The sequence below is a fragment of the Streptomyces sindenensis genome, assembly GCF_014649035.1.
GTDB classification, from domain to species: Bacteria; Actinomycetota; Actinomycetes; order Streptomycetales; family Streptomycetaceae; genus Streptomyces; species Streptomyces sindenensis.
Window position 1 is genome coordinate 1 of sequence record NZ_BMSG01000019.1, and the last position, 54,759, is coordinate 54,759.

The 54,759-nt window shown below is 73.3% G+C and carries 55 protein-coding genes and 2 pseudogenes (1 of these 57 only partly in view); 32 read left to right on the forward strand and 25 right to left on the reverse strand.

Annotation, left to right across the window (positions count from 1 at the left end):
* Positions 1–241 precede the first annotated feature (241 nt).
* A complete protein-coding gene (locus tag IE145_RS20490) occupies positions 242–1,294 on the forward strand; it encodes an NAD-dependent epimerase/dehydratase family protein (RefSeq protein ID WP_229825704.1) in 1,053 nt (350 codons plus the stop codon).
* Between the two features lie 33 nt (positions 1,295–1,327).
* Here the strand turns inward: IE145_RS20490 and IE145_RS20495 are convergent, their stop codons facing one another.
* From IE145_RS20495 to IE145_RS20530, 8 genes are all read right to left on the reverse strand, one after another.
* Positions 1,328–2,911 (reverse strand): alpha/beta hydrolase, encoded by a 1,584-nt coding sequence (locus tag IE145_RS20495; protein WP_189526918.1) that lies wholly within the window; start codon positions 2,909–2,911, stop codon positions 1,328–1,330.
* 195 nt (positions 2,912–3,106) lie between these two features.
* Positions 3,107–3,886, reverse strand: coding sequence for an urease accessory protein UreD (locus IE145_RS20500; protein ID WP_189526919.1), 780 nt, complete (start codon positions 3,884–3,886; stop codon positions 3,107–3,109).
* Complete coding sequence (gene ureG, locus IE145_RS20505) at positions 3,883–4,560, reverse strand: urease accessory protein UreG (RefSeq protein WP_189526920.1); 678 nt, start codon at positions 4,558–4,560, stop codon at positions 3,883–3,885. The genes IE145_RS20500 and ureG overlap by 4 nt, the downstream gene beginning before the upstream one ends.
* 25 nt (positions 4,561–4,585) lie before the next feature.
* A complete protein-coding gene (locus IE145_RS20510) occupies positions 4,586–5,248 on the reverse strand; it encodes an urease accessory protein UreF (protein WP_189526921.1) in 663 nt (220 codons plus the stop codon).
* A gap of 15 nt (positions 5,249–5,263) precedes the next feature.
* Positions 5,264–6,985, reverse strand: a complete 1,722-nt coding sequence (locus IE145_RS20515) for an urease subunit alpha (protein ID WP_189526922.1) — start codon at positions 6,983–6,985, stop codon at positions 5,264–5,266.
* The gene (locus IE145_RS20520) at positions 6,978–7,289 is read right to left on the reverse strand and encodes an urease subunit beta (RefSeq protein ID WP_189526923.1); all 312 of its coding nucleotides are present in this window, start codon (positions 7,287–7,289) and stop codon (positions 6,978–6,980) included. Before IE145_RS20520 ends, IE145_RS20515 begins: the two co-directional genes overlap by 8 nt.
* Before the next feature lie 13 nt (positions 7,290–7,302).
* Positions 7,303–7,605 (reverse strand): urease subunit gamma, encoded by a 303-nt coding sequence (locus IE145_RS20525; protein ID WP_010070010.1) that lies wholly within the window; start codon positions 7,603–7,605, stop codon positions 7,303–7,305.
* Positions 7,606–7,743: 138 nt separating this feature from the next.
* On the reverse strand, positions 7,744–8,364 hold the full coding sequence (locus tag IE145_RS20530) for a TetR/AcrR family transcriptional regulator (RefSeq protein WP_189526924.1): 621 nt from the start codon (positions 8,362–8,364) through the stop codon (positions 7,744–7,746).
* Positions 8,365–8,490: 126 nt separating this feature from the next.
* Here IE145_RS20530 and IE145_RS20535 point away from each other — a divergent pair, with 126 nt between their 5' ends.
* Entirely contained in the window at positions 8,491–9,498 is a 1,008-nt protein-coding gene (locus IE145_RS20535; protein ID WP_189526925.1) for an ABC transporter permease, read from the forward strand.
* A 119-nt stretch (positions 9,499–9,617) separates the two neighbouring features.
* Here IE145_RS20535 and IE145_RS20540 read toward each other — a convergent pair whose 3' ends face one another.
* Entirely contained in the window at positions 9,618–9,920 is a 303-nt protein-coding gene (locus IE145_RS20540; protein WP_189526926.1) for a type II toxin-antitoxin system Phd/YefM family antitoxin, read from the reverse strand.
* Between the two features lie 92 nt (positions 9,921–10,012).
* Here IE145_RS20540 and IE145_RS20545 point away from each other — a divergent pair, with 92 nt between their 5' ends.
* From IE145_RS20545 to IE145_RS20555, 3 genes are all read left to right on the forward strand, one after another.
* Complete coding sequence (locus IE145_RS20545) at positions 10,013–10,618, forward strand: ATP-dependent Clp protease proteolytic subunit (protein WP_189526927.1); 606 nt, start codon at positions 10,013–10,015, stop codon at positions 10,616–10,618.
* Positions 10,619–10,671: 53 nt separating this feature from the next.
* Positions 10,672–10,992 carry a hypothetical protein gene (locus tag IE145_RS20550; protein WP_032765680.1) on the forward strand — a complete coding sequence of 107 codons (321 nt, stop codon included), beginning with the start codon at positions 10,672–10,674 and terminating at the stop codon, positions 10,990–10,992.
* Between the two features lie 557 nt (positions 10,993–11,549).
* Entirely contained in the window at positions 11,550–12,023 is a 474-nt protein-coding gene (locus tag IE145_RS20555) for a C40 family peptidase (RefSeq protein ID WP_189526928.1), read from the forward strand.
* An 81-nt stretch (positions 12,024–12,104) separates the two neighbouring features.
* Here IE145_RS20555 and IE145_RS20560 read toward each other — a convergent pair whose 3' ends face one another.
* The gene (locus IE145_RS20560; protein ID WP_189526929.1) at positions 12,105–12,761 is read right to left on the reverse strand and encodes a LysE family translocator; all 657 of its coding nucleotides are present in this window, start codon (positions 12,759–12,761) and stop codon (positions 12,105–12,107) included.
* Positions 12,762–12,835: 74 nt separating this feature from the next.
* On the opposite strand from IE145_RS20560, the gene IE145_RS20565 reads away from it, so the two are divergent.
* Positions 12,836–13,777 (forward strand): LysR family transcriptional regulator, encoded by a 942-nt coding sequence (locus IE145_RS20565; RefSeq protein ID WP_189526930.1) that lies wholly within the window; start codon positions 12,836–12,838, stop codon positions 13,775–13,777.
* A 56-nt stretch (positions 13,778–13,833) separates the two neighbouring features.
* Here IE145_RS20565 and IE145_RS20570 read toward each other — a convergent pair whose 3' ends face one another.
* On the reverse strand, positions 13,834–14,265 hold the full coding sequence (locus tag IE145_RS20570) for an ATP-binding protein (RefSeq protein ID WP_189526931.1): 432 nt from the start codon (positions 14,263–14,265) through the stop codon (positions 13,834–13,836).
* 235 nt (positions 14,266–14,500) lie between these two features.
* On the opposite strand from IE145_RS20570, the gene IE145_RS20575 reads away from it, so the two are divergent.
* Positions 14,501–15,367, forward strand: coding sequence for a helix-turn-helix domain-containing protein (locus IE145_RS20575; protein ID WP_189526932.1), 867 nt, complete (start codon positions 14,501–14,503; stop codon positions 15,365–15,367).
* A 10-nt stretch (positions 15,368–15,377) separates the two neighbouring features.
* Positions 15,378–15,650, forward strand: coding sequence for a DUF397 domain-containing protein (locus tag IE145_RS20580; protein ID WP_189526933.1), 273 nt, complete (start codon positions 15,378–15,380; stop codon positions 15,648–15,650).
* On the opposite strand, the gene IE145_RS20585 is transcribed toward IE145_RS20580, so the two are convergent.
* On the reverse strand, positions 15,643–16,803 hold the full coding sequence (locus IE145_RS20585) for an 8-amino-7-oxononanoate synthase (protein ID WP_189526934.1): 1,161 nt from the start codon (positions 16,801–16,803) through the stop codon (positions 15,643–15,645). The genes IE145_RS20580 and IE145_RS20585 overlap by 8 nt on opposite strands.
* A 148-nt stretch (positions 16,804–16,951) precedes the next feature.
* Between IE145_RS20585 and bioB the strand changes: the two genes are divergently transcribed.
* The 11 genes from bioB to IE145_RS20640 all read left to right on the forward strand — a co-directional run bounded on the left by bioB (position 16,952) and on the right by IE145_RS20640 (position 28,483).
* Complete coding sequence (bioB, locus tag IE145_RS20590) at positions 16,952–18,214, forward strand: biotin synthase BioB (protein WP_189526935.1); 1,263 nt, start codon at positions 16,952–16,954, stop codon at positions 18,212–18,214.
* Entirely contained in the window at positions 18,207–19,511 is a 1,305-nt protein-coding gene (locus IE145_RS20595; RefSeq protein ID WP_189526936.1) for an adenosylmethionine--8-amino-7-oxononanoate transaminase, read from the forward strand. The genes bioB and IE145_RS20595 overlap by 8 nt, the downstream gene beginning before the upstream one ends.
* Before the next feature lie 6 nt (positions 19,512–19,517).
* Complete coding sequence (gene bioD, locus IE145_RS20600) at positions 19,518–20,216, forward strand: dethiobiotin synthase (protein WP_189526937.1); 699 nt, start codon at positions 19,518–19,520, stop codon at positions 20,214–20,216.
* 145 nt (positions 20,217–20,361) lie between these two features.
* A complete protein-coding gene (locus tag IE145_RS20605; RefSeq protein ID WP_189526938.1) occupies positions 20,362–21,045 on the forward strand; it encodes a class I SAM-dependent methyltransferase in 684 nt (227 codons plus the stop codon).
* A gap of 119 nt (positions 21,046–21,164) precedes the next feature.
* Complete coding sequence (locus IE145_RS20610; protein WP_189526939.1) at positions 21,165–21,605, forward strand: GNAT family N-acetyltransferase; 441 nt, start codon at positions 21,165–21,167, stop codon at positions 21,603–21,605.
* A 141-nt stretch (positions 21,606–21,746) separates the two neighbouring features.
* On the forward strand, positions 21,747–23,084 hold the full coding sequence (locus IE145_RS20615; RefSeq protein WP_189526940.1) for a hemolysin family protein: 1,338 nt from the start codon (positions 21,747–21,749) through the stop codon (positions 23,082–23,084).
* The gene (locus IE145_RS20620) at positions 23,081–24,100 is read left to right on the forward strand and encodes a hemolysin family protein (RefSeq protein ID WP_189526941.1); all 1,020 of its coding nucleotides are present in this window, start codon (positions 23,081–23,083) and stop codon (positions 24,098–24,100) included. Before IE145_RS20615 ends, IE145_RS20620 begins: the two co-directional genes overlap by 4 nt.
* Before the next feature lie 55 nt (positions 24,101–24,155).
* Complete coding sequence (locus IE145_RS20625) at positions 24,156–25,004, forward strand: SGNH/GDSL hydrolase family protein (protein ID WP_189526942.1); 849 nt, start codon at positions 24,156–24,158, stop codon at positions 25,002–25,004.
* A gap of 155 nt (positions 25,005–25,159) precedes the next feature.
* Positions 25,160–26,593, forward strand: coding sequence for an adenylosuccinate lyase (gene purB, locus IE145_RS20630; protein ID WP_373296613.1), 1,434 nt, complete (start codon positions 25,160–25,162; stop codon positions 26,591–26,593).
* Positions 26,594–26,646: 53 nt separating this feature from the next.
* A complete protein-coding gene (gene mug / locus IE145_RS20635) occupies positions 26,647–27,195 on the forward strand; it encodes a G/U mismatch-specific DNA glycosylase (RefSeq protein WP_189526944.1) in 549 nt (182 codons plus the stop codon).
* A gap of 130 nt (positions 27,196–27,325) precedes the next feature.
* Positions 27,326–28,483, forward strand: coding sequence for an ROK family transcriptional regulator (locus IE145_RS20640; RefSeq protein ID WP_189526945.1), 1,158 nt, complete (start codon positions 27,326–27,328; stop codon positions 28,481–28,483).
* Positions 28,484–28,850: 367 nt separating this feature from the next.
* On the opposite strand, the gene IE145_RS20645 is transcribed toward IE145_RS20640, so the two are convergent.
* Positions 28,851–29,621, reverse strand: coding sequence for a GntR family transcriptional regulator (locus tag IE145_RS20645; RefSeq protein WP_189526946.1), 771 nt, complete (start codon positions 29,619–29,621; stop codon positions 28,851–28,853).
* A gap of 285 nt (positions 29,622–29,906) precedes the next feature.
* Entirely contained in the window at positions 29,907–30,791 is an 885-nt protein-coding gene (locus IE145_RS20650; RefSeq protein WP_189526947.1) for an RNA polymerase sigma-70 factor, read from the reverse strand.
* Between the two features lie 122 nt (positions 30,792–30,913).
* Here IE145_RS20650 and IE145_RS20655 point away from each other — a divergent pair, with 122 nt between their 5' ends.
* On the forward strand, positions 30,914–31,744 hold the full coding sequence (locus tag IE145_RS20655) for an alpha/beta fold hydrolase (RefSeq protein WP_189526948.1): 831 nt from the start codon (positions 30,914–30,916) through the stop codon (positions 31,742–31,744).
* Positions 31,745–32,317: 573 nt separating this feature from the next.
* Here IE145_RS20655 and IE145_RS34100 read toward each other — a convergent pair.
* Positions 32,318–32,731 (reverse strand): annotated as a pseudogene (locus tag IE145_RS34100) (EamA family transporter); the annotation flags it as partial.
* Positions 32,732–32,778: 47 nt separating this feature from the next.
* Between IE145_RS34100 and pdxR the strand changes: the two are divergent.
* From pdxR to IE145_RS20675, 4 genes and pseudogenes are all read left to right on the forward strand, one after another.
* Positions 32,779–34,245: a MocR-like pyridoxine biosynthesis transcription factor PdxR gene (gene pdxR / locus IE145_RS20665; protein ID WP_229825705.1), complete on the forward strand. Its 1,467-nt coding sequence runs from the start codon at positions 32,779–32,781 to the stop codon at positions 34,243–34,245.
* 214 nt (positions 34,246–34,459) lie between these two features.
* Positions 34,460–36,052 (forward strand): alkaline phosphatase D family protein, encoded by a 1,593-nt coding sequence (locus IE145_RS20670; protein ID WP_189526949.1) that lies wholly within the window; start codon positions 34,460–34,462, stop codon positions 36,050–36,052.
* 42 nt (positions 36,053–36,094) lie between these two features.
* A pseudogene (locus IE145_RS33965) lies at positions 36,095–36,306 on the forward strand (hypothetical protein); the annotation flags it as partial.
* Between the two features lie 65 nt (positions 36,307–36,371).
* The gene (locus IE145_RS20675; RefSeq protein WP_189527043.1) at positions 36,372–37,799 is read left to right on the forward strand and encodes a GNAT family N-acetyltransferase; all 1,428 of its coding nucleotides are present in this window, start codon (positions 36,372–36,374) and stop codon (positions 37,797–37,799) included.
* On the opposite strand, the gene IE145_RS20680 is transcribed toward IE145_RS20675, so the two are convergent.
* Positions 37,732–38,946 (reverse strand): trans-sulfuration enzyme family protein, encoded by a 1,215-nt coding sequence (locus tag IE145_RS20680; RefSeq protein ID WP_189526950.1) that lies wholly within the window; start codon positions 38,944–38,946, stop codon positions 37,732–37,734. The two genes, IE145_RS20675 and IE145_RS20680, sit on opposite strands and share 68 nt — an antisense overlap.
* A 59-nt stretch (positions 38,947–39,005) precedes the next feature.
* On the opposite strand from IE145_RS20680, the gene IE145_RS20685 reads away from it, so the two are divergent.
* From IE145_RS20685 to IE145_RS20695, 3 genes are all read left to right on the forward strand, one after another.
* Positions 39,006–39,485 carry an Lrp/AsnC family transcriptional regulator gene (locus IE145_RS20685; protein WP_006122929.1) on the forward strand — a complete coding sequence of 160 codons (480 nt, stop codon included), beginning with the start codon at positions 39,006–39,008 and terminating at the stop codon, positions 39,483–39,485.
* A gap of 69 nt (positions 39,486–39,554) precedes the next feature.
* Positions 39,555–41,243 carry a DUF885 domain-containing protein gene (locus tag IE145_RS20690; protein WP_189526951.1) on the forward strand — a complete coding sequence of 563 codons (1,689 nt, stop codon included), beginning with the start codon at positions 39,555–39,557 and terminating at the stop codon, positions 41,241–41,243.
* A 57-nt stretch (positions 41,244–41,300) separates the two neighbouring features.
* A complete protein-coding gene (locus IE145_RS20695; RefSeq protein ID WP_189526952.1) occupies positions 41,301–42,182 on the forward strand; it encodes an ATP-grasp domain-containing protein in 882 nt (293 codons plus the stop codon).
* Positions 42,183–42,214: 32 nt separating this feature from the next.
* Here IE145_RS20695 and IE145_RS20700 read toward each other — a convergent pair whose 3' ends face one another.
* Positions 42,215–42,709 carry a rhodanese-like domain-containing protein gene (locus IE145_RS20700; RefSeq protein ID WP_189526953.1) on the reverse strand — a complete coding sequence of 165 codons (495 nt, stop codon included), beginning with the start codon at positions 42,707–42,709 and terminating at the stop codon, positions 42,215–42,217.
* 88 nt (positions 42,710–42,797) lie between these two features.
* On the opposite strand from IE145_RS20700, the gene IE145_RS20705 reads away from it, so the two are divergent.
* Complete coding sequence (locus IE145_RS20705) at positions 42,798–43,244, forward strand: Lrp/AsnC family transcriptional regulator (RefSeq protein ID WP_069742491.1); 447 nt, start codon at positions 42,798–42,800, stop codon at positions 43,242–43,244.
* A gap of 21 nt (positions 43,245–43,265) precedes the next feature.
* On the opposite strand, the gene IE145_RS20710 is transcribed toward IE145_RS20705, so the two are convergent.
* From IE145_RS20710 to IE145_RS20720, 3 genes are all read right to left on the reverse strand, one after another.
* A complete protein-coding gene (locus IE145_RS20710) occupies positions 43,266–46,277 on the reverse strand; it encodes an AAA family ATPase (protein WP_189526954.1) in 3,012 nt (1,003 codons plus the stop codon).
* Positions 46,274–47,443: an exonuclease SbcCD subunit D gene (locus tag IE145_RS20715; RefSeq protein ID WP_189526955.1), complete on the reverse strand. Its 1,170-nt coding sequence runs from the start codon at positions 47,441–47,443 to the stop codon at positions 46,274–46,276. Before IE145_RS20715 ends, IE145_RS20710 begins: the two co-directional genes overlap by 4 nt.
* A gap of 230 nt (positions 47,444–47,673) precedes the next feature.
* Positions 47,674–48,306, reverse strand: a complete 633-nt coding sequence (locus IE145_RS20720; RefSeq protein WP_189526956.1) for a YigZ family protein — start codon at positions 48,304–48,306, stop codon at positions 47,674–47,676.
* A 74-nt stretch (positions 48,307–48,380) separates the two neighbouring features.
* Here IE145_RS20720 and IE145_RS20725 point away from each other — a divergent pair, with 74 nt between their 5' ends.
* Together IE145_RS20725 and IE145_RS20730 are read left to right on the forward strand one after the other, a co-directional pair.
* Positions 48,381–48,815: a CoA-binding protein gene (locus IE145_RS20725; protein WP_189526957.1), complete on the forward strand. Its 435-nt coding sequence runs from the start codon at positions 48,381–48,383 to the stop codon at positions 48,813–48,815.
* Between the two features lie 97 nt (positions 48,816–48,912).
* The gene (locus tag IE145_RS20730) at positions 48,913–49,749 is read left to right on the forward strand and encodes an AAC(3) family N-acetyltransferase (protein WP_189527044.1); all 837 of its coding nucleotides are present in this window, start codon (positions 48,913–48,915) and stop codon (positions 49,747–49,749) included.
* Between the two features lie 68 nt (positions 49,750–49,817).
* On the opposite strand, the gene IE145_RS20735 is transcribed toward IE145_RS20730, so the two are convergent.
* The 3 genes from IE145_RS20735 to IE145_RS20745 all read right to left on the reverse strand — a co-directional run bounded on the left by IE145_RS20735 (position 49,818) and on the right by IE145_RS20745 (position 51,875).
* On the reverse strand, positions 49,818–50,372 hold the full coding sequence (locus tag IE145_RS20735) for a YbaK/EbsC family protein (protein WP_189526958.1): 555 nt from the start codon (positions 50,370–50,372) through the stop codon (positions 49,818–49,820).
* A 44-nt stretch (positions 50,373–50,416) separates the two neighbouring features.
* Positions 50,417–50,989, reverse strand: a complete 573-nt coding sequence (locus IE145_RS20740) for a helix-turn-helix domain-containing protein (protein WP_189526959.1) — start codon at positions 50,987–50,989, stop codon at positions 50,417–50,419.
* A 136-nt stretch (positions 50,990–51,125) separates the two neighbouring features.
* Entirely contained in the window at positions 51,126–51,875 is a 750-nt protein-coding gene (locus IE145_RS20745; RefSeq protein WP_189526960.1) for an acyltransferase, read from the reverse strand.
* A gap of 160 nt (positions 51,876–52,035) precedes the next feature.
* Between IE145_RS20745 and IE145_RS20750 the strand changes: the two genes are divergently transcribed.
* Positions 52,036–52,566: a gamma carbonic anhydrase family protein gene (locus IE145_RS20750; RefSeq protein ID WP_069736221.1), complete on the forward strand. Its 531-nt coding sequence runs from the start codon at positions 52,036–52,038 to the stop codon at positions 52,564–52,566.
* Between the two features lie 92 nt (positions 52,567–52,658).
* On the opposite strand, the gene IE145_RS20755 is transcribed toward IE145_RS20750, so the two are convergent.
* Positions 52,659–53,096: a DUF4442 domain-containing protein gene (locus tag IE145_RS20755; RefSeq protein WP_006122944.1), complete on the reverse strand. Its 438-nt coding sequence runs from the start codon at positions 53,094–53,096 to the stop codon at positions 52,659–52,661.
* 121 nt (positions 53,097–53,217) lie between these two features.
* On the opposite strand from IE145_RS20755, the gene IE145_RS20760 reads away from it, so the two are divergent.
* The gene (locus IE145_RS20760) at positions 53,218–54,312 is read left to right on the forward strand and encodes a DUF8017 domain-containing protein (RefSeq protein WP_189526961.1); all 1,095 of its coding nucleotides are present in this window, start codon (positions 53,218–53,220) and stop codon (positions 54,310–54,312) included.
* A gap of 61 nt (positions 54,313–54,373) precedes the next feature.
* Here the strand turns inward: IE145_RS20760 and IE145_RS20765 are convergent, their stop codons facing one another.
* Positions 54,374–54,759 carry the 3' end of a spermidine synthase gene (locus IE145_RS20765; RefSeq protein WP_189526962.1) on the reverse strand. Its footprint extends 460 nt past the window's final position, so only the last 386 of its 846 coding nucleotides appear in the window; the start codon falls outside the window, past its right edge; it ends in the stop codon at positions 54,374–54,376.

Consider the following 54,759-nt stretch of genomic DNA (forward strand, 5'->3'; position numbering starts at 1 on the left):
CGCACCATGACCAGGATCATCTCTCACCACCCGATCCCCTTTGAAGACGACCCCTAGGTCCTGTCGTCAAACTGCCGTCGTCGCCCGGAGGGCGGCCGCGCGGCGTCCGGTGCGTGCGATCGCAAGGCGCCTGAATGGTCTTGTAGCGGAGCTACCAGGGCATTTGGGCAACGCCGCGAGCGTGCGTGCCGGGCGTCGCGCGGCAGACGGCAGTTTGACGACAGGACCTAGCGTCGCTTCCATGACCAAGGGACACGCATGGGTGCTGGGAGCGACGGGGCAGATCGGGCGGGCCGCGGTCCGCGCACTGGCCGCCGACGGCTGGGAGGTCACGGCGGCCTCGCGCGGCGGCGGCCGGGACGCGGGGTGGGACGCCGGGGTCCGGGCGGTGGCGCTCGACCGGGACGAGGAAGGGGCGCTGGAGAAGGCGCTGGGCGACGGCTGTGACGTGCTGGTCGACATGGTGGCGTTCGGCGGCGCGCACGCCCGGCAGTTGACCGGCCTGGCCGACCGGATCGGCTCGGCGGTGGTGATCTCCAGCGGTGCGGTGTACGAGGACGAGCGGGGCCGCAGCTTCGACACCCAGGCCGAGCCGGACGGCTTCCCGCGCTACCCGGTCCCGCTGCGGGAGAGCCGGGCGACGGTGGCCCCGGGGGACGGCACGTACGGGACGCGGAAGGTCCTGCTGGAGCGGCAGTTGCTGGCGGCGGGCGAGGCGCTGCCGGTGACACTGCTGCGCGCGGGCGCGGTCCACGGCCCGTACTGCCGCACACCGCGCGAGCTGTACGTCGTGAAGCGGCTGCTGGACGGGCGGCGGCGCCGGGTCCTCGCGTACGGCGGGAAGAGCCGCTTCCACCCGCTGCACGTGTCCAACGCGGCGGAGCTGATCCGGCTGGCCGCCGGGAAACCGGGTTCGCGTGTGCTGAACGCGGCGGACCCCGAGGCGCCCACGGTCGCGGAGATCGCGTCGGCGATCGACGCGGTGCTCGGGCGGGGGACGGAGACGGTGCTGATCGACGGCCCGGCGCCCGAGGGGCGGGTGGGCGAGACACCGTGGAGCGGCGCGCACCCGGTGGTCTACGACATGACGGCCGCGGGGGAACAGCTCGGCTACCGCCCCGTGACAGGCTACGCGGAATCGCTGCCGGAGACGGTCGAGTGGCTGGCCGGGGAGCTGACGGGGCGCGACTGGCGGGAGGCGTTCCCGAAGATGCTCAAGAACTACGGCGAGGGTCTCTTCGACTACGCGGCGGAGGACGCCTGGCTGGCGGCGTACGACCGGGGCCGCCGCTGAGCGCGGGCCCCGGTCGTACGCCTCGGGGGCGTCCTACGGCTTGGGCGTGGCGTGCGGGGTGCACGTCACGTCGCGCCGGTCGGTCTTCCCGGTGAGCAGGTAGGCGTCCACCCGCTCGTTGACGCAGGGGTTGACCAGTCCGGTGACGCCGTGGGATCCGGCGTCCTTCTCGGTGATGAGCCGCGAGCCCTTGAACCGCTTGTGCAGCTCGACCGCGCCCGCGTACGGGGTGGCGGCGTCACGGGTGGACTGCACGATGAGGACCGGCGGCAGACCCTTGCGGGTCTTCACGTCCAGCGGGGTCCGCTGCTTGGCGGGCCAGGTGGCGCAGGGCAGGTTCATCCAGGCGTTGGCCCATGTCATGAACGGGTACTTCTCGTGGAGCCGGGTGTTGTCCCGGTCCCAGGTGCGCCAGTCGGTGGGCCACGGGGCGTCGGCGCACTCGACGGCGTTGTAGACCGCGTTGCCGTTCTCGGAGGCGGCGTTGCCCGCGAGGTCGCTCATGTCGGGGGCGGCGGCGTCGATCAGCGCCTGGGTGTCACCGGCCCGGTAGGCGCTCCAGGTCCTGGCGGTGCGGGCCCAGGCGGAGTCGTAGTACGGGGCGCCCTGGAAGAAGCCGATGAGCTCGGCGGGCCCGACGACGCCTCCGATGGGCTTCTCCTTCGCGGCGGCCCGCAGCTCCAGCCAGGCCTTCTCGACCTTCTGCGGGGTGTCGCCGATGCCGTAGACGTCGTCGTGCTTCGCGACCCACGCCTTCCAGTCGTCCCAGCGCGTCTGGAAGGCGATGTCCTGGTTGAGGTTCGCCCGGTACCAGATGTTCTTCCGCGACGGGTCGACCACGCTGTCGAGGACCATGCGCCGGACGTGGGCCGGGAAGAGCGTGCCGTAGACGGCGCCCAGGTAGGTGCCGTAGGAGACGCCGAGGAAGTTGAGCTTCTTCTCGCCGAGCGCGGCCCGGATGACGTCCAGGTCGCGTGCCGTGTTCGGCGTCGTCATGTGCGGCAGCATCTCACCGCTGCGCTCACCGCACCCCTCGGCGTACTCGCGGGCCAGCTTCCGCTGGGCGAGCTTGTCCGCCTCGCTGCCGGGGACCGGGTCGGCCTTCGGCGCCTTGACGAACTCCTGCGGATCGACGCAGGAGATCGGGGCCGAGTGGCCGACGCCCCGGGGGTCGAAGCCGACGAAGTCGTACGCCTTCGCGGTCTTCGTCCAGAGCGGGTTCTCGGCGGTGATCCGGGCGGGGAACCGCAGCCCCGAACCGCCGGGCCCGCCCGGGTTGTAGAGCAGGGCGCCCTGCCGCTCGCGCTTCGTGCCGGTACTGACGTGCCGGTCGACGGCCAGCTCGATCGTCTTGCCGTTCGGCTTGGCGTAGTCGAGCGGTACGGTCACCCAGCCGCACTGGATGGGGGCGGTCAGACCCCAGTCCGCCGGGCAGTCCTTCCAGTCGATCCCGGCCTTCGCCGCCCGCTGCGCCGCGACGGCGACCCCGCGCGCCTCGGCGTCGCCCCGGCCGTGGTGGCGGCCGTGGGCACTCGCGGCGGGTGCGGCCATGGCCCCCGCTATGAGCGTGCCCGCGACGAGAGCCCCGGCCGAGCCGAGGACGGTCGTACGTCTCACGTGAATCCCCCTTCATCCGATCCGCCGCCGAGGGGGCGGCGTGGTCATCGGTACGTCGCGGGGATCCTTTCGTCTGCGGGGCGCCCGGGGCCAGGGCGTACACCTGTTTCTTTACCGAACCCATAACCGGTGAAGGAAGTTCGCTGAGCGGACTCAGCCCGGGGAGCCTTTCCCGAAGCCGCCCTCGAAGCCGTCCTAGAAGCCGTCCTTGAGTCCGCCCAGCAGTTCGCGCGTCGCGTCGTCCAGGATTGCGCGCAGCAGGCGGGCGTCGGCGGCCACGGCGGTGACCAGGACCGCGGGGCCGGCCAGGGGGGTGAGGGCGGCGGTGGGGCCCAGCAGGCGGGCGGGGAGCGGGGCGTCCTCGAAGGACGGGTCGGCGAGGAGGAGTTGACCGGTGGCGCGGTGGCCGGCGAGGACCGCGGGGCCGTCCCAGCCGGCGGGGGCGTCGGGCCCGTAGGTCAGTTGCTGGTCGAGGAGGGGGCCGCCCGCGCGGTGGACGGTGAGGCGGGTGGTGAGGGCGCCGGGGGGTTCGCCGTGGCGGCCGAGGATCTGTTCCTCGCGCAGCAGGAGGCGTGCGGTGGAGGCGAGTTGGACCCGGGTGGTCTGGTGCAGGCGGCTGCCGCGGGCGGAGACGAGCTGTTCGGGGAGCCAGTGCAGGGCCGCCCCCTCCCCCACGGTCAGGTCCACCGCGTACGTGGACGGGTCTGCGTCCGGCCGTGGGCCCGGGAGGGCCACCGTGGCCGCCGCCGCGTCCACGGTGAGGCGTGCGCCGTCGGCGGCCTCGGCCTCGACGGCGAGGCGGTCGCCGTTCAGCGGGGCGCTCATCGCGCCGACCACGGTGACCCGGGCGTACCGGGAGTGCGGGGAGCGGGTGCGGCGCAGGGCGAGCGGGCCGTCGCTCTCCAGGACGGGCAGGGCGGTGCCGCCCCGCCCGTCGGGCTCGGCGCGGAGCCGGGCCCGCGCGTGGACGCTCACGCGGTCCAGGCGGCGAGCTGGGCGCGCACCCAGTCGGCGACCGGTCCGACGCCCTCGGCCGAGGTCAGCGAGGTGAAGGCGACGGGGAGTTCGCCGCGCTGCTTCTCGGCGTCCAGGGCCATCCGCTCCAGATCGGAGCCGACGTACGGGGCGAGGTCGGTCTTGTTGATGACGAGCAGGTCGGCGGTGGTGACGCCGGGGCCGCCCTTGCGCGGGATGTCGTCGCCGCCCGCGACGTCGATGACGAAGATCTGCGCGTCGACCAGGCCCTTGGAGAAGGTGGCCGTGAGGTTGTCGCCGCCGGACTCGACGAGGATCAGGTCGAGCGGGCCGACCGCGTCCTCCAGGTCCTCGACCGCTTCGAGGTTGGCGGAGATGTCGTCGCGGATCGCGGTGTGCGGGCAGGCGCCGGTCTCGACGGCCTGGATCCGCTCGGGCGGCAGGACGGCGTTGTCGAGGAGGAAGTCGGCGTCCTCGCGGGTGTAGATGTCGTTGGTGACGACGGCGATGGAGAGCCGGTCGCGCAGTTCCCGGCAGAGGGCGGCGACGGTGGCCGTCTTGCCGGAGCCGACCGGGCCGCCGAGCCCGATGCGCAGGGCGCGCCGGGTGCCGTCGGGGCGCGTGGCGTCGGCGCTGACGGCGGCGGGGCCGTCGTGGGTGTGGCCGAGGTGCATGAGGCTGCTCCTGCTTCCTGGAGGGTTACGAGGCGAAGAGGCGGACCGGCCAGGCGGCGTGCGCCTCGGCGGTGATGTCGAGGAGCGGGGCCGAGGCGGCGGGCAGGGCGTCGATGCCCCGGCGGGCGGCCTCGGCGGCCTGTTCCGCGACCCGGTCCAGCTCGGGGGCGAGCCGGGCGAGGACGGCGGTGGCGTGGAAGGGGTCGAGGGAGAGGAGCCGGACGACCGCGGTGGCGGGTCCGCTGACGGTCTCGTACGCGACACAGTGCGCGGCGTCCTCGGGGCCGAGGCCCGCCGACCGCGCGGTGAGCCCGAGCACGACGGGCTGGTGGGCGCCGCGCGGCCGGGCCGAGGCGAGCGCGTCCAGGTCGGGGCTCGGCCAGGTGGCGCGGGCGGCCCGCATCATCTGCCGGCCCAGCTTGCGGGCGGTGGCTCTCAGGGCGGGCGAGGGCGTACGGGCGTCGGCGGCCTCGTCGAGGGCGAGCGGGTCGACGCCGTGGGCCGCCGCCGCGGCGAGGGCGGCGGCGGTGAGGCCCGCGGTGTGCAGGCGGCCCCGGCAGAAGGAGGCGAGGGAGTCGGCGTCCCGGATGCGTCCCTCGGCGACGGCCGGTTCGGCGCCACCGGAGTGGGCGTGGCCGCCGGCGGGGAACCGGCCGTCGGCGAGGACGAGGAGAGCTGCGCGTGACATGGCGGCGACCGGCGCTCAGAAGAGGAAATAGCGCTGGGCCATGGGCAGTTCCGCCGCCGGGGCCGGCTCGACCGGGTCGCCGTCGATGGTGACGGCGAAGCTGTCCGGGTCGACGTCGACGCGGGGCACGGCGTCGTTCTCGCGCATGTCCGCCTTGGTGGTTCCCCGGGTGCTGGTGATCGGCGTGAACGGCTTGTCCAGGGCGAGCCGTTCGGGCAGTCCGTCCTCGATCGCGGCGGCGGAGACGAAGTTGAACGAGCCGCGCGCGGCCGCCCGGCCCAGCGCGCCGAACATCGGGCGGGGCATCACCGGTTGGGGCGTCGGGATGGAGGCGTTGGCGTCGCCCATCTGCGCGTACGCGATCTGGCCGCCCTTGATGACGGTCTGCGGCTTCACGCCGAAGAACGCCGGGTCCCAGAGCACGAGGTCGGCGAGCTTGCCGGTCTCCACGGAGCCGATCTCGTCGCCCATGCCCTGGGCGACGGCCGGGTTGATGGTGTATTTGGCGACATAGCGACGGACCCGGTGGTTGTCGGCCCGGCCGTCCCCGGGCAGGGCTCCTCGCCGCTTCTTCATGACGTGGGCGGTCTGCCAGGTCCGCAGGATCACCTCGCCGATCCGTCCCATCGCCTGGGAGTCCGAGGAGATGATCGAGATGGCTCCGAGGTCGTGGAGGATGTCCTCGGCCGCGATGGTGGAGGGCCGGATCCGGGACTCGGCGAACGCCAGGTCCTCGGGGACGGCGGGGTTGAGGTGGTGGCAGACCATCAGCATGTCGAGGTGTTCCTCGATGGTGTTGACGGTGTGCGGCCGGGTGGGGTTGGTCGAGCTGGGCAGGACGTAGGGCTCGGAGACCACGCTGATGATGTCGGGCGCGTGCCCGCCGCCCGCCCCCTCGGTGTGGTACGCGTGGATCGTACGGCCGGCGATGGCGGCGAGGGTGTCGGCGACGAACCCGGCCTCGTTGAGGGTGTCCGTGTGGATGGCGAGCTGCGCACCGGTCCGCTCGCAGACGGTGAGGCAGGCGTCGATCACGGCCGGGGTGGCGCCCCAGTCCTCGTGGATCTTGAATCCCAGTGCTCCGCCGCGCAGTTGGGAGTACATGGCGTCCTGCGACATCGTGTTGCCCTTGCCGAGCAGCCCGATGTTGACGGGGAAGGTCTCCAGCGCCTCGAACATCCGGGCCAGATGCCAGGGGCCGGGCGTGATGGTGGTGGCCTTGGTGCCTTCGGCGGGGCCGGTGCCGCCGCCGACGAGGGTGGTGATGCCGCTGGAGAGCGCCTGGTCGACGAGGGTGGGTGAGATGAAGTGGACGTGGGCATCGACCGCTCCGGCCGTGAGCAGCTTCCCGTTGCCCGCGATGACCTCGGTCTCGGGGCCGATCACCAGGTCGGGGTGGACGCCGTCCATGGTGTCCGGGTTCCCCGCCTTGCCGATGCCGGTGATCCGGCCGTCCCGGATGCCGATGTCGGCCTTGACGATGCCCCAGTGGTCGATGACGACGGCCCCGGTGATGACGGTGTCGGGCGCGCCTTCGGCCCGGGTGGTGCGAGCCTGGCCCATGGACTCGCGGATCACCTTGCCGCCGCCGAACACCGCCTCGTCGCCCGCGTTTCCGGGGCCGCCCGAGCGGTCCTCCTCGATCTCGACGAGCAGATCGGTGTCGGCGAGCCGGATCCGGTCGCCGGTGGTGGGCCCGAACAGGTCGGCGTACACCGCGCGCTTGAGGTCAGGCATCGAGGGCACCTCCGGTTTCGCCGCGCAGGCCGGGGACGACGCGGCGGCCGGCGAGGGGGACGAGTTCGACGTCGGCGGGGATGCCGGGTTCGAAGCGGACCGCCGTACCGGCGGCGATGTTCAGCCGCAGGCCGTGGGCGGCGGCGCGGTCGAAGCGCAGCCCGGGGTTGGCCTCGGCGAAGTGGTAGTGGGAGCCGACCTGGACGGGCCGGTCGGCGGCGTTGAGGACGGTGAGGCGGGTGACCTCACGCCCCTCGTTGAGGGGGATGTCCCCGTCCCCGTACAGGATTTCTCCGGGAATCATCGGCGCTCCCCCGTCAGACGATCGGGTCGTGGACGGTGACGAGCTTCGTGCCGTCGGGGAAGGTGGCCTCGACCTGGACGTCGTGGAGCATCTCGGGGATGCCCTCCATGACGTCGTCCCGGGTGAGCAGCTTCCGGCCCGATGCCATGAGTTCGGCGACGGTGCGGCCGTCCCGGGCGCCTTCCAGCAGATGGGCGGTGATCAGGGCGACGGCCTCGGGGTGATTGAGCTTCAGCCCGCGTGCACGGCGCTTCTCGGCCACGTCGGCGGCCACATGGATGAGCAGACGCTCCTGCTCGTGCGGGGTCAGTTGCACGCTTCCACCTCATCGTCTTCCGCCCGGTTCCTGGCTCCGGACGCAGCGGGACCCTATCCGTGTTCAACAGTTCGTTGAACACAGAAGGAGCCCTCGCGACCAGGCATTGCACGTTAGGGCGGAAGTTTTTCCGTTGCGTTAACTGATCTTTTGCGGGGTGATGGACATCAGCCCGCACAACCCGTTCTCCAGGACCTCGGGGCGCACGTCCCCGAAGAGCGCCTCCTGCACGATGAAGCCCTGCGCCGTCGCGATCATCGTGCGCGCCACATGGTCGCCGGGCACGTCGCTGCTCAGGATCCCGGCGGCGCGGTAGGCGTCGACGAGCTTCCCCCAGGCGACACGCATGGTGGCGTACCCCTCGTCGAGGAGTACGGCGAGCCGCTCGTCGCGCAGCGTCTCGGACCAGAGCTGGACCACGAGCGCGGCGAAGACACGGCGTTCCAGTCCGTGCACCTGGCCCGAGAGCACCCCGCCGAGCACCCGGCCGAGCAACGCGTCCGGGGTGGGGGGCGGCGTCATGCGGGCGGCCTCCTCGAAAGCGCCGCGAATGACCGCGAAGGTCTCCTCGGTGATGGCCGCGATGATGTCCTCCTTGCCGGAGAAGTAGCGGTAGACCGCACCGGCGGAGAGCCCCACCTCCTTCAGGACGTCCTGCATGGACGTGCCGTGGAATCCGTTGCGGGCGAAGCAGCGGGCCGCACCGTCGAGGATCTGACGGCGGCGGGCATCGAGGTGTTCCTGGGATACGCGGGCCATGGTCTCAATCTAAAACGAACATTCCTTCTTGACAATCGAACGAGACATGCCGACAGTGGAGGGCGAGCGTAAAACGAACGATCCTTCTTTTTGGGTTCCCGCCCGCCGCACGAATCGAGGCCCCTCATGTCCACCGCACCCAACCGCCGCGCGGTAGCGGTGATCCTGCTGATCCCTCTGATGGTGACCTTCGCCCTCTGGGCCTTCGCCTGGCCCGCCGCCCGGGTCGCGCCGCGCGACCTCCCGGTCGGCGTGGCGGGCGCGGCGCCGGCCGCACAGCAACTGGAGCAGCGGTTCGAGCAGCGCGACGGCGCCTTCGAGGTGCACCGTTACGCCGACGAGGCCGCCGCCCGGGCCGCGATCGAGGACCGGGTCGTATACGGAGCGGTCGTCGCCACCCCGCAGGGGCCGCACCTGCTCACCGCGTCGGCGGCGAGCCCGGTCGTCTCCCAGCTGCTGCGCGAGGCCGTGACCGCGTCCGCCCCGGAGGGCACGCGGGTCGAGGTCACCGATGTGGTCGCCGCACCGGCCGGGGACCCGCGCGGCAGCGCGCTCGGCGCGAGCGTCCTGCCCTTGGCCCTGGCGGGAATGGCCGCCGGAGCCGTCGTCACCCTTATGGGGTTGCGCGGGGCGCGCGGCGCGTTGACCCTGCTGGCGGCATCCGCACTGGTGGGGCTCGCCGCCACGGCCGTGACCCACAGCTGGCTGGGCGTGATCACGGGCGACTGGTGGACGGAGGCGGGAGTGCTCGCACTCACCGTGCTGGCCATCGGCTCGGCGGTGGCGGGACTCGCCGCCCTGTTCGGACAGCGCGGTATCGGACTCGGCGCCCTGCTGATGGTCCTGCTGGGCAACTCCTTCTCCGGGGTCACCAGCGCACCGCACCTGCTGCCCGAGCCCGTCGGGACGATCGGTCAGTGGCTGCCGCCGGGCGCGGGCGGCTCCCTGCTCCGCTCGGTCGCCTTCTTCGACGGGAGCGCGGCGGGCGGGCCCCTCCTGACGCTTTCGCTGTGGTCGGCCCTGGGACTGGCGACGGTGCTGCTCGCCCGGCGGACGCCGAAGCCCGTCGAACCGGCCCTCACCGAGCCCGCCGAGCCCGCCGATCCGGCCCGGGAGTCGGCCCTGGCCGGCTGAACAGCGGGCCTGGCGCGCCGAGCCGGGTGCCCCTCCGCAGGGAGGGGCACCCGGCTTCGTGCTGTGCGGTCAGGTCGCGGTCCCGGGCGTCCGGGCGGGGGTTCCGTCCGGTCGGAGCGTCAGCCATCCCGGCCGTTGCCGTCACCATGGCCGCCGTGAGGGCGGTGCTCGGCGGCGATGCCGAACCTGCGCCGTTCGCCCTGAGCGGAGGGCGCGGAGCCGATCGAGGAGACCGAGCTGATCACCTCTTCCTCGGCCGCGGACTCCTCCGCTTCGAGTCGTTGCAGGTCAGCGGAGGAGACCAGCGCGATGAGCGGCTTGCCGTGCCGGGTCACCACGACGCGTTCACCGCCGTAGACGACGCGGTTGATCAGTTCGGCGAGCTCCGCCCGTGCTTGCGTCACCGGAATCTCGTAGGCCATAGTCACCATCATAACCTTCTGTACGTCCTGTACATTTTTTACGGATGGCCGGACGCCCAGCCGGATGGTCAGCTCCAGGAGAGAGGCACGCCATGATCCGCCCCGCCGCCCGCTATGTCCTTCCCGAGTTCACCGAGCGCACCGCGACCGGGACCCGGACGCAGGACCCGTACTCGAAGCTGCTGTCCGAGCGGATCGTCTTCCTCGGGAGCCCGATCGACGACACCGCCGCGGGCGATCTCGTCGCCCAGCTCATGTATCTGGAGCACGCGGATCCGGACCGGCCCGTGTCGCTGTACATCAACTCCCCCGGCGGTTCGTTCCAGGCGATGGCGGCGGTCTACGACACGATGCAGTTCCTGACCTGCGAGGTGGAGACCTTCTGCCTGGGGCAGACCGGCTCCTACGCGGCGGCTCTGCTGGCGGCCGGGGCGAAGGGGCGGCGACATGCGCTGCCCGGCGCGCGGGTAGTCATCCAACAGCCCGCACTGGAGGAGCCGATGCGGGGCCAGCCGTCCGACCTGGAGATCCACGCGCGCGAACTGGTGCGCACCCGCGAGATGTTCGCGGCCATGCTGGTCCGGCACACGGGCCGGACCGCGGAGCAGATCACCGCCGACATCGAGCGCGACACCATCCTCGACGCGAAGGCCGCCCTTGCCCACGGGCTGGTCGACCACGTCGTGGAGAACCGCTGACCCACCCGGGGCCGCCGTCCGACCGGCGCCGCACGACGCGAGGTGAAACGCCGATGGAGCCACCCGAGTTCCCGCCCCTGCCCGCGCTGACCCGCGCCGAGGGCGAGTTCGTCGACCGCTATCTGGCCGTGCTCGACCAGGTGGGCCGGATCAACCCGGCGCACGGCGGCGACACCTACAGCGCGCTGCGGGCCGCCCAGGCCCTGGCCTCCGGGGCGGCGGCCCTGCGCGACGCCCTGGCCCTGATGCACGAGCGCGGCGAGTCACGGCTGCACGCGGCCACCCTGGCCCGGGCCCTGCGCGTCCTGGACGGGGAGCGCCGGGCGGGGCGGGTCGCGATGCCTCCACCGGCGGACCGGCCGCCGGTGAACTGACGGCTGGTGAACTGACCCGCCCCGCGCGCCGGGAGCGCCTTACGGGAGTGAACCGGTCGGCACGCCGCACGACACGCCCGATCCGTCGATCAATTCTTCTCGCTCGTTCGGCGTAGGAGATCACCCGCGCGAGCGACGGCCCAACTTGCGTTCACAGCGCGACCCGTACTCGAAATACGTCCTTTCGTCCCTGGTGCGAGGGGGGTGCGCCCGGCTCGTGGGCGAGCGCGAATCCGGCCTGTCCACCTGAATGGATCAGTGGTGAGGAGACTCACAAATCGCCGTTTCAGCTCGGAAATCCGGCACGGAGTGCGTCAAGATCCCTGGGACGACAAGCCCCCGCCGCCGCGGCGGGGCGGTCCGGGCGGACGCCGAGTCCTGCCGCCGCCCGGATGACTGGTCGACAGAAGTGGATCGGCAGGAGTGGAGGACCCGAGCACAACGGGCCGACCGGGAGACCGGGAAGCCCTCGGGGTGAAGCCGCGACGCGGCCGGGCAACTTCGCCAGCCCGAACCCGACAGGTCATCCTTCACAGGCGGCTGACGAAGGGTTGCGCATGTCTGCGCAGGTTCATGTCCCGTCTCTGTTCGCCCGGGTCGGTACGGCTTCGGCGCTCACCCTGGCCGTGACGTCCTCGATGCTGGCGCCCGGTCTGGTGAGTGATGCCGAGGCCGCCACCGCCCACTCGACGAAGGCCCTGAAGGTCGCCGCGTCGAAGAAGGGCGCCCCCTACAGGTACGGAGCGGCGGGCCCCAGCCGCTTCGACTGTTCGGGGCTGACGCTCTACTCGTTCAAGAAGGCCGGCAAGAAGCTCCCCCGCACGGCCCAGCAGCAGTACAACAAGACCCGCCACATCGCGAAGTCGCAGCGTAAACGCGGCGACCTCGTCTTCTTCCATTCGGGGCGCAGCGTCTACCACGTGGGCATCTACGCCGGGTCCGGGAAGATCTGGCACTCCCCCAAATCGGGGGACGTGGTGCGACTGGCGAAAATCTGGTCCAAGAGCGTCTGGTACGGACGGGTCCGCTGACCCACCGGCCGGACGCTCTCTCCTTGCGGGCCCCGCCCCTGCCGCCCTGCCCCGCGGCACCGCCCCTGCCGCGCGCCGGCCTCAGCGCAGCAGCGGGCCGGTGACCAGGGCGAGCCCCAGTCCGGTGAGCGCCACCCCGCTGCCGCCCTCGATCGCGCGGGCGGTGCGCGGGCGGCGCAGCCACCGGCCCAACCGGTCCACCAGCAGGGCGACGGCCGGGAACCAGATCAGCGCCAGCACCACGACCAGGGCCGCGAGCAACAGGGTCCGGGGCAGCGGCGGCTGACCGTCGGGCACGAACTGCGGCAGCAGGCTGAGGAAGAGCACCGGGGCCTTCGGGTTGAGCGCGTTCGTCAGGAATCCCTGGCGCAGCGCGCGCCCGAACTCCCTGGGAGCGGGCCGCTCGGGATCGCCGTCCGGGGCACCGGACGGCGGGCCCGAGCCGTCCCGCGCCCGGCGGCGCATCGCGTACAGCGCGCTGAGCCCGAGGTAGAGGACGTACGCGCCGCCGAGCAGTTGGACGGTACGGAAGAGCACCGGCACCGTCACCAGCACCGCGGCGAGTCCGGCGACCGCGAGCGCGGTGTGCACGAGCAGTCCCCCGGCGACGCCGACCGCCGAGGCCAGGCCCGCGGTGCGGGAGGCCAGGGCGTTGCGTACGACGACGGTGAAGTCGGCGCCGGGCAGCGCGACCATACCGGCGGCGACCCCCGTGAAGGCGATGAGTTGTGCGTCCATGGGGTCCACCCTGGACCTGCGGAGCCTTTAGCGTGTACTTGCAATCTTCTGGGTCTGCCTAAAGGAACGCTTTCATGTACGACCCGACACGGCTCGCGGCGCTCGTGGCGGTCGCGGAGGCCGGATCGATCACCCGGGCCGCCGCCCGCCTCGGCTACACCGCGCCCGCGCTCTCGCAGCAGCTGGCCAAGCTGGAGCGGGAGGCGGGGGCGGCGCTGCTGGTACGCCACCATCGCGGGGCGCGGCTGACGGCGGCGGGCGAACTGCTGGCGGGCCGGGCCCGCCGGGTCCTCGACGAACTGGACCAGGCGCGGCACGAGCTGGCGCAACTGGCCGGGCTGTCGGGCGGCAGGCTGCGGGTGGGGACGTTCACGACGGCGGGGATCCATCTGCTGCCGCCCATTCTGAGCGCCTTCCGGCGGGCCCACCCCGAGGTGGAGCTGGCCGTCGCCGACCAGGAACCGCCCGGCGGTATCGCCGCCGTGGCCGCGGGCGAGGTGGACCTCGCCCTGACCCACGCCTATGAACCGGGGGCGGTCGGGCCTCCGCCCGCGGGCGTGTTCGTCGATCCCCTCCTGGTCGAGGAGCTGGTGCTGGTCACGTCGGTGGGGCACCGGCTCGCCGAGGGCACCGGGCGGCTGCCGGTCGGTGAGCTGGCGGGGCGGCCGTTGATCAGCAGTGCGCCGACCCATCCGCCCCGGCGCGGGGTCGAGAACGCCCTCGCGGAGGTGGGGGCGACGCCCGCGGTGATCTGCGAGTCACCCGGATACGCGCTGGTGTGCGCGCTGGTCAGCGCGGGGCTCGGCGTGGCGGTGGTGCCGGAGATGGTCGCCTCGATGGCGGCGGCACCGCTGTCCGTACGGCGGCTGGAGCCGGCGTCGTTCCGCCGGACGATCTCGGTGGTGCACCGGGGTGACCGGTCGAGCCCGGCCGCCGCGACCCTGCTCGCGCTGTTGCGCAGCGGCTTCGGCCGCGGGGGCACGGCCCCGGGGACGAACCGGGCTCCGGCGGGCTGACCGGGGCGGATCCTGGCGGCCCGACCGGGTCGGCCCGGCAGGATCCGGCCCGGCTGTCAGTTCTGGACCGTGACGACCCAGGGCAGCGCGATCCAGACCGTCTTGCCGCCCTCGGCGGTCGGGGTGACCTGGAGCCGTCCGCCGCGCTCCTTGGCCAGCATCCGGATGATGACCATGCCCCGACCGTTGTCCTGCCGTACGGCGGCGGGCAGCTTCTGGGGCCACCGGGGGTGACTGTCCGTGACGCCGAGATACAGCTCCTCGTCGCGTTCGAGGCGCAGGTCCACGGTGAAGGTGGGCGACTGGCCGAACGTGTGCTGCACGGCGTTGGTGGCCAGCTCCGAGACGATCAGCCGGATCGTGTCGGCGAACTCGCTGTCGTCGGGCATCCCCCACCCGGCCAGGGTCTTTGCGACATGTCTGCGGGCCGCGGAGACCGAGACCGGATCGCTCGGCAGAGTGACGGTTGCTTCCTGATGGTCCGCCATGGCGACACCGCCCCTTTCCCGCCCCGGGCGACCGACGGCCGGCCGGGATTGTGCTTCGCGCCAGAGTGCCATTGATGCAGCTCCCTGTAACGGCGTTCGGCCAAGATATGCATATATCTGTCGCTCGAAGCGGTGAATTCGGGACCCGTACGGCGTGGACGGACGGCACACTGGCCCCTCTGCGGGCCGGTCCCGGCGACGGTCCGGCCCCTCCCGACAGCGTAAGGAGACCGGCATGCTGCACGGCCCCGTCGTCCGGCGGCGCAAGCTCGGTGAGGAGCTGCGGAGCCTGCGCCACGCCTCCGGGATGACCAGCCGGGAGGCGGCACGGCTGCTCGGCTGGCACCAGTCGAAGGTGAGCCGCATCGAGACCGGCGCGAGCGGGGTGACCCCCGCGGACGTCTCGCGGCTGCTGGACGTCTACGCGGTGCGCGACCCCCAGTTGCGCTCCCTGCTCGAAGTCCTCGCGGGGTCGGCGGGCGGCGGCGGATCGGGCTGGTGGCACGCCTACCGGGGGCTGATCCCGCCGCAGTACCGCGACTTCATCAGCCTGAAGTCGCAGGCCGCCGCGGTCCGGACGCTGGAGACCTCGGTGGTGCCGGGGCTGCTCCAGACCGCCGGGTACGCGCGTGCCGTGACCCGTGCCTCGCTGGACGGGTTACCGGACGGCCGGCTCGACTCGCTGGTCGAGGTCCGGCTGACCCGCCAGCGGGTGCTGCGCGCGAGCCCACCGCTGGAGTTCACGGCGGTGCTGGACGAGGCGGTGCTCCATCGCGAGGTGGGCGGGCCCGAGGTGATGCGCGACCAGTTGGAGCATCTGACCCAGGTGTCGCACCTTCCGCACGTGCGACTGCAGTTGCTGCCGTTCTCGGTGGGCGGGTACATCGGACTCACCGGCCCTTTCGTCATCTTCTCCTTTCCGAACATTTCTGATCTGGATGTGGTCGTTCTTGACCACTTGACGAGTAGCCTCTATCTGGAGCGGAGAGAAGACCTTGAGGCGTACAGCTCGGCCTTCCGTACCTTGCAGGCGCACGCGCTGTCGCCCGAACGCTCGCTGGACCTCATGACCGAGATCGGACGTAGCTTCAGACGCAGCTGAGGGGGCCGTCATGTCAGACCGGCACACACCGCCCGGCACACCACCGCCATCGCCGCCACCCCCGCCGTCACTGCCACCGCCGTCCGCCCTTCAGTGGCGGCGCAGCAGCCGGTCGACCGGGATGAACAACTGCGTGGAGACAGCACGGCTTCGCGGCGCGCTCCTCGCCGTACGCGACTCCAAGGACGTGGACCGGCCGCCGCTGCGGTTCTCGGCGGCGGCCTGGACCGCCTTCGTGGACGGGCTCGGTCCGGACGGAGCCCGCCCGCGGCACCTCAGCTGACGTCCGCGTCCGCCTGCCGGGGAGCGGTGGCGACGATCGTGGCCACCGCGGTCGTGATCTGCTCCTCGGTCAGGTCGGCGCGCGCGGTCAGCCGCAGCCGGGAGACGCCGTCCGGAACCGACGGCGGGCGGAAGCAGCCGACCGCCATTCCGGCCGTGCGGCAGTCGGCCGCCCAGCGCACCGCCGTCTTTGCCGACGGCGCCCGGACGGAGACGACGGCCGCGTCGGGCCGGACCGCCGCCAGCCCGGCGGCGGTGAGCCGCGTGTACAGCGCGGTGGCCACTTCGCGGGCGCGGGCGGCCCGTTCGGGTTCCCGCCGCAGCACCCCGAGGGCGCCGAGCGCGCCGCCGACGGCCGCCGGGGCGAGTCCGGTGTCGAAGATGAACGTCCGGGCCGTGTTGACCAGGTGGTCGATGACCCGGGCGGGCCCGAGGACCGCTCCGCCCTGGCTGCCCAGCGACTTGGACAGGGTGAGGGTGGCCACGGTCCCGTCGCCGCCCGCCAGTCCGACCGCCGCGAGCGCCCCTCGTCCGCCGTCGCCGAGGACGCCGAGGCCGTGGGCGTCGTCCACGAGCAGGGCGGCGTTCGCGGAGCGGCAGACCTCGGCCAGGGCCGGGAGCGGGGCGGCGTCGCCGTCGACGGAGAAGACCGAGTCGGTGACGGCGAGGGCCCGCCCGTCGTGGGCGCCGAACGCCTTGGCGACCGCTTCCGGGTCGGCGTGGGGGACGACGGCGGTCTCGGCGCGGGAGAGCCGGCAGCCGTCCACGATCGAGGCGTGGTTGCCCGCGTCGGAGACGATGAGGGAGCCGCGCCCGGACAGCGCGGTCAGCGCGGCGAGGTTGGCGGCGTACCCGGAGGAGAGCACGAGGGCCGCCTCGAACCCGCAGAACGCGGCCAGTTCCCGTTCGAGTTCGGCGTGCAGGGCGGTGGAGCCGGTGACCAGCCGTGAGCCGGTGGCGCCCGCTCCCCAGCGGTGGGCGGCGGCGGCCGCGGCGGCGGTGACCTCCGGGTGCCGGGTGAGGCCCAGGTAGTCGTTGCTCGCGAGGTCCAGCAGTTCCGGCTCGGCGTCGCGCGGACGCAGTGTGCGTACGAGTCCGGCGGCGGCCCGGTGGCGGGCCTCGGCGTCGATCCAGTCGAACGGGGCGAAGGACATGGGGCGGGTCCCTGTCTTTGTAGGCAGCCCACAGACCCTAGCCGGGTGCGCAGCAGGTCAGGGTGTGGCAATACACACACCCGCGCCCGGCTCTCCTGTCTGGTTCCTCCTTGGCTGGAGGCGGTGCCGTAGGCCAGGATCATCTTTCATGGACCTGCTGAACACGCTGGTGGACAAGGGGCTGCGGCGCGAACTGCCGACCCGCGAAGAAGCGCTCGCCGTACTGGCGACCTCCGACGACGAGCTGCTCGACGTGGTGGCCGCCGCCGGGAAGGTGCGCCGTCAGTGGTTCGGGCGGCGCGTCAAGCTCAACTATCTGGTCAACCTGAAGTCCGGGCTCTGCCCCGAGGACTGCTCCTACTGCTCGCAGCGGCTCGGCTCGAAGGCCGGCATCCTCAAGTACACCTGGCTGAAGCCGGAGGAGGCGTCCAAGGCCGCCGCCGCCGGGGTCGCGGGCGGCGCGAAGCGGGTCTGTCTGGTGGCGAGCGGACGCGGCCCCACGGACCGGGACGTGGACCGGGTCACCAAGACCATCGAGGCCATCAAGGAGGAGAACGAGGGCATCGAGGTCTGCGCCTGTCTCGGTCTGCTCTCCGACGGCCAGGCCGACCGGCTGCGTACGGCGGGCGCCGACGCGTACAACCACAACCTGAACACGTCCGAGGAGACGTACGGGGCGATCACCACCACCCACACCTACGCGGACCGGGTGGAGACCGTGCAGCAGGCCCAGGCCGCCGGGCTCTCGGCGTGTTCCGGGCTGATCGCCGGGATGGGCGAGAGCGACAAGGACCTGGTCGACGTGGTGTTCGCCCTGCGCGATCTGGACCCCGACTCGGTGCCGGTGAACTTCCTGATCCCGTTCGAGGGGACGCCGCTGGCCAAGGAGTGGAACCTCACCCCGCAGCGCTGTCTGCGCATTCTGGCGATGGTCCGGTTCGTCTGCCCGGACGTCGAGGTGCGGCTCGCGGGCGGTCGCGAGGTGCATCTGCGCTCGATGCAGCCGCTGGCCCTGCACCTGGTGAACTCGATCTTCCTGGGCGACTATCTGACGAGCGAGGGCCAGGCCGGCCAGGCTGACCTGGACATGATCGCGGACGCCGGTTTCGAGGTGGAGGGCGCGGGCACGACGACGCTGCCGCACCACCGGGCCGACGCACTGGCCGGCGGCTGCGGTACGCCGGCGGAGCCCGCCGGCTGCGGAACGAAGGAGTCCGCGGGCTGCGGTTCGCACGGTGGCGGGGGCGGCTGCGGACCGTGCGGTGACCACGGGGGGCAGGAACCGGCGGCGGCCGCCGACGCGGACGCGGACGCTCCGGCCGCGCGTTCGGAGGCGAACGGCGCGGCCCGTACGGATCTGGTGGCGGTGCGCCGACGCGGTGCGGGAACGGATCTCGCCCCCAATGCCTGAGCCGTACACCCCCGACGAACTGCGGGCGCTCGACCGGGCGCACGTCTGGCACCCGTACGGTCCGATGCCGGGCCGTCAGGAGCCGCTGATCGTGGAGTCGGCCTCCGGGGTACGACTCCGGCTCGCCGAACCCGTCGAGGGGCAGCGGGAGTTGGTGGACGGCATGTCGTCCTGGTGGTCGGCGGTGCACGGCTACAACCACCCGGTCCTCAACGAGGCCGCACGCGGCCAGCTGGACCGGATGAGCCATGTGATGTTCGGCGGGCTCACGCACGAGCCCGCCGTCCGGCTGGCGGCCCGGCTGGTGGAGATCACCCCCGAACCGCTCCAGCACGTCTTCCTCGCCGACTCGGGGTCCGTTTCGGTCGAGGTCGCGGTCAAGATGTGCCTCCAGTACTGGCGTTCGGTCGGCCGTCCGGCCAAGCAGCGGCTGCTGACCTGGCGCGGGGGCTACCACGGGGACACCTGGCAGCCGATGTCCGTGTGCGACCCGGAGGGCGGGATGCACGAGCTGTGGTCGGGCTCCCTCCCCCGGCAGGTCTTCGCCGACGCCCCGCCGGACGGTTTCGACGCGGAGCCGGATGCCGGGTACGTCACGCATCTGCGGGAGCTGATCGCCGCGCACGCCGAGGAGTTGGCGGCGGTCATCGTGGAGCCGGTCGTGCAGGGGGCCGGCGGGATGCGCTTCCACTCCCCCGCCTATCTGCGGGTGTTGCGCGAGGCGTGCGACGAGCACGACGTCCTGCTGGTCCTCGACGAGATCGCGACCGGTTTCGGGCGTACGGGCAAGCTGTTCGCCGCCGGACACGCCGGGATCTCGCCGGACGTCATGTGCGTCGGCAAGGCGCTGACCGGTGGCTATCTCACGATGGCGGCGACGCTGTGCACCACCCGGGTGGCCGAGGGCATCTCCAGCGGTGAGGTGCCGGTGCTGGCGCACGGGCCGACGTTCATGGGCAACCCGCTGGCCGCCTCGGTGGCCTCGGCCTCGGTGGACCTGCTGCTCGGACAGGACTGGGAGGGCGAGGTGGCGCGGATCGGGGCCGGGCTGCGCTCCGGGCTCGCCCCCGCCGCGAACCTCGCGAGTGTCGTGGACGTACGCGTCCTCGGGGCGATCGGGGTCGTCCAGCTCGACCACGAGGTGGACATGGCGGCGGCAACGCGTGCGGCCGTGCGCGAGGGCGTGTGGCTGCGGCCGTTCCGCGACCTCCTCTACACGATGCCGCCGTACGTCACGGGTGACGAGGACGTGGCCCGGATCTGCCGGGCCGTGTGTGCCGCGGCGCGGGAGGGCTGAGGCGGTATGCCGATGATTCTGGTGGTGTCCGGCACGGGCACGGAGATCGGCAAGACCGTGGTGACCGCCGCGGTGGCGGCCGCCGCGCGGGACCGCCGGGTCGCGGTGCTCAAGCCCGCCCAGACCGGGCTGGCCCCCGGGGAGCCGGGCGACGCGGCCGAGGTCGCCCGCCTGGCGGGAAGCCAGGTGACGGCGGTCGAACTGGCCCGGTTCCCGGAGCCGTTGGCCCCGGCCACGGCCGCCCGGCGGGCGGGGCTCGCGCCGGTGCGCCCGTTCGAGGTCGCCGAGGCCGCCCAGAAGCTGGCCGCCGAGCACGACCTCGTGCTGGTGGAGGGTGCGGGCGGGCTCCTCGTGCGGTTCGACGACGAGGGCGGCACCCTCGCGGACGCGGCCCGACTGCTGTCCGCGCCGGTGCTGGTGGTGGCCCCCGCGGGGCTGGGCACGCTGAACGCCACCGCGTTGACGGCCGAGGCGCTGCGGAACCGGGGGCTCAGCTGCCGGGGCGTGGTGATCGGCAGCATGCCGGCGGACCCGGACCTCGCCTCCCGGTGCAACATCGAGGACCTGCCGGTGGCGGCCGGTGCGCCGCTGCTGGGCGCGGTGCCGGCCGGAGCGGGTGCGCTGCCGGGCGCGGACTTCGCGGCGGGCGCGGCGCGGTGGCTCGCTCCGGAGCTGGGCGGGAGCTGGGCCCCGGGGCGGCGCTGAGGCCCCGGGCCGGGTGTCCCGGGGCGCTCCGGGGGGCTATTCCGAGGCGGTCCGGGGGAGAATCGTCGTGGGCCTGTTCGCGGCTGACGGGAATGGCCGGACGGGCCCCAGGAGCCTCACGCCCGCTCCGTAACGGAGGTCCGCCATGCAGCTGCGCAGCAGGAAGCTTCCCCGGGACGCCGTGCACCACCCGGTCTTCGCCCGTTTCTACGCCCGGTTCAGCGTGGCCGCCGATCGGCGGGGCGGCGTCGCCGCGTACCGCGAGGAGCTGCTGTCGGGGCTCTCCGGCCGGGTCATCGAGATCGGTGCGGGAAACGGGCTGAACTTCGCCCACTACCCCCGCGCCGTCTCGGAGGTCGTGGCGCTGGAGCCGGAACGCTCGCTGCGGCAGCTCGCCGTCCGCTCCGCGCTGCGTGCCGAGGTGCCGGTGGACGTGGTGCCGGGGGCGGCCGAGGCGCTGCCGGTCAAGAGCGAGGCGTTCGACGGGGCGGTGGCGTCGCTGGTCCTGTGCACCGTACGGGATCTGCCCCGGGCGCTCGCCGAGATCGAGCGGGTCCTGCGGCCCGGCGGCGAACTGCGGTTCTTCGAGCACGGGACGGCGCAGGGACGGGCGCTGGCGACGGCGCAGCGGGTGGCCGACCGGACCCTGTGGCCGCTGCTCTTCGGCGGCTGTCACACGGCCCGGGACCCGCTGGCCGCGATCGAGGCGGCGGGCTTCGAGCTGGGCACGTACCGCAGGCTGCGCATTCCGGAGACGGGCCTCCAGGCGCCCACGTCGCCCTGTGTCCTGGGCGTGGCCCGCAAGCCGTTCGCGGAGGACGGGGGCTGACCGAGGACCGGGGGTGAGGCGGTGGTGCGCCTACACCCCGGGCCGGGCTCCCCGGCGTACGGGGAGGGCGCGACCGCCATGCGGAATGCGATCGACGCACCGGCGCGGCGGGTGGTGGGATGGCCGGCATGAACGATCTTTCGCTGTCGATACGGTCCGCGACCCCGGCCGACCTGGACGGGGTCCTCGCCTTCTGGAAGGTGGCCGCCGAGGGAACCAGCATCAGCGACGACGGGGACGGGGTCGCCCGCCTGGTGGAACGGGACCCCGAGGCGTTGATCCTGGCCGAGCGGGGCGGGGCGCTGGCCGGCACCGTCATCGCGGGGTTCGACGGCTGGCGCTGCCATCTCTACCGCCTCGCGGTCCACCCGGACCAGCGGCGCCGGGGTGTGGGGAGCGCACTCCTCGCGGCGGCGGAGGAACGGTTCACCGCGCTGGGCGGGCGGCGCGCCGACGCCATGGTCCTCGACCGGAACGCCTCGGCCCACCACGCGTGGCGCGCGGCGGGGTACGCGCCGGAGCCGCAGTGGAGCCGCTGGGTGAAGCACCTGACGGACTGACGCGGCAGAACGGACCGCCACGGTAGGAGGGGGCCGCCACCGGGCAGACGCCTACGATGACATGCTCCTGCGACTCCTCCGACACCTCCGACACCGCGCGGTCCCTCCGCTCCTGCCCGACCATGGGACGGAGGTGAACCGATGACCGAAGTGCTTCTGCTGCTCGCCGCCCTGCTGCTCTGCGTCGCCTGCGGCGCGTTCGTCGCGGCGGAGTTCTCCCTGACCACGGTGGAGCGCAGCGAACTCGAACGGGCTGTCGAGCGGGGCGAGCGGGGTGCCGCGAGCGCGCTGAAGGCCGTCCGGAGTCTCACGTTCCAGCTCTCGGGGGCCCAGCTCGGCATCACCGTCACCAACCTGGTGATCGGCATGCTCTCCGAGCCGTCCATCGCCAAGCTGATCCGCGGCCCCGTCGAGGCGGCGGGGCTGCACCCCGCCGCCGCTTCCACCCTGGCGCTCGTCATCGGTACGGCGCTGTCCACGGTGGTCCTGATGGTGGTGGGCGAGCTGGTCCCGAAGAACTGGGCGATCTCCTCCCCGCTGGCCGTGGCCAAGGCGGTGGCCACACCGCAGCGGGGGTTCACCGCGGTGTTCCGGCCCTTCATCAGCCACCTGAACAACACCGCCAACCGGATCGTGCGGCGCTTCGGTCTGGAGCCGACCGAGGAGCTGGCCTCCGCCCGCGGCCCGCAGGAGCTGGTGGCGCTGGCCCGGCACTCCGCGAAGGAGGGCGCGCTGGAGGCGGACACGGCCGAGCTGTTCGTCCGCACCCTGAACCTCTCGGAGCTGACGGCGGAGAACGTGATGACCCCGCGGGTCCAGGTGACGGCGCTGGAGGTGCACGCGACGGCCGAGGACGTCGCCAACGCCACACGGGCGACCGGACTGTCCCGCTTCCCCGTCTACCGCGGCAGCCTGGACACCGTGGTCGGCGTGGTCCACATCAAGGACGTTCTGGCGGTCCCCGCCGACCGGCGGCCCCGGACCCGCGTCTCGGAGCTGCTCCGCGAGCCTCTGCTCGTACCGGAGACGCTCACCGTGGACAAACTGCTCGACCGCTTGTCCGGGAAGCTCACCATGGCGGTGGTGATCGACGAGTACGGCGGTACGGCCGGGGTCGCGACCCTGGAGGACATCGTGGAGGAGGTCGTCGGCGAGGTCCGCGACGAGCACGATCCGCACGAGACGCCCGATCTGGCCGCCGCCGGTGAGGACGCCGACGGCAGGACCCTGTGGTCGGCGGACGGGGCGGCGCGCACCGACCAGCTCCGCAGGATCGGTCTGCGGGTGCCGGAGGGGCCCTACGAGACCCTCGCGGGGCTCATCGCCGCCGAACTCGGGCGGATCCCGACGACGGACGACACCGTCGAGCTGGCGGGCTGGCGGATCGACGTGGCGGACGCGTCGGGCCGCCGGGCCGCGCGAGCCCTGCTGCACGCCCCGCTGCCGGGGTCCGAGGGCCGGAAGGAGGGCGAACGGTGATCGTTCTCCAGCTCTTCATCGGTCTGCTGACCCTCGTGGCCAACGCCTTCTTCGTGGGCGCCGAATTCGCCCTGATCTCGGTGCGCCGCAGCCAGATCGAACCGGAGGCCGAGGCCGGGGACCGGCGGGCCCGCAGTGTCATCTGGGGCCTGGAGCACGTCTCGGCGCTGCTCGCCGCCGCCCAGCTCGGCATCACGCTCTGCACCCTGGTGCTGGGCATCGTCGCCGAACCGGCCATCGCGCATCTGCTGGAGCCGGTCTTCGACGCGGTCGGTGTGCCGCACGGGCTGGTGCACCCGCTGTCGTTCGTCATCGCCCTGGGCGTGGCGACGTATCTGCACATGCTGCTGGGCGAGATGGTCCCGAAGAACATCGCGCTGGCCGAACCGGCCCGCAGCGCGCTGCTCCTGGGTCCGCCGCTGGTCGCGATGGCCCGGGCCCTGCGGCCGGTGATCTTCGCGATCAACGCGTTCGCCAACGCCCTGCTCAAGCTGTTGCGGGTGGAGACCAAGGACGAGGTATCCGCGACGTTCTCGGACGACGAACTGGCCCGGATGGTGCAGGACGCGGGGGATGCCGGACTGGTCGACGACCGCTCCGCGCAGCGCCTCCACCATGCTCTGGAGCTGGGGCGCCGGCCGGTGCGGGACGTGGTGATGCCGGTCGACCGGGTGCTGTACGCCAGGGTCGGCACGACCCCGGAGGAGCTGGAGCGGCTCTCGTCGGAGTCCGGGTTCTCCCGCTTCCCGGTGATGGACCGCGAGCAGCGCATCCTGGGCTACCTCCATGTGAAGGACGCCCTGGACGCCACCCCCCGCGACGTGCCCTTCCCGGTGTCGGCGATGCGGCCGATCGCCCGGGTCAGGGCGGCGACCCCGCTGGACGACGCGCTGACCGCGCTGCGCCGCAGCCGGACCCACCTGGCGGCGGTGCTCGACGAGGACGGACGGCTGGCGGGCATGGTCACGATGGAGGACGTGCTGCGCGAACTCGTCGGACGGCCGGGGTCCCGCTGACCTGCCGGCCGACCGGCTGGCCTACCGACCTACCGACCGGTACGCTCATCGGGCCATGGAACTGAATGCCTCCTACACCAGTCTCGTCGCGGTCGGCGACTCGTTCACCGAGGGCATGTCCGACCTGCTCGCCGACGGTACGTACCGGGGCTGGGCGGATGTCCTCGCCGCCCGGCTCGCGGTCCGGTCCCCCGGTTTCCGGTACGCCAATCTCGCCGTACGCGGGAAGCTCATCGGCCAGATCGTCGACGAGCAGGTGGAGGCGGCGGCGGAGCTCCGGGCCGATGTGGTCACGCTCGTCGGCGGCCTCAACGACACCTTGCGCCCGAAGTGCGACATGGGGATGGTCAGGGCCCGGCTCGAAGAGGCCGTGGAGCGTCTCGCGCCGACCTGCGAGCAGCTGGTGCTGATGCGCAGCCCCGGGCGCAGCGGGCCGGTGTTCGACCGGTTCCGCCCCCGGGTGGAGGCGCTGTTCGCCCTGATCGACGATCTGGCCGGGCGGCACGGCGCCGCGGTGGTGGACCTCTACTCCGCACCCTCGATCGCCGACCCCCGGATGTGGGACGTCGACCGGCTCCACCTCACCGCCGAGGGCCACCGGCGCGTCGCCGAGGCCGTCTGGCAGACGCTGGGGCTGCCGGCCCAGTTCGAGTGGCGTGCGCGGATGCCCGCGACCGCCCCGCCGTGCTGGACGGCCCGCCGAGCAGAAGACATCCGCTTCGCCCGGCAGCACCTGGCCCCCTGGATCGGGCGGCGGCTCACCGGCCGCTCCTCCGGCGACGGGCGCTCGGGCGCCCAGTTCGACGCCACGACGGGCAAGGCCTTCTGGGTCACGCCCGCGGACGCCGAGAGCCCCGGCCCGGTGACGGAGTGGCGCCGGGCCGCCTCCCCCACGCCCTCGTAGTCGGCCCTCCCCCGCGCGTGGCCGGCCCTCCCCCGCGCCCTCGTAGCCGGGGCCCTCCCTCGCGCGTGGCCGACCCCTCCTTCGTAGCAAGCCACAAACGGGGGCGTGGCGCTGGCCTGCACGAACCGCCAGTAGAATCCGTTCACGTGAACGCCGTGTCTGCGAAGCCTCGCATCCCCAATGTCCTGGCCGGCCGCTACGCCTCCGCGGAGCTGGCTGTCCTCTGGTCCCCCGAGCAGAAGGTGAAGCTGGAGCGTCAGCTGTGGCTGGCGGTGCTGCGCGCTCAGAAGGACCTCGGGATCGAGGTGCCCGACGCGGCGCTGGCCGACTACGAGCGGGTGCTGGACCAGGTGGACCTGGCCTCCATCGCCGAGCGCGAGAAGGTCACCCGGCACGACGTGAAGGCCCGGATCGAGGAGTTCAACGCCCTCGCCGGTCATGAGCAGGTCCACAAGGGCATGACCTCCCGGGATCTGACGGAGAACGTCGAGCAGCTCCAGATCCGCCTGTCGCTGGAGCTGATGCGCGACCGCACCGTGGCCGTCCTGGCCCGGCTCGGCAAGCTCGCTGCGGAGTACCGCGAGCTGGTGATCGCCGGACGCTCGCACAATGTCGCCGCGCAGGCGACGACGCTGGGCAAGCGCTTCGCGACCGCCGCCGACGAGCTGCTCGTCGCCTACGGCCGCCTGGAGGACCTGCTCTCCCGCTACCCGCTGCGCGGGATCAAGGGTCCGGTCGGCACGGCGCAGGACATGCTGGACCTGCTCGGCGGCGACGCGGGCAAGCTCGCCGAGCTGGAGCAGCGCATCGCCGGGCATCTGGGCTTCGCCGAGGCGTTCACCTCGGTGGGCCAGGTCTACCCCCGGTCGCTCGACTACGACGTGGTCACCGCCCTGGTGCAGCTGGCCGCGGCGCCTTCCTCGGTGGCGAAGACCATCCGGCTGATGGCGGGCCACGAGCTGGTGACCGAGGGCTTCAAGCCCGGCCAGGTCGGCTCGTCCGCGATGCCGCACAAGATGAACACGCGCTCCTGCGAGCGGGTCAACGGCCTGATGGTGATCCTGCGCGGCTACGCCTCGATGACCGGTGAGCTGGCGGGCGACCAGTGGAACGAGGGCGACGTGTCCTGCTCCGTGGTCCGCCGGGTGGCGCTCCCGGACGCGTTCTTCGCGTTCGACGGTCTCCTGGAGACCTTCCTGACGGTGCTGGACGAGTTCGGCGCGTTCCCCGCGGTCGTGGCGCGCGAGCTGGACCGCTACCTCCCGTTCCTGGCCACCACCAAGGTCCTGATGGGCGCCGTCCGGGCCGGGGTGGGCCGTGAGCTGGCGCACGAGGCGATCAAGGAGAACGCGGTCGCGTCCGCCCTCGCGATGCGGGAGCAGGGCGCCGAGCGCAACGAGCTGCTCGACAAGCTCGCCGCGGACGAGCGGATCCCGCTGGACCGCGCGCAGCTGGACGAGCTGATGGCCGACAAGCTCTCGTTCACGGGTGCCGCCGGTGACCAGGTGACGTCGCTGGTCGCCCGGATCGAGGAGATCACCAAGCAGCACCCCGAGGCCGCGGGCTACGCCCCGGGCTCGATCCTCTGACGGACGCCGTCGGCACCGTATGACACCCGACACCGCATGACGCCGGAAGCCGCATGACGCCGGAAGAGCTGAACGCCGCCCGCGACCGCATCGTCCCCGATGTGGCCGCGGGCGGTCTGCGCGTGCTCTTCTGCGGGATCAACCCGAGCCTGACGACGGCGGTGACGGGCCACCACTTCGCCCACCCGGGGAACCGGTTCTGGCCGGTCCTGCACCGTTCCGGTTTCACCCCTCGGCAGTTGCGTCCGAACGAGCAGGGCGAACTGCTCGGCCTCGGGCTCGGGATCACCAACGTGGTGGCGCGGGCCACGGCCCGGGCGGACGAGCTGGACGCGGAGGAGTTCCGTCGCGGCGGGGCCGCCCTGACGGCCAAGGTGGAGCGGCTCGCCCCGCGGTGGCTCGCGGTGGTCGGCATCACCGCCTACCGCACGGCCTTCGGGGAGCCCCGTGCCCGTATCGGCCCCCAGGACCGCACGATCGGCGGGGCCCGCGTGTGGGCCCTCCCCAACCCCAGCGGCCTGAACGCCCATTGGACGGTGCAGACCATGGCCGAGGAGTACGCCCGTCTCCGGGAGGCCGTGGCCGACCGGCCCGGCTCGTGACACGCGTCCGGATCCGCCGCGCCCGAGTGACCCAGGTTGCGGCTCGATACCGGCTTCCCTCGCTGGTCGCAGGGGTCCCGGCCAGCGAGTACGATCCGGCAGACATGCGCACGAGCTGGGAGGACATACCGTGGGCCGGCTGACCGGTGGGGACCCGTCGCTGTTGCGACGGATCAATTCCGCGGTAGTGCTGCACGCCCTGAGGGGCGCCGGCGCGCCGACGCTGACGGACCTGACACGGATCACGGGGCTGTCCCGGCCGACGGTCGAAGGGGTCGTCGAAGGGCTCTTCGAAGCGGGTCTCGTGGTCGAGGCCGTGCCCGACGAGAGCGAGGCGCGACGCCAGGGGCGGCCTGCCCGGAGGTTCCGCTTCCGGGCCGAGGCGGGGCACCTCCTCGGCGTGGAGATCGGCCCGCACCGGGTCTCGGCGCTCATCTCGGGGCTGGACGGGCGGATCATCGGGGCCGGCTCCCGCGTGGTGTCGGAGACCGCGGGCGCGGACGACCGGCTCGATCAGGTCCGGGCCGTCATCGCGGACGTGCTGCGCCGCACCGGTGTGGCCCGGAGCAGTCTGCGCGCGGTCGGCGTCGGCAGCCCGGGGATCGTGGAGGCCGACGGCACCGTGCGGCTGGGTACGGCGCTGCCGGACTGGACCGGCCTCCCGCTCGGGGAGCGGCTGCGCCGTTCGTTCCGCTGCCCCGTCCTCGTGGAGAACGACGCCAACGCCGCCGCGGTGGCGGAGCACTGGAAGGGTGCGGCCACCGAGTCGGACGACGTGGTCTTCGTGCTGGCCGGGCTGAGCCCCGGTGCGGGGTCCTTGATCGGCGGGCGGCTGCACCGGGGGTTCGGCGGGGCCGCCGGGGAGATCGGCGCCCTGCACCTGCTGGGCAGGGAGCTGACGCCGGAACACCTGCTGTCGACGACGGACACACCGCTGGACCCGCTGGACGAGCAGGCGGTGGCCGCGGTGTTCGCCGAGGCCAAGGAGGGCGACGCGGGGGCCCAGGCGGCGGTCCAGCGGTTCCTCCAGCGGCTGGTGCACGATGTGGCGGCGCTGGTGCTGGCGCTCGACCCGGAGCTGGTCGTGGTCGGCGGCTGGGCCGCCGGACTGGACGGGGTGCTGGAGCCCCTCCGCACGGAGCTGGCCCGCTACTGTCTGCGCCCGCCCCGGGTGACGCTGTCGCTGCTCGGGGAGGCCGCCGTCGCGACGGGGGCGCTGCGGCTCGCGCTGGACCACGTCGAAGAGGAGCTGTTCGCCGTCGAGGGAGCCGTGACGGCCCGCCGTTGACCGTGCGGCGAGGTGCGGGCAGGCCGGGGGCCACGCGCGTCAGGCGCGGGCGGACCGGGACAGGGCACGTCAGGCGCGGGCAGGCCGGGGCCACGCGCTTCAGCGCGGGCGGGCCGGGGCCACGCGCTTCAGCGCGGGCGGGCCGGGGCCACGCGCTTCAGCGCGGGCGGGCCGGGGCCACGCGCTTCAGCGCGGGCGGGCCGGGGCCACGCGCTTCAGCGCGGGCGGGCGAGGACACGCCCGGGACGGAGCGCGGCGGCCCGGTCGGACGCAGGCGGTCCAAAACGCCGCACGCCCGCCGGTCTCACCCGAGGACCGGAGTCGTCGGTGAGCGCGACGGGCGTGGGGCCGAGCGCGGCCGGAGGCGTCAGGAAGCCTGGCGTTCCGGCTGCTCGTCGTGGCTGATCTCCAGCGCGCCGGAGTCCCCGAAGGTGAGCCGGCAGGTGTCCGCGCGGTAGGTGGCCACGGAGACGGCCGCCGTACCGTCCACGGTGAAGTAGCGGGTGGTGACGACGAGGACGGGGGCGCCGGGAAGCCGGTCCAGCTCCTTCGCGTCGTCCGCCCGCGCGGAGCCGAGCTCCACGGAGCGGTCCTGGCCCTGGAGCCCGAGCCGGCGCAGCTCGCGCAGGACGCTCCGGGCGCGGACCGGGCCGGACGGGGCCTCGATGGCGGAGAGGTCGGGAATCGAGGAGGCGGGGACGTAGAGCAGCTCCGCCGCCACCGCCTGCCCCTGCGTGTCACGGATCCGGCGCACGACGTGCACCGGTTCGGCGGGGTCCGTTCCGAGCATCTCGGCCACCGGCGCCGGGGCCTTGGCCATGGTGCTGTCGAGCGGCTGCCAGGCCTCGCCGCCGACGCCGTCCGCCCATTCCCGCTGGTCGGTGGAGACGGCCACGCCCACGCGCGGCGGGGCGACAGTAGTCCCCACACCGCGGCGGCGCTGCAGCCTGCCTTCGAGTTCGAGCTGCTCCAGGGCCTGCCGGAGCGTGGCTCGCGCGACACCGAACCGTGCCGCGAGGTCCCGCTCGTTGGGCAGGATCTCCCCCACCGCAAAGTCCGAGTCGAGTGCCTCACTGAGCACGGTCTTGAGGTGCCAGTACTTCGGCTCCTGTACCGATTCCAGCTGCGTGGTCCCCACCCTGTCCTCCGCAATCGCCCGGCGCCAATTCCGCGACGTTATTTATTAAAGGTTCCTACCTTAAGTGGAGACCCTAGGACGGCATACCCCCTTGGTCAAGACCAATCCTTATTCCGTAACGGAACGAAACGGGACTCTGGCGCAGAGCGTTCACACGACGTTCGTGATGCCGTGAGGCGAGCGCAGCGCAAAGCCCCGCCGTCGCGAAGGACAGCGGGGCTCTGACCAGGCACGCGGCAGACCCGTGGGGCCGGTGGGGGCCGAGGCGGCGCGTGGCGCGTGCGGCTATTCGACGGACAATCCGGCGAGCTTGTCCGGATTACGAATGATATAGGCGCATTGAATGACACCTTGGCTGACTTCGATCTGAAAGACGGCGTCGGCTTTGCCCCCGGCGAGGAAGACCACGGCGGGTCCGCCGTTGATCTCCATGACGCGGACCTCCCCGTGGGGGTCGAGTCCGGCCGTCACCGCGAAGAGGAAGCGGCCCACCTTGTCCGCGGTCTCGATGACCCGCAGCGGCGCCTTCGCCTTGCCGCCGCCGTCGCTGACGAGCCGGACGTCCGGGGCCAGCAGGGCGAGCAGTTGCTCGATGCCGCCTCCGGAGGCGGCGGCCAGGAAGCGTTCGGTGAGGTCGCGCCGTTCGGCCGGGTCCACGTCGTAGCGCGGCTTGCGCTCCTCCACATGCCGCCTGGCGCGGCCCGCGAGCTGCCGGACCGCCGCCTCGGTGCGGTCCAGGGCGTCGGCGATCTCGGCGTACGGGAATCCGAAGGCCTCCCGGAGGACGAACACCGCGCGCTCCAGCGGGGAGAGGGATTCGAGGACGACCAGCACGGCGAACGAGACGGAGTCGGCGAGGACGGCCCGCTCCGCACTGTCGGGCGGAGTGGGCCCGAAGTCCGTGACCAGCGGCTCCGGCAGCCAGGTCCCCGGATACGTCTCCCGACGCGACCGGAGGTGCCTGAGCCGGTCGATGGCCAGCCGGGTGGTGATCCGCACCAGGAAGGCCCGCGGCTCCCGGACGTCCTCGCGCGCCGCCGCCGACCACCGCAGCCACGCTTCCTGGACGACGTCCTCGGCGTCGGCGACCCGGCCGAGCATGCGATAGGCGACACCGGTGAGAACGGGCCGGTGCTCTTCGAAGATCTCGGTCGCGACGTCGACGGTCATTGATCCATCCCAGCTCACGGGCCACCGGGTGTCCAGCCGGAATCGCCGGGCCTCTTGAACTACAAGCTACCCGACGGTAATTGTTGTTGACGAGATGTCTACCCACTCCAGGGAGCAGCAGCATGACCACCACGGTCTCCTTCACCGTCGCAACGGCCGACGGCCCCCGCCCGGTCTCGGTCGCGTACGAACGGACCGGCGCGGGCGAACCGTTGCTGCTTCTGCACGGCATCGGCCACCACCTGCGGGCCTGGGACCCGGTGACCCGGATCCTGGCCGCCGAGCGTGACGTGATCGCCGTCGACCTGCCCGGCTTCGGCACCTCGCCCGCGCTGCCGGGGGGAGTTCCGTACGATCTCGCGACCGTCGGCCCGGCCCTCGGCGCCTTCTGTGCCGAACTCGGCCTGGACCGCCCCCATGTGGCCGGGAACTCGCTCGGCGGACTGCTCGCGCTGGAGCTGGGCCGCACCGAGGTGGTGCGATCGGTGACCGCGCTGTCCCCGGCGGGCTTCTGGACGGAGGCGGAACGGCGCTACGCCTTCGGGACCCTGCGGGCGATGCGGCGCAGCGCGCTGGCCCTGCCGGTGCCGCTGATCGAGCGCCTGTCGCGCAGCGCGGCGGGCCGCACGGCCCTCACCAGCACCATCTACGCCCGGCCCGGCAGGCGTTCACCGGAGGCCGTCGTCGCCGAGACGCTCGCCCTGCGCGAGGCGACCGGTTTCCACCAGACGCTGGCGGCCGGCCGGGACACGCTCTTCGGCGAGGACGTGAAGGGCATCCCCGTCACCGTGGCCTGGGGCACCCGGGACCGGATCCTGCTGCGCCGGCAGGGGGTCCGCGCCAAGCGGGTCATCCCCGGCGCCCGGCTCGTGCGGCTGCCCGGCTGCGGGCACGTTCCGATGAACGACGACCCGGCGCTCGTCGCCCGCGTCATCCTGGACACCAGCCGCTGAGCGGTCACGCGAGGCTGCCGGCGTGGGGCGCTCCGGTGCACGGGCCTCCGGTGTGCGGCGCTCGGGCCGTCCGCCGGGGGCTCCGCGCCGTCCGCCGGGGGTCCCGCGGCGCCCGATGACGCCGGAGCCGTACGCCACTCCGGCACCGACCAGGAGGCTTCCCGCACCCTGCGCGAGGCCGTACGTCCCGGCTCCGACCACGGGGGCGGTCAGGGCGGCGGAGACCGGGATCAGCCCGGAGAAGAGCGTGGCGCGCTCCGCCCCGATGCGCTGCATCCCGCTGTACCAGCAGACGAACCCGATCACGGTGACGACGACGGCCTGCCACAGCAGGGCTGTCGTCTCGCCGCCCGTCGGGACCCGCAGGAACGAGCCGCCGTCCAGCAGCAGCCCCAGCAGCGCCGACTCGACGGCCGCGACGCCGCAGACGGTCGCGGAGAGGAGTTTCGGTCCCAGCGGCCGCAGGACCGAAACGGCCAGGACCGCGAAGCCGACCTCGCCCGCGAGCGCGCCCACCGAGAACAGCACGCCCGCCAGGTCGGTGCGCCCCCAGCCCTGGACGGTGAACGCTCCGACGGCGACGAGGCCCGCCGCGTACAGCGTGACGCGGGACGGGCGACGGCCGTCGAGCAGCGGGACGAGTACGCCGACCACGATCGGCGCACAGCCCACGAAGACCCCCGGAACAGCCGGTTCCGCCGTCTGTTCGGCCGTCAGGACCGCCAGGTTGAACCCGACCATGCCGACGGCGGCGAGCAGGCCGATCCGCCCCCACTGGCGGCGGGTGAGGCGACGGAGCCGGGCCGTCGCGGAGTCGGGATCGCGGCGCAGGAACGGGATGAGCAGCAGCGCGGCGAGACCGTAGCGGAGCGCCTGGCCGCCCGCGAACGGGTAGTCGCCGAGGACGCTGTTGGCCGTGAAGGACGCCCCCACCAGCACACAGGCGAGGGCCGCGAGGAGGGCCCCGCGCAGAGAGGTTGCGTTCATGGGGCCGACGCTAGGGTCGGCGACGGACCGGTTTAAGGTCCACTTCCATGACGAGTTCGGGGACCAATTCGGGGGCGGATCCGCATCTCCCGTCGGCAGAATCGCTCTCTCCGGCCTGGGAGTTGCTGCTGCCCGCCGCCGCGCCGGCGCGCGGGCGGGGGCGCGCACTGCGGTCCGCGCTCCGCGAGGCCGTCCGCTCCGGCCGTCTCGCGGGCGGCACGCGGCTGCCCTCCAGTCGTGAGCTCGCCGCCGATCTGGGGGTCTCGCGGGGCCTGGTCACCGAGGCGTACGAGCAGCTCACCGCGGAGAGCTATCTGCGCAGCGGGCGGGGCGCGGGCACGTGGGTGAGCGAGGGCGTACGCGCGGCGGAGCGTCCCGTACGCGACCGAGCGCCGGGGGCGGAGGGCGCACGGGTGGACTTCCGGCCCGGCACCCCAGATCTGTCCCTCTTCCCGCGCAGCGCGTGGGCGGCCGCCCAGCGGACGGTGTTCGGCCGGCTGCCGCACGGCGCGCTGGGCTACCCCGATCCGCGCGGCCTGCCGGAGCTGCGCGAGGCCCTGGCCGGACTGCTCGCCCGGCGGCGGGGTGTGGTGGCCGATCCGGAGCGGCTGGTGGTCTGCTCGGGGGTGGCCCAGGCGACGACCCTGCTCGGCTTCGTCCTCCGGGACGAGGGCGTGGTCTCGGTCGGGGTGGAGGATCCGGGCAGTCCCGAGCACTCCTCGCTGTTCGCGGCGACCGGTCTGGGCACGGTCCCGCTCCCCCTCGACGACGAGGGTCTCGCTCTCGCGCCCCTGGAGCGCTCCGGCGTACGCGCGGTGGTGACCACGCCCGCGCACCAGTTCCCCACCGGCATCGGCTACTCCGCGCGGCGGCGCGGCGAACTGCTCGGCTGGGCGCGGGACGCGGACGCCGTGATCATGGAGGACGACTACGACGGGGACTTCCGGTACGACCGGGCCCCGGTGGGCGCCTTGCAGGGGCTGGATCCCGAGCGGGTCGTGTACACCGGATCCGTGAGCAAGTCGCTGGCCCCCGGTCTGCGGCTCGGCTGGCTGGTCGCCCCCGCCGCGCTCACGGAGCGCATCGTCGCCCGCAAGCGGACCATGGACCTGGGCAACCCGGTGCTCGACCAGGCCGTCCTGGCCGATTTCATCGTGCGCGGCGGATACGACCGGCAGTTGCGGCGCTGCCAGCGGGCCTACCGGGAACGGCGGGACGCGATGGTGGCCGCGCTCGGCGAACACTTCCCCGGCACGGCGGTCAGCGGCATCGCGGCGGGGCTGCACATCATTGCCCGGCTGCCGACGCGGTACGGCCCCGAGGACGTCTTCCTGGAGCGGGCGGCGGGGGCGGGCATCGCCCTGCGGCTGCTGAGCGACTGCGGGACGGACGGCTCCGGGGACGGCGGCCTGCCGCTCGTTCTCGGGTACGCCCATCTCGCCCCCGGCGACATCGCCCGGGGAGTCGCGGCGCTGGCGGAGGCATGGCGGACCGGACGGACCGGCTCCGGCTGACCGGCCGGGGCGGGGCCCCTCCCGGCCGGCCTGCTGGACGACCGCCCGACCCGGCTGCGCCCGTCCGGCCCCGGCCGACGGGCGCCGTTCACCCGGGGTTCGGGCTGCGGCCGCCGCAAGGCACTAGGCATGGCCCAGACCGGCTCCGTACCGGGCGAGGCCGCGGCCTTCCCCGTACGGTGCACCGCCCGACCACCTCCCTGGAGGCGCTTCGATGTCCCACCGTCCGCACCGTCCGCTCGCTTCCTCTCCCGGCCGCCGTGCCGTCCTGCGCGGTTCGCTGATCGCCCCGGCAGCCCTCGCCCTCCCGCCCGCGGTCGCCTCGGCGGCCCCCGCGCTGCACCTGGCAGGGCGGCCCGAGGCGTCCTGGGGTGTGCAGGTGGGCGGCGTCACCTCCTCGTCGGCGCTGCTGTGGGTGCGCTCGGACCGGCCGGCCCGGATGCTGGTGGAGACGTCGGCGACCGAGTCGTTCCGGCGGGTCCGCCGGTGGCACGGGCCGTCGATCGGGCCCGGAACGGACTTCACGGGGACCACGCCGCTGTACGGTCTGCCGCCGGGCGAGCAGGTGCACTACCGCGTGACGCTCGCCGATCCGGCCGATCCGCGCCGTACCGGAAAGCCGGTGTACGGGACGTTCCGCACCGCTCCGGCGCGGCGCCGGTCCGGGGTGCGTTTCCTGTGGTCGGGCGATATCGCGGGGCAGGGCTGGGGCATCAATCCGGACATCGGCGGCTACCGGGTGTACGAGGAGATGCGCCGCCTGGACCCGGACTTCTTCCTGTGCAGCGGCGACAGCATCTACGCCGACGGTCCGCTGGAGGAGAGCGTGGCGCTGCCGGACGGCCGGATCTGGCGCAACGTCATGACCGAGGAGAAGGCGAAGGTCGCCGAGACGCTGGACGAGTACCGGGGCAACTTCCGCTACAACCTGCTCGACCGGAACGTCCGCCGCTTCAACGCGCAGGTGCCCTCCGTCGTGCAGTGGGACGACCACGAGGTGCGCAACAACTGGTATCCCGGCCAGATCCTCGACGACGCCCGCTACACGGAGAAGAACGTGGACATCCTCGCGGCGCGCTCCTCGCGGGCCTTCCGGGAGTACGTGCCGCTCGCGCCGTCGCACGGTTCCGGGCACCGGTCGCGGATGTACCGGGCCGTCCACCACGGGCCGCTGCTCGACGTGTTCGTCCTCGACATGCGGTCGTACCGCAACGCCAACTCCCCCAATCGGCAGCCCGACGACACGACGGGCATCCTCGGGGCCGAGCAGTTGCGGTGGCTGAAGCGGTCGCTCGCCGCCTCCCGGGCGGAGTGGAAGGTGATCGCCGCCGACATGCCGCTCGGCCTGGTGGTCCCGGACGGTGCGACGAACTTCGAGGCCGTGGCTCAGGGTGACCCCGGAGCCCCGCTCGGGCGGGAGCTCCAGATCGCCGAGCTGCTCCGCTTCGTCAAGCACCACAGGATCACCGGCACCGTGTGGCTGACGGCCGACGTCCACTACACCTCGGCCCAGCACTACGCGCCGGAGCGGGCGGCGTTCAAGGACTTCGCCCCGTTCTGGGAGTTCGTGTCGGGCCCGCTGGCCGCGGGCGGCTTCCCTGCCAACGCGCTGGACGGCACGTTCGGCCCCGACCGGGTCTTCGTGCGGGCCCCCGACCGGGCCAACGTCTCGCCGATGGAGTCGCCGCAGTACTTCGGCGAGGTGGAGATCGACGGGGGCAGTGCGGAGCTGACGGTGCGACTGCGGGCCGAGGGCGGGTCGGTTCTGTTCACGAAGGTGCTCCGGCCGGGCCGCGTCGGCCAGTAGCCGGGGGCGTCGGCCGGCGAACGGCGGCTTCGGCGAGGGCCGTTGTCCGTGGCGGCCGAGTGCGCCGAGCGCTGCGGGACGGGCGGGATCGAGCCGATTGCAGGCTCGCGGCCACGGCGGGGCGCACGGGCTGGTCCCCGACGGTCCGCCAGGCCGCCCGCCTGCTCGCCACGTTCGGCGTGCGGAAGGATAAAGGAACGACCACCCCGGAATCTGACCGAAAAGCGACGATAGGCGACCAGATCAACACGTAACCCATCAGTCACAAGGCGTTCGCGATCAGGCAACACCGTTCGTTCACCGTGGGGATATGACTGATGTGACCTCCGCGAAGAGCGCCCGCCGCCCGCACCACTGGCGACGGGACCTGATCGAACTGGCCGCCCTGTTCACCGCCGTGGCCGTGGCCGACGCGATCGCCAACCTGATCGGACACCAGCCGGACGGCCCCTACCTGCTCATGGCCTCGGCGGCGGCGCTGGTGGCCACGGCCGCGTTCCACACCTGGTGGGCCCGACGCCACAGTCACGCGCCCCCGCCGGACGAGACGGACGCCGCGCCGGCCGGAACCGGCGCGGCGGGCGGGATCGCTACGACGGCGAGCGGGGCCGAGGGTGCCGGCGAAGGCGAGGCGGGCGACGCCGGGGAGGCCGGGACCACGCTGTGGCGGATGCGGACGACGGTGCTCGACGCCCCGGGCAGTCTGGCCGCGCTGTGCACGGCGCTCGCCGGGCTCCGCGTCGACATCCTCACCCTCCAGACGCACCCGCTCGCCGAGGGCACCGTCGACGAGTTCCTGCTGCGGGCCCCGGCCACGCTCCCGGCACAGGAGCTGTCCCGGCGGATCGCCGCCGCGGGCGGCACCTCCACCTGGATCGAGCGGGCGGACGCCCACGACCTGGTGGACACCCCGACCCGGGTGCTGTCGCTGGCCACCCGGACGGCGCTGGACGCCGCCGAGCTGCCGCTCGCCCTGCGGCAGTTGCTCGGCCGGTGCACGATCCACTCGCTGCCGGCCGTCTCCGTCACGGGCCGCTCGACCGGGCAGAGCGCCCCGGTCGAGGGCGTGCTGGAGGAGACGGTGATGCGGCTGCGGGACCCGTCCGGCGGGGTGATCTCCGTCGAGCGGCCCTATCTGCCGTTCACACCGACCGAGTTCGCCCGGGCGCGCGCCCTGGTCGAGCTGGATGCCCGGCTCGGTCCCCGTGTGCCGCGCAGCGAGGACGTCCTCACGCTGCCCGAGGGCAACGCGATCACCGTGCGCCGCGCTGACCGCGCCGATCTCGCCGCCGCCCGCGCCATGCACGACCGCTGCTCGCAGAACACCCTGGGCCTGCGCTACCACGGTCCCGTCGCGGACGCCGACCGCTACCTCGACCATCTGCTGAGCCCCCGCTTCGGCCGCACCCTGGCGGTGCAGACGGCGTCGGGCAGGCTGGTGGCGCTGGGCCACCTGCTCTGGGACGGCGACGAGACCGAGGTGGCCCTCCTCGTCGAGGACGACTGGCAGCGCCGGGGCATCGGCTCCGAGCTGCTCCGCCGCCTGGTGGCGCTGGCCGAGGAGGCGGGCTGCGACAGCGTCTACGCGGTGACGCAGTCCCGCAACACCGGCATGGTGGCCGCGATGCGCGCGCTGGCGCTGCCCCTCGACTACCAGATCGAGGAGGGGACGCTCGTCATCACCGCCCGGCTGACGAGTGAAGAGGCCGCTCAGCCTGCCGTGCCGACGGAACGGGCCCGTCGCTGAGCGCCTGGCACAGATCCGCCCACAGGTCCTCGACGTCCTCCAGGCCGACCGACATCCGCAGCAGCCGGTCGCCGACTCCGGCCGCCCGCCGGTCTCCCTCCTCCACGATGCGGTGGCTGATGGAGGCCGGGTGCTGGATCAGCGAGTCCACGCTGCCGAGGCTGACGGCGGGCGTGATGAGCCGCACCCCGGAGATCACCCGGTGCGGGTCCCCGTACACCTCGAAGGAGATCATCGCGCCGCCGATCCTCGGGTAGTGCACCCGGGCGATCCGCGGGTCGGCGGTGAGCCTGCGGGCGAGTTCGGCGGCGCTCGTCGAGGCCGCCCGGACGCGTACCGGCAGCGTGGACAGGCCGCGCAGCAGCAGATAGCCGGCCAGCGGGTGCAGCACCCCGCCGGTGGCGAACCGCACCTGGCGCAGGGTCGCGGCGAACTCCTCGTCGCAGGCGACGACACCGCCCATGACGTCCCCGTGGCCGCCGAGGTACTTGGTGGCGCTGTGCAGGACGATGCGGGCGCCGTGTTCGACGGGGCGCTGCAGGACGGGGGTGGCGAAGGTGTTGTCGACCAGCAGCGGCACGGTTCCGCAGGCGTGGGCGACGGCCCGGATGTCGACCTCGGCCAGCGTCGGGTTGGCCGGCGTCTCGACCATCACGAGGCCGGTGTCCGGGCGGATGGCGTCGGCGATGCCCGCCGGGTCGGTCCAGGTCACCTCGGTGCCCAGCAGTCCGGCGCCGAGCAGATGGTCGCTGCACCCGTAGAGCGGGCGGACCGCGACGACATGGCGCAGCCCCTGGCTCGCGCGGGCGAGCAGGACGGCGGTGAGCGCGGCCATCCCGCTGGCGAAGGCGACCGCGCTGTCGGTCCCCTCCAGCCGGGCGAGCGCCGTCTCGAAGCGGCCCGTGGTGGGGTTGTCGAGCCGGGCGTAGACCGGCGGCCCGTCCGGGAGGGAGCCGGTGGTGGCGAAGGCGTCGATACGCATCGCCTCGTCGCGCGAGTCGTAGGAGGGGTACGTGGTGGACAGGTCGATCGGCGGGGCGTGCACGCCGAGGGAGGCGAGGTCGTCGCGTCCGGCGTGCACGGCTTCGGTGGCGAGAGCCCTGGACGGGGTGGGAGCAGGGGGCGTCATCGAGACTTCGTTGTCCATGGCGTCACTCTGAACAGTTACCGGTTCGTAGCGGCCCTGCGCCGTGTTACGTTCGCTGTATGTCCGATTCTGTCGCTCTGGATCCGGTGGATCTGCAGATTCTGCGGCTGTTGCAGAACGATGCGCGGACCACGTACCGCGAGCTGGCGGCCGAGGTCGGCGTGGCCGCTTCGACCTGTCTGGACCGGGTGGCCCGGCTGCGCCGCAGCGGGGTGATCCTCGGGGACCAGTTGCGCCTCGACCCGGCGAAGCTCGGCCGGGGCCTCCAGGCGCTGCTGCTGGTGCAGGTCAGGCCGCACCGCCGGGAGTTGATCGGGCCGTTCGTCGACCGGATCAGGTCGCTGCCGGAGTCGCGTGCGCTGTTCCACCTCACCGGCCCCGACGACTATCTGGTGCAGGTGGCGGTGGCGGACGCGGCGGATCTGCAACGGCTGGTGCTGGACGAGTTCACCTCGCGCCGGGAGGTGGCCCGGGTGGACACCCGGCTGATCTTCCAGCAGTGGGAGTGCGGTCCCCTGCTTCCGCCCGCCGCGAACTGACCGGCCGGGTCCGGCCACCCCGCACCCCCGGTGGTGACGGGAGAGCCACCACCGTACGAGGATGTCCGCATGTCAGACACTTCGAGCAGCGCGCTGCCCCGTCAGGTCGCCGACGCCTACGTCGACGCACTCATCGAACTCGACCCCATCACGGGCACCTTTCTGGGTGTGCCCGAAAGCTCGCGCCGACTGCCCGACTTCTCGCCGGCCGGCCAGGAGGCGGTCGCCGAGCTCATCCGCAGGACTCTGCGGGAGCTGGACGCGGCGGAGCGGCGGCCCGGTGCGGACAGCGATGCCGAGCGGCGCTGCGGCCGCCTCCTGCGGGAGCGGCTGACGGCGGAACTCGCCGTGCACGAGGCCGAGGAGGGGCTGCGGGCCGTCTCCAATCTGTCGTCGCCCGCCCACAGCATCACCGAGGTTTTCACCCTCACGCCGACCGCGACGGACGAGGACTGGGCGGCGGTCTTGGAGCGCCTGCGCGCGGTGCCCGCCGCGTACGAGGGGTACCGCGCCTCGCTCGCGCTCGGTCTGGAGCGCAAGCTGTACGGCGGTCCGCGCGCGACCACCACCTTCGTCGGGCAGCTCACGCAGTGGGGCGGGGAAGGCGAGGGCGAGGGGTTCTTCGCCGAGTTCGTCGCGCCGGGCCCCGCGTCCCTGCGGGCCGAGCTGGACGAGGCCGCCGGGCGGGCGACGGCCTCGGTGCTCGGGCTGCGGGACTGGATGCGCGACGTGTACGCCCCGGCGATCGAGGGCTCCCCCGATCCGGTCGGCCGGGAGCGGTACGCCCGCTGGTCGCGGCTGTACAACGGCACCGACCTGGATCTCGACGAGGCGTACGCGTACGGCTGGTCGGAGTACCACCGGCTGCTCGCCGAGATGAAGGGGGAGGCCGAGAAGGTACTGCCCGGGGCCGGGCCCTGGGAGGCGCTCGCCCACCTCGATGTGCACGGCAAGCACATCGAGGGGGTCGACGAGGTCCGCGACTGGCTCCAGGGCCTGATGGACGAGGCGATCGAGGCGCTGGACGGCACCCACTTCGACCTCGCGGAGCGCGTACGGAAGGTGGAGTCCCGGATCGCCCCGCCCGGCGGGGCCGCCGCGCCGTACTACACCAGCCCCTCCGAGGACTTCTCCCGCCCGGGGCGCACCTGGCTGCCCACCATGGGCGAGACCCGTTTCCCGGTGTACGACCTGGTCTCCACCTGGTACCACGAGGGCGTTCCCGGCCACCACTTGCAGCTCGCGCAGTGGACGCACGTCGCCGACACCCTCTCCCGCTACCAGGCCTCGGTCGGCATGGTCAGCGCGAACGCCGAGGGCTGGGCGCTGTACGCGGAGCGGCTGATGGACGAGCTGGGCTTCCTGCCCGACCCGGAGCGGCGGCTCGGCTACCTGGACGCCCAGATGATGCGCGCCTGCCGCGTGATCGTCGACATCGGCATGCACCTGGAGCTGGAGATCCCGGCGGACTCCCCCTTCCACCCCGGCGAGCGCTGGACCCCCGATCTGGCCCAGGAGTTCTTCGGCAACCACAGCGGCCGCCCCGCCGACTTCGTGGAGAGCGAGCTGACCCGCTATCTGTCGATGCCCGGCCAGGCCATCGGCTACAAGCTGGGCGAGCGCGCCTGGCTGCTCGGCCGGGAGAACGCTCGCGCCGCGCACGGCGACGCCTTCGATCTGAAGGCGTGGCACATGGCGGCGCTCTCGCAGGGATCGCTGGGTCTGGACGATCTGGTGGACGAGCTGTCGCGGCTCTGACCGGGCCGGCGGTACGTACGGTCCGGAGTCTCCTCAGGTGAAGAAGGGCAGCATGTCATGACCGAGCGCAACGGATTCCTCTTCTGCGCCGACCCGTTGAGGGCGTCGCGGCCCGATCCGCAGTTCGCCGAGGACCTCGCGGCGGCGCGCGCGGCGGGCGGCCGGATCGCCCTGCTCGATCATGACGCGCTGCTCGCCGGGGACGCGGCCGGGGCGGTGGCCCGGGTCGCGCGGGACTCCGGACCGTACTGGTATCGAGGCTGGATGATCCCCTCCGCCCGGTACGCGGAGCTGGAGACGGCGCTCGGTGCGCGGGGCTGCTCCCTGCTCACCGACGCCGCCGGCTATCGGCGGGCGCATGAACTCCCCGGCTGGTACGAGGAGTTCGACGGGCTGACGCCGCGCAGCGTCTGGTGCTCCGTGGCTCCGGGGGATCCGTCACCCTCCCCCGACGGGCTGGCCGGGCTCGCGGCGCCCCTGGGGCCGGGGCCCGGCATCGTGAAGGACTTCGTGAAGTCCCGCAAGCACGAGTGGGACGAGGCCTGTTACGTACCGGCGCTGGCGGACCGCAAACAACTGGCTTCCGTGGTGGGCCGGTTCGTCGAACTCCAGGGTGACTTCCTCGCGGGCGGATTGGTGCTGCGGGCGTTCGAGCCGTTCGCCGCGGGCGGCGAGGCGCGGGTGTGGTGGGTGGACGGGGAGGCGGTCCTCGTCACCGCCCACCCGGACACCCCCGGCCTGCGCCCCGTCCCCGAACTCCCCTCCGTGCGGGATGCGGTGGGCCGCCTCGGGCTGCGCTGGGTCACCACCGACCTGGCGTTGCGCGAGGACGGGGTGTGGCGGGTGGTGGAGGTCGGCGACGGTCAGGTCAGCGGATGTCCCGCCGGGGCGGGGACGGACGAGCTGTTCGCCGTGCTCGCGGCTGCCTCGGCGCGCTGAGCCCCCGAGTCCGCGCCTGGACTCGTCGGGGTTCAGCAACCGCAGTCGGCCGCGTCGACCGGAGCGGTCAGCGGATCGGCCGCGCGCCGCTCCGCGCCCTCCCAGGTCTCGTAGGCGAACCCCTCCCGCACCCAGTACTCGAACCCGCCGAGCATCTCCTTGACCTGGAAGCCCCGCTGGGCGAGGGCCAGGGCGGCGCGGGTCGCGCCGTTGCAGCCCGGCCCCCAGCAGTACGTGACCACGGGGACGGCCGGGTCCAGCAGCGCCTCCGCCTGCTCGGGGATCAGGGCGGTGGGCAGGTGGACCGCTCCGGGTACGTGCCCCTGGTCCCAGGAGGCGGTGGAGCGGCTGTCCAGGACGACGAACCCGGGGTCGCCGTCGGCGGCGAGCGCGGCGGCGACATCGGAGACGTCCGCGTGGAAGGCGAGCGAGGCCGCGAAGTAGGCGGCCGCCGCGGCGGGAGAGGCGGGCGGGACGCGCAGGACGGGGTGAGCGGCCGTGGCCGTGGAGTGCGAGGTCATGACCATGAATCTATGGCCGCGAAACCGGACCGGGAAGTGGGGTTCCCCGGCGCTCCTCTTGATTCGCCGGGGATTTCCCTGTTCCCTCGGGGAGATGACCGACTATTCCCCGGACGCCACCGACTGGCGCATTCTCGATGTCCTCCAGCGCGACGGCCGCGCCACCTTCGCCGAGCTCGCCCGCGCCGTCGCCATGTCCCCGAGCGCCGTGACGGAGCGGGTACGGCGACTGGAGGAGCTGGGGGTGATCAGCGGATACGCGGCGGTGGTCGACGCCGAACGGCTCGGGCTGCCCCTCCTCGCCCTGGTGCGCCTGCGCTACCCGAACGGGAACTACAAGCCCTTCCACGACCTGCTGGACACCACACCGGAGATCATCGAGGCCCACCACGTCACCGGCGACGACTGCTTCGTCCTCAAGGTCACGGCCCGCTCGATGAAGCATCTGGAGGAGACCACCGGGCGGATCGGGGCGCTGGGCTCGGTCACCACGAGCATCGTGTACTCCTCACCGCTCCCCCGCCGCGCGATCGGCCGGTGAACCGCCCGGAGGGGGCTCGGCTCACGTGAGGAGGTGGCGGACCGACGAGCCCTGGCGCTCCTTCACCACTTCGAGCCGGGCCGGGATCCGGCGGCGCAGGTCGGCCACATGGCTGACGATGCCCACGCTGCGGTCCCGCTCCCGCAGGGAGTCCAGGACGTCGAGCACCTCGTCCAGTGTCTGGTCGTCCAGACTGCCGAACCCCTCGTCGATGAAGAGGGTGTCCAGGCGTACGCCGCCGGCCTCCTCGGTCACGACGTCGGCGAGGCCCAGCGCGAGGGCCAGCGAGGCGAAGAACGTCTCGCCGCCGGACAGCGTCGCGGTGTCGCGTTCGCTGCCGGTCCATGCGTCGACCACATGCAGCCCGAGTCCGGCCCGGCGGCCACCGGTGCGGGCGTCGGAGTGGACGAGCGTGTAACGGCCGGAGGACATCCGCTGGAGCCGTGCGGTGGCGGCCGCCGCCACCTGTTCGAGGCGGGCGGCCAGGACGTACGCCTCCAGGCGCATCTTGCGTTCGTTGTCGGCGGAGGTGCCCGCCGCCAGACCCGCGAGCCGGGCGATCCGCTCGTACTCCTGGCGCACGGGACCCAGCCGCCGCACCTCGTCGGCGGCCTGCCGGGAGAGCCGGGTCAGCTCACCGCAGCGCTCGTCGGCGGCGGCGAGCGCGGACGCCGCCTCGCGCAGCAGCCATTCCGCCGTCTCGAACTCCCCCTGGGCCGCTGACGGTTGGGCAGCCGGCTGTTCGGCGGCCGCGCGGGCGTCGCGCTCGGCGCGGCGGTCGGCCACCGCGGCGGCCTCGGCCTGCCAGGCGTCGATGCGGTGCTGGAGGTCGCGTTGGGCCGCGGCGTCGAGGAGCGTCGCGGCGGCGGCCTCCGGGGTATCGAAGCCGGCCCGGAACGCCGCGTCGGAGAGCCGGTCGTCGGCCTCCTTCCGGCGCTGTGCCGCCTCCTGTTCGGCGCGTACGGCCTCGGCGGCGTCGGCGAGGCGTGCCACGCGGCGGGTCAATCGCTCCGCGTGCGCCGCGACGGACGGCGACTCGCCACGGGCGGCGGCGATCTTCCCCTCCAGGCGGGCCTGCTCGGCGTCGAGGGCCTCGCGCGCGGCGGTACGGGCGGACATCCGACCGTGCGCCTCCTGCCGCTGCTCCAGCCGCTCGGTGTGCTCGCGCTCGGCGGCGGTGAGTGCCTCGCGTGCCGGGTTCATCGCGGCGGCGAGTCGGTGGGCCTCGGCGTGCTCGGCGGTCAACCGGTCCACCAGCGAGCCGAGTTCGGCCACGGTGAAGGATGCGGAGGCTTCGTCCCCCCGAGCCTCCGCATCCGCCGCCGCGTGCCGTTCGCGTACGAGTCCGAGCTGCTGTTCCGCGCGGGCGCGGGCTTCCTCGGCGGACTGCTGGGCGGCCAGGGCCCGCTCCTCCGTCGCCCGGTCGACATGGCCGTCGCCGGGGCTGGCGGGGACCGGGTGGTCGGCCGACCCGCAGACCGTGCAGGGCTCACCCGCGACGAGGCCCGCGGCCAGTTCCGCCGCGATGCCCCGCAGTCGGCGCTCCCGCAGATCGAGCCAGGACTTCCGGGCGTCCAGCTCCTGTTCGCGCGCGCCGGTGAACCGCTCCTCGGCCTGCCGCACGTCAGTGGCGAGGGCGTCACGGCGGCACGCCGCGTCCAGGCGTCGGCGGGCCGGGGCGAGGAGTCCGGCGAGCTGCTCGGCGCGGGTGGCGGCTTCCTGCGAGGCGTCGACGCGCCCCTTGAGGGCCGCACGGGTGGTGTCCCAGTCGGCAAGCCACGCGTCCGCCTCGCGGATCACCTCGTCGTCGGCCCGGGCCTCCCGGTTCAGCCGGTCGCGCTCCGCGTCGATCCGTGCGCTGCGCTCCTCGGCCTCTCGTGCCGCGTCGAGTGCGTACAGCTCCTGCTGGAACTTCCGCTCCAGCTCGGCCAGTCGGTCGGCACCCTCGTCGCGCAGCTCCGGGGGGAGCAGCGCGCGGGCCCGGCCGAGACCGTCGCTCGCGGTCCGGTACGCCCGCTCCGCCTCCTCGCGCAGATCCAGGGCGGGGGCGACCCGGTCCGCCTTGCGGGCGCGGTCCAACCGCTCCTGGCAGGCGTCGTGTTCGGGGCGCCGCTCCTCCAGCGCGGCGGAGCGCCGGCAGGTCTCCTCGTACCTCTGCTGGAGGCGGGCGAGTTCGCGTACGGCGTCCAGGGCGTGGCGGGCCTCGCGCTGCCGGTCCTCGGCCCGGGCGAGGACGTGGTGGGCGATGCCGAGCCGTTCGCGGGCCGTGGACCGGGCGATCGCGGCCCACTCCAGCACCGCTTCGGCGAGGCCCGGTTCGCCGGGCCGGGCGGCGATCGGCGTGGCCTCGGCCCCGGCGGGTCCGGCCGCCTGGGCGATGCGCTCGGCGAGGGCGAGGATCCGTTCGTCGGCGGCGGTCACCCTGGCCTCGGCGCCCCGGCGCAGTTCGGCGAGGCGTTCCTCGACGGCCGCGAAGCGGCGGGTGTCGAAGAGCCGGCCGAGGAGCTTGCCGCGGGCCTCGGCGTCCGAGCGCAGGAAGCGGGCGAAGTCGCCCTGCGGCAACAGCACCACCTGGCAGAACTGGTCCCGGCTCATGCCGATGAGCTGGGTCAGCTCCTCGCCGATCTCCTGGTGCGACTTGCTGAGGGCGTGCCAGCCGCGCTCGGGGTCGTAACCGCGCAGTCTGCTCTGGGCCTTCTCGTTCGTGAAGCCGTCGCCCCGCTTCTTGGGGCGGGGCTGGGCGGGGCTGCGGGTGACTTCGAGGCGGCGGCCGCCGACGGTCAGCTCCAGCTGGACCTCGGTGGGCAGGTCCACGGGCGCGTGGTCGCTGCGCAGGGAGGCCCCGGGGCTCTGCCGGGCGCCGGGGACGGCTCCGTACAGGGCGAAGCAGACGGCGTCCAGCACGGAGGTCTTGCCCGCGCCGGTGGGTCCGTGGAGCAGGAAGAGTCCGGCGGAGGAGAGGGCGTCGAAGTCGACTTCCTGGGTGGCCCCGAACGGGCCGAAGGCGGTGATGCTCAGGCGGTGCAGTCTCACCGGGACACCTCGCGCACGGTCTCGTCCACCCGGACGTCGTCGAACGCGCCGCGCAGCACGGTGCGTTCGAGGTCGCTGGGGCCGCTGCCGCCGCGCACGTGGGCGACGAAGTCCTCGGCGATCTGGTGGTCGTCGCGGCCCTTGAGGCGCTGGGCGTAGGAGGCGAGCGGATCCTCGGGGGGCCGCTCGGGGTCGAAGACGAGGCTGAGGGTGTGCGGGAAGCGCCGGGCGAGGCGGGCCATGGGCTCGGCGGGGCGTACCGGGTCGGTGAGGGTGGCCTCGACCCAGGCGTGCTCGTGGCGGTCCAGGGCGGGGTCCTCCAGGAGGGTGTCGAGGCGGCCCCGGAGCCGGGCGAGGGGCCGCTCCACGGGGCAGTCGATCCGTTCCTCGGCGGCGATGTTCCCGTGGGCGTCGAGGTCGATGAGCCACATGGTCTTGCGGTGGTCGGCCTCGGAGAAGGAGTAGGCGAGCGGGGAGCCGGAGTAGCGGACCCGGTCCGTGACCCGCTGGGAGCCGTGGAGGTGGCCGAGGGCCGCGTAGTCGACGCCGTCGAAGACCCCGGCGGGGACGGCGGCGACCCCGCCGACGGTGATGTCGCGTTCGCTGTCGCTGGGCTCCCCGCCCGCCACGAAGGCGTGCGCGAGGACGACGGAACGGGTCCCGGCGGGGCGGGTGGCGAGGTCGGCGCGCACCCGGTCCATGGCAGCGGTGAGGACCGCCTCGTGACCGGCCTTCTCCGCCCCCAGGGCGTCCTTGACCAGGGCCGGTTCCAGGTAGGGCAGTCCGTAGAACGCCACGTCGCCGTGGTCGTCGGCGAGCACGACGGGGGTGGCGCAGCCCTCGGGGTCGGTCCGCAGGTGGATCCCGGCCCGGTCCAGGAGCCCGGCGCCGACGCCGAGCCGGCGGGCGGAGTCGTGGTTGCCGGAGATCATGACGGTGGGGACACCGGCGTCGGCGAGCCGGTGCAGCGCCCGGTCGAACAGCTCGACGGCGGTGAGCGGCGGCACGGCCCGGTCGTAGACGTCGCCGGCGACGAGGACGGCGTCCACCTCGCGCTCCTCGACGGTCGCCACGAGACGGTCGAGGTAGGCGGCCTGGGCGTCCAGCAGAGAGACGCGGTGGAAGGACCGGCCCAGGTGCCAGTCCGAGGTGTGCAGGAGCCTCACGCCATCACTCCGCCGGTCCTGGTCTGCATCGTCGTCCTCCACCCCGTGGGCCGCGCACCGGCGGCCCGTGATCCCGCTCGGCACCGACCACGCTAACGCCGCCGGGCCGCCGGACCCGCATCGATCATGATTTTCACCCCGTGAACCCCCGTGCCCCCGGGCGACCCCGTGGCCCCCCGGGCGCCCCCGTGCCCCCGTGCCCCCGGCGACGTGCCCTCACCTCACGAGGATCACGCGGTGGCGTCCCCGTACGCCTCGCCGCCCAGCTCCAGGGTCGCGGTCCCCGCGGTCACGTCGGCCAGCCAGCCGGTGAACGCCTCGACGTCGCCGTCCGGCAGCCCGATCCCGATGGTGACGGCCTCGGCGTACCGCACCTCCCGGACGTCCCGCCCGGTGGCCCGCAGGTCGTTCTCCAGCTTTCCGGCCCGCTGGTGGTCGACCCGGATCGTGGCGAGCCGGAAACGCCGCCGGGTGATCGTGCCGAGCGCGTCGAGGGCTTCGCCGACCACTCCCCCGTACGCCCGGATCAGCCCGCCCGCGCCGAGTTTGACCCCGCCGTAGTAGCGGGTGACGACCGCCACGACGTACCGCGTCTCCCGCCGCATCAGCATCTGGAGCATGGGAACGCCCGCCGTGCCGCCGGGTTCGCCGTCGTCGCTCGCCTTCTGTACGGAGGCGTCGGCGCCGATCACGTAGGCGAAGCAGTTGTGGGTGGCGGTCGGGTGCTCCTTGCGGACGCGGGCGACGAAGTCCTGCGCCTCCTCCTCGGTGGCGGCTGGGGCGAGCGAGCAGAGGAAACGGGATCGGTTGATCTCGCTCTCGTGCACACCCGCGCGGGCGACGGTCCGGTACTGCTCCTGCATCCGTCCACCCTATGCGCCGCCGCGAGGGCGGGTCCCGGCGGGAATGGAGAGGCGGGGGCCGGGGTTGTCCGGGCATGAACGCAGACGGCAACGCGTACGCGGACCACGCGACGATCAGACGGATTCTCCAGGACACGGGCGACACCTGGGCGGTGGTCGGGCTGTCGGACAACTCCTCCCGGGCGGCGTGGGGCGTGGCTCAGGTCCTCCAGCGGTTCGGCAAGCGCGTGGTGCCGGTGCACCCGAAGGCCGAGACGGTCCACGGGGAGCAGGGGTACGCCTCGCTCGCGGACATCCCCTTCCCGGTCGACGTGGTGGACGTGTTCGTCAACAGCGAGCTGGCGGGCGCCGTCGCGGACGAGGCGGTGGCGGTCGGCGCGAAGGCGGTGTGGTTCCAGCTCGGCGTCGTGGACCGGGAGGCCTGCGGGCGGACGCGCGCGGCGGGCCTGGACATGGTCATGGACCGGTGCCCCGCGATCGAGATTCCGCGGCTGGGTGCTCGCGCCTGAGCTGCCCGGGTGTGCGGGGCGCCCCGGGGTGGGCAGAATCCCCGCCGTGAACGACGTGGACGTACTCGATGTGACCGACGTGACCGGCGCGACCGACATGACCGGCGTGAACGGCGTGAACGGCGTGAACGGCGTGAACGACGGCACGGTCCGGACGACGGCCGCGCTGACCGCGCTCGGTGTCCGGCCCGGCGATGTGCTCCTGGTGCACGCCTCGCTGCGGTCGCTCGGGCCGGTGGCGGGCGGGGCGCGGGGGGTGCTGGACGCGTTGCGCCGGGCCGTCGGCCCTTCGGGGACGGTGGTGGTGCCCGCCTTCACCCCGGAGAACTCCGACACCTCCCCGCACTACCGCGAGCGGGTGCGGGGCCTGGACGCCGGGGCGGTCGACGCGGTGCGCGCCGCGATGCCGGCGTACGACCCGGCGCTGACGCCCGCGCCGTCGATGGGCGCGCTGTCCGAGACCGTACGGACGGCGGCGGGGGCCGGGCGCAGCGCGCATCCGCAGACCTCGTTCGCCGCGCTCGGCCCCGGCGCGGGGCGGCTGCTCGCCGGGCACCGGGCCGACTGCCACCTCGGGGAGGACTCGCCGCTGGCCCGGCTGTACGAGGAGGATGCCCGGATCCTGCTGCTCGGCACCGGCTACGCCACGTGTACGGCGTTTCACCTGGGCGAGTACCGGATGCCCGGCCCGCCACGCCGGAGCTACCGCTGTGTGGTGGCGTCACGGGGGGTGCGCCGGTGGTGGGAGTACGAGGATGTCGCCCTGGACGACGGGGACTTCGCCGCCCTGGGCGCGGCGTTCGAGAAGGCCGCCCCCGAGGGGGATGTACGGGCGGGGCGCGTGGGCGCTGCGGAGTGCCGGCTCGTCCGGCTGCGGGCGGCCGTCGACTTCGCCACGGTCTGGCTCACCGAGCACCGCACAGCCGGGAGTTGACCCGGCCGACCCGGCCGACCCGGCCGTTCAAGGGGTGACCGCCCGCCCCGGCCCTTCGAGGGGGAGGCTCAGACGCCGAGGCCCTCGACGACCACCGCGCCCGGGAGGGCGGCGAGCGCCTTGCCGGGGGCGATGAGTTTGCCGCGCCGGCTGCCACTGCCGATCAGGACCCACTCCTGGTCCACGACGGCGGGGTCCAGCAGGACGGGCCAGGCGGCGGGCAGGCCGATCGGGGTGATGCCGCCGTACTCCATGCCGCTCTCGCCGACCGCCGTGTCCATCGGGGCGAAGGAGGCCTTGCGGGCGCCGAGGTGCTTGCGGACCGCGCCGTTGACGTCGACCCGGGTGCGGGAGAGCACCACGCAGGCGGCGAGGGTGACGTCCTGGCCGCGCTTGCCCGCCACGACGACGCAGTTGGCCGAGGTGTCGAGCAGTTCGACGCCGTGGTGCTCGGCGAAGACGGCGGTGTCGGCCACGGCCGGATCGCTGTCGACGTGGACGAGCTGCTCGGCGGTGAACCCGCCCCAGCCCGCGGTCAGCGCCGCGACGACGGGGGCGGGGAGCAGGCCGAGCCGTTCCGCGGCGGGAGCGGCGTCCTCGAAGGTGCCGATGGGAGCGCGCATGGCGCTCACGCTAACAGCGACGGGCGGGCGGCCGGCCGGGCGTCTCAGCGGACGGGCGGGATGGCGACGGCCATGGTGAAGACCGTCGGTTCGCCGCCCTCGTTGCGGTAGCCGTGCGGCACGTGCGCCTCGAAGGTGGCGGAGGCTCCGGCGGGGACGGCATGGGCGAGGCCGTCGACGAGCAGGGTCAGTTCGCCCTCGGTGACGTGGAGGAGTTCGACGGTGCCCTCGGGGTGCGGGTCGGACGTGGTGCCCTCACCGGGCATCAGCCGACAGGTCCACAGTTCCAGCGGGCCACGGGCCTCCGCTCCGACGAGCAGGGTGGTGGAGCTGCCCGCCTCGGTGGACCACATGCGCACGGCCCGGCTCTCCGGGACCAGCCGGACCTGCGGCCCCTGCTCGTGGTCGAGGAGGGTGGTGATGGCGACGCCGAGCGCGTCGGCCAGCTTCACCGTGGTGCCGACGCTCGGGTTCGTCCGGGCCTGCTCGATCTGGATGATCATCCCGCGGCTGACTCCGGAGCGGGCCGCGAGGGCGTCGAGCGTGAAGCCGCGCTCGCCCCGCCAGCGCTTGAGGTTACGGGCCAGCGACTGGGTGAGCTGGTCGAGGTCGGACACGTACCGTCCCTGCGGTGGATGGCGGAATGCGGATGCCGGCGTACGGGTGGCCGGGGCGCGTACGGCGCATGCCGGGGTCAAGAATATTGCACCGCCGTACAGCGCACTCCACCGTCCACCGGGCCGGACCGGCGTCCTACGGGGTTTCCGGCACCTCGTCCAGCTCGGCCAGGGCCAGCAGCTGCTCGGGCGTGACGCCCTTGGGGATCGGCACGGGGGCGGGCGTGCGCAAGGGCGGCTGCCAGCCCTTCTCCGGGTCCCAGCGGCGCACGACGCGGGCGGGGGCTCCGGCGACCACCGCGTGGTCCGGGACCTCGCCCCGGACGACGGCGCCCGCCGCGACCACCACGTTCCGGCCGAGCCGGGCTCCGGGCAGGATCACCGCGCCGGTGCCGATCCAGCAGCCGGGGCCGATCGCCACCGGTTCCATCCGGGGCCACTGCCTGCCCACGGGCTCGTGCGGGTCGTCGTAGCTGTGGTTGGTCGAGGTGATGTAGACGTTCGGACCGCAGTACGTGTCCGAGCCGATGGTCACCGTCGTGTCGGCGATCACATGGCTGCCACGCCCCAGCACCACCCCGTCGCCCAGGGTGAGGATCGGGTCGGGTCCCAGGTCCAGGTCGGGCATCATCCCGGCGGTGAGGGTGACCTGCTCGCCGATGACGCAGTGCGCGCCCAGCTCGATCCACCGCTCCCCGAACACGGTCCCCTGCGGGAAGGCGAGCCGGGTGCCCGCGCCGATCGCTCCGAACCGCAGGCGCCCGGGGTGCTCGGCGGTGACCGCGCCCGCCCGCTGCGCCCAGGCCCAGCCGGCGTGGACCGCTCGGGAGGCGGCGCGGCGCGGCCAGCGGGCGAGGAAGGAGAACGTGTTTCGGTTCTTCGGCACGCGCTCACGGTAGTCGGCGGCGCGGTCGGCGATCCCCGCGGTGACCTGTGATGTTCGCCCCACTGCGCGGCGGCCGCCGGGGGCCGTCGCCTACCGTGAGAGCCGGCCTGATCCGGTGGAGAGGGCCCAGGAGCACCACACCGGCGCGAAGGAGCAGGCGATGGCGGAGCAGGCGTTGATCACGGGCATGGGCGGCAAGGAGCCGGACATCGATGTGGACGCTTTTGTGGCCCCGACCTCCGTGGTGATCGGTGAGGTGACGCTCGCCCCGGGCTCCAGCGTCTGGTACCAGGCCGTGCTGCGCGCCGACTGCGGTCCCATCACGCTCGGCCCCGACAGCAACATCCAGGACAACTGCAGCGTGCACACCGACCCCGGTTTCCCGCTCACGGTGGGCGCGCGGGTCTCGGTCGGCCACAACGCCGTGCTGCACGGCTGTGTGATCGAGGACGACGTGCTGGTCGGGATGGGCGCGACGGTGCTCAACGGCGCGCACATCGGCGCGGGTTCGCTGGTCGCGGCGCAGGCTCTGGTCCCGCAGGGGATGCGGGTGCCGCCGGGCTCGCTCGTCGCGGGGGTGCCCGCGAAGGTGAAGCGGCCGCTGACCGCCGAGGAGCTGGAGAGCATCCGCTTCAACGCGGCCGGGTACGTGGAGCTGGCGAAGGCGCACCGCGAGGCGCACGGCGGCTGACGCCCGCCCGTGGACAGCCGGAAGGCCCCGGGCCGTCGCCCCTCCCGCATCCGGAGGGGCGACGGCCCGGTCTCATGTGCGGACGGCGGTGGTCAGCCGTTGGGGCGCAGGGTCCACACGACGGTCATCTCGCCGGTGACCGCGCCGTCGGCGCGCGTGATCTCGATGGCGACGGGGAATTCCGGCCGCTGTCCGGCGTCCAGCTCGGCGACCACGTCGGCGATCGGGCGGCCGAGGGTCGCGGTGGCGGTGACCTCGCCCATGGCGAGCTTCTTGTAGCCGATCTCGGCCTTCACGGCGAGCGGCACGGCCCGCGACATCTGGTCGCCGAAGGCGGCGATGACGATCGCGCCACTGGCGGACTCGGCGAGCGTGAACATCGCTCCGGCGTGCGGGCCGCCGACGTGGTTGTGGTAATCCGCCTGGTCGGGCAGCCGGACGACGGCGCGCTCCGGGGTCGTCTCCAGGAATTCGAGGTTGAGGGTCCGGGCCATCGGAACCGTGGCGACGAGCATCTCGCCCACGGTCATCTGTTCAGCGCTCATACCGGAAGGTTACTCACCAGTAGCACCGTTTGGCCATCCCCTTGTGACGGCTCCGGTACAGGGCTGGCGTAGAAGTGGGCGCACGGCCCATCTATGGTTACTGGCCATGTGGCCAGGAACGCAGCCGCCCGGGGGCGAGCAGAACCCGCAGGACCAGAACCAGAACCCGTACCAGCAGCCGGGGTACCAGCAGCCGAATCCCTACCAGCAACCGGGATATCCGCCGCAGGGCCAGTCGGGGCAGCCCACCGAACCGGGCTACGGGTACCCGCAGGGCCAGTCCGGCGGGCAGCCGGGGTACCAGCAGCCCAATCCCTACCAGCAGCCGACGGTGCCGCAGTACGCCGTCCCGGGCCCGCCCGGCGGGCCGAAGCCCGGGGACGACAAGAAGAAGACGACGATCGTGGCGATCGTCGCGGCGCTGGCCGTCGTGATCGCGGCGGGCGTCACCGGTTTCCTCGTCCTCGGCAAGGACGACGACGAGGGCAAGAACGTCGCCGGAGGCGAGAAGACCGCGTCGCCGAGTGCCAAGCCGAGCGAGACGGCCACCGGCTCCGCGCCGCCCGTGGAGAACCCGCGGGGCTCCGAGAGCGACCCCAAGCCGCTCATTCCGGGGTGGAAGGTCGTCACCAACCCCAAGTGGGGCACGCAGTTCGACGTTCCCGGCGACTGGGAGGTCGCGAGCTCGGGAATGTTCTCCGGCTTCGAGGACGCCAAGAAGGAGGACGGGTCGCCGGTCGCCGGCTTCTCCGCACCCGCCTACTACAAGAGCAAGTGGTGCGTCGACGACTCCGACGGGGACGGCCGCGAGGAGGACACCGGGCTCGCGGGCGTCGGGACGAAGGGCGCCCAGGGTGCCAAGAGCACCGACGAGGCCGCACGGAACGAGGCCGCCAACTGGGTGTGGGCCGCCTACGCCCAGCTCGACCCGAAGTCCAAGGTCAAGGTCGGCAAGGCCAAGCCCTTCACCACCAAGTCGGGTCTCTCCGGCAGCGTCGCGCAGGCCACCGCCCTGGAGCTGGCCAACAAGGAGAAGTGCGACAGCGACGGGAAGTCGATCGCCTTCTCCTTCAAGAACTCCAAGGGCGACTTCTCGACCTGGGTCCTCTACGCCGCCGCCGGCGTCAAGGACGAGCTGCCGGACACCACCATCCAGCAGATCCTGAGCACGGTCCGCCTCGCGGGTGAGCCCACCGGCTGACACCCGCACGACGCAGCGCGTTCCCGCACCACCCTGCCGCCCCGCCCGCCCGCATGGAGCCTCAGCCCACGCTGAAGGCCCCGGCGGGCGGTTCGGGCGAGGCGACCGCGTCCGCGTCCGCCACCGGGCGGGCTCCGTCGATGAACCGGGTCAGCGCGGCACCGTGGGTGACCCGCGCGGGGAAGACGTCCGCGGCGCAGCGGCGGACGAGCGGGTCCACGTCGATGGGCGTGGACGAGGCGAGCAGCACGACGTTGCCGAACCGCCGCCCGCGCAGCACCGCCGGTTCCCCGACCAGCGCCAGCTCCGGGAAGACGGCGGCGAAGTTCGCCAACTGTGAGCGGAGGAAGGCGAACGGCGCGCTGTCGGCCAGGTTGGCCGCGTAGATCCCGTCCGCGCGCAGGGCCCGCCCGGCCGCCCGCGCGTACTCCACGGACGTGAGGTGCG

Excerpts from the sequence above, each read along its gene's own strand:
- IE145_RS20490 (WP_229825704.1), top strand. The coding sequence starts at position 242 with ATGACCAAGGGACACGCATGGGTGCTGGGAGCGACGGGGCAGATCGGG.
- ureG (WP_189526920.1), bottom strand. The coding sequence starts at position 4,560 with ATGCACCTCGGCCACACCCACGACGGCCCCGCCGCCGTCAGCGCCGAC.
- IE145_RS20510 (WP_189526921.1), bottom strand. The coding sequence starts at position 5,248 with ATGTCACGCGCAGCTCTCCTCGTCCTCGCCGACGGCCGGTTCCCCGCC.
- IE145_RS20515 (WP_189526922.1), bottom strand. The coding sequence starts at position 6,985 with ATGCCTGACCTCAAGCGCGCGGTGTACGCCGACCTGTTCGGGCCCACC.
- IE145_RS20520 (WP_189526923.1), bottom strand. The coding sequence starts at position 7,289 with ATGATTCCCGGAGAAATCCTGTACGGGGACGGGGACATCCCCCTCAAC.
- IE145_RS20530 (WP_189526924.1), bottom strand. The coding sequence starts at position 8,364 with ATGGCCCGCGTATCCCAGGAACACCTCGATGCCCGCCGCCGTCAGATC.
- IE145_RS20535 (WP_189526925.1), top strand. The coding sequence starts at position 8,491 with ATGTCCACCGCACCCAACCGCCGCGCGGTAGCGGTGATCCTGCTGATC.
- IE145_RS20540 (WP_189526926.1), bottom strand. The coding sequence starts at position 9,920 with ATGGCCTACGAGATTCCGGTGACGCAAGCACGGGCGGAGCTCGCCGAA.
- IE145_RS20545 (WP_189526927.1), top strand. The coding sequence starts at position 10,013 with ATGATCCGCCCCGCCGCCCGCTATGTCCTTCCCGAGTTCACCGAGCGC.
- IE145_RS20550 (WP_032765680.1), top strand. The coding sequence starts at position 10,672 with ATGGAGCCACCCGAGTTCCCGCCCCTGCCCGCGCTGACCCGCGCCGAG.
- IE145_RS20555 (WP_189526928.1), top strand. The coding sequence starts at position 11,550 with ATGTCTGCGCAGGTTCATGTCCCGTCTCTGTTCGCCCGGGTCGGTACG.
- IE145_RS20560 (WP_189526929.1), bottom strand. The coding sequence starts at position 12,761 with ATGGACGCACAACTCATCGCCTTCACGGGGGTCGCCGCCGGTATGGTC.
- IE145_RS20565 (WP_189526930.1), top strand. The coding sequence starts at position 12,836 with ATGTACGACCCGACACGGCTCGCGGCGCTCGTGGCGGTCGCGGAGGCC.
- IE145_RS20570 (WP_189526931.1), bottom strand. The coding sequence starts at position 14,265 with ATGGCGGACCATCAGGAAGCAACCGTCACTCTGCCGAGCGATCCGGTC.
- IE145_RS20575 (WP_189526932.1), top strand. The coding sequence starts at position 14,501 with ATGCTGCACGGCCCCGTCGTCCGGCGGCGCAAGCTCGGTGAGGAGCTG.
- IE145_RS20580 (WP_189526933.1), top strand. The coding sequence starts at position 15,378 with ATGTCAGACCGGCACACACCGCCCGGCACACCACCGCCATCGCCGCCA.
- IE145_RS20585 (WP_189526934.1), bottom strand. The coding sequence starts at position 16,803 with ATGTCCTTCGCCCCGTTCGACTGGATCGACGCCGAGGCCCGCCACCGG.
- bioB (WP_189526935.1), top strand. The coding sequence starts at position 16,952 with ATGGACCTGCTGAACACGCTGGTGGACAAGGGGCTGCGGCGCGAACTG.
- IE145_RS20595 (WP_189526936.1), top strand. The coding sequence starts at position 18,207 with ATGCCTGAGCCGTACACCCCCGACGAACTGCGGGCGCTCGACCGGGCG.
- bioD (WP_189526937.1), top strand. The coding sequence starts at position 19,518 with ATGCCGATGATTCTGGTGGTGTCCGGCACGGGCACGGAGATCGGCAAG.
- IE145_RS20605 (WP_189526938.1), top strand. The coding sequence starts at position 20,362 with ATGCAGCTGCGCAGCAGGAAGCTTCCCCGGGACGCCGTGCACCACCCG.
- IE145_RS20610 (WP_189526939.1), top strand. The coding sequence starts at position 21,165 with ATGGCCGGCATGAACGATCTTTCGCTGTCGATACGGTCCGCGACCCCG.
- IE145_RS20615 (WP_189526940.1), top strand. The coding sequence starts at position 21,747 with ATGACCGAAGTGCTTCTGCTGCTCGCCGCCCTGCTGCTCTGCGTCGCC.
- IE145_RS20625 (WP_189526942.1), top strand. The coding sequence starts at position 24,156 with ATGGAACTGAATGCCTCCTACACCAGTCTCGTCGCGGTCGGCGACTCG.
- mug (WP_189526944.1), top strand. The coding sequence starts at position 26,647 with ATGACGCCGGAAGAGCTGAACGCCGCCCGCGACCGCATCGTCCCCGAT.
- IE145_RS20650 (WP_189526947.1), bottom strand. The coding sequence starts at position 30,791 with ATGACCGTCGACGTCGCGACCGAGATCTTCGAAGAGCACCGGCCCGTT.
- IE145_RS20655 (WP_189526948.1), top strand. The coding sequence starts at position 30,914 with ATGACCACCACGGTCTCCTTCACCGTCGCAACGGCCGACGGCCCCCGC.
- pdxR (WP_229825705.1), top strand. The coding sequence starts at position 32,779 with ATGACGAGTTCGGGGACCAATTCGGGGGCGGATCCGCATCTCCCGTCG.
- IE145_RS20670 (WP_189526949.1), top strand. The coding sequence starts at position 34,460 with ATGTCCCACCGTCCGCACCGTCCGCTCGCTTCCTCTCCCGGCCGCCGT.
- IE145_RS20680 (WP_189526950.1), bottom strand. The coding sequence starts at position 38,946 with ATGGACAACGAAGTCTCGATGACGCCCCCTGCTCCCACCCCGTCCAGG.
- IE145_RS20685 (WP_006122929.1), top strand. The coding sequence starts at position 39,006 with ATGTCCGATTCTGTCGCTCTGGATCCGGTGGATCTGCAGATTCTGCGG.
- IE145_RS20690 (WP_189526951.1), top strand. The coding sequence starts at position 39,555 with ATGTCAGACACTTCGAGCAGCGCGCTGCCCCGTCAGGTCGCCGACGCC.
- IE145_RS20695 (WP_189526952.1), top strand. The coding sequence starts at position 41,301 with ATGACCGAGCGCAACGGATTCCTCTTCTGCGCCGACCCGTTGAGGGCG.
- IE145_RS20700 (WP_189526953.1), bottom strand. The coding sequence starts at position 42,709 with ATGGTCATGACCTCGCACTCCACGGCCACGGCCGCTCACCCCGTCCTG.
- IE145_RS20705 (WP_069742491.1), top strand. The coding sequence starts at position 42,798 with ATGACCGACTATTCCCCGGACGCCACCGACTGGCGCATTCTCGATGTC.
- IE145_RS20720 (WP_189526956.1), bottom strand. The coding sequence starts at position 48,306 with ATGCAGGAGCAGTACCGGACCGTCGCCCGCGCGGGTGTGCACGAGAGC.
- IE145_RS20725 (WP_189526957.1), top strand. The coding sequence starts at position 48,381 with ATGAACGCAGACGGCAACGCGTACGCGGACCACGCGACGATCAGACGG.
- IE145_RS20730 (WP_189527044.1), top strand. The coding sequence starts at position 48,913 with ATGACCGGCGTGAACGGCGTGAACGGCGTGAACGGCGTGAACGACGGC.
- IE145_RS20735 (WP_189526958.1), bottom strand. The coding sequence starts at position 50,372 with ATGCGCGCTCCCATCGGCACCTTCGAGGACGCCGCTCCCGCCGCGGAA.
- IE145_RS20750 (WP_069736221.1), top strand. The coding sequence starts at position 52,036 with ATGGCGGAGCAGGCGTTGATCACGGGCATGGGCGGCAAGGAGCCGGAC.
- IE145_RS20755 (WP_006122944.1), bottom strand. The coding sequence starts at position 53,096 with ATGACCGTGGGCGAGATGCTCGTCGCCACGGTTCCGATGGCCCGGACC.
- IE145_RS20760 (WP_189526961.1), top strand. The coding sequence starts at position 53,218 with ATGTGGCCAGGAACGCAGCCGCCCGGGGGCGAGCAGAACCCGCAGGAC.